This window comes from uncultured Senegalimassilia sp. (assembly GCF_934630535.1).
Taxonomy (GTDB): domain Bacteria; phylum Actinomycetota; class Coriobacteriia; order Coriobacteriales; family Eggerthellaceae; genus Senegalimassilia.
The window spans coordinates 114,970-172,640 of sequence record NZ_CAKTVU010000002.1 but is presented as its reverse complement, the minus strand read 5'-3'; the positions used below and the strand labels follow the sequence as shown (position 1 = coordinate 172,640).

Sequence of the window (57,671 nt, the reverse complement as noted above, 5' to 3'; positions counted from 1 at the left end):
ACGAGCGCAGCTACTACCAGCACGACATCAACTCGCTGTTCGTCGAAGCGCTCGACGCGCTTGACGAGACTTTGGACCTTTCGCAATTCGACGGAAACGGCGATGGGTACATCGACTGCGTGTACCTGCATTTCGCCGGCCCCGATGCCGGATGGGGAAGCACCTGGTGGAGCCAGGAATGGACGGTGCCGCAGCAGGCGCCACACGAGGTGTACGAGCGTTCGTGGGACGGCATGCGCTTGTGGAACGCGTGCCTGCTGGCCGACAACTGCGCCGCGGATATGGCGGCGTCCACGCTCATCCACGAAACGGGCCACGTGCTCGGCCTTCCCGATCTGTATAGCTATCGGAGGTCGACGCTCGACGTGTCGGGGCGTTCGGGATGTCTGACCTTCGACCTGATGGACAATAACGCCGGCGATACCAATGCCTTCTTCAAGTGGATGCTCGGCTGGATCGATGAAAGCAAGGTCCTGCGCCTGGTCGCGAACGCCGATGGGATCGACGTGCAGCGCGATGGCGTTACGCAGCACTACGACGAGCATTCGATCGATCAGGTGCTTTCCGCGTTCACAAGCTCCGACCTTTCCGAGCGCGGTGGCTTTATCGCCGTGTCCGATTCCAGCGATCTGCTTGACCCGACGAAGGGCCTGTTCTCGTCGTTCTATCTGCTGCAATACGATCGCCATGCCGGCAACCAGTCGGTGGTGTACAAGCGCGGCGGTCAGGATTTCGAGCTGCCGTCGGGCTTCAGGCTCTTCCGCGTGCAGGCGGCGCTTTCCGCGGAAGGGGGCGACTACCTATATCAGAACACCTCCGGAGCGCCCGGCAACCAGCTGATCGAGCTGGTCGACCCCGACATGGACGCCACCCACTCCGAAGGGATCGGTTACGCGCCCGCTGCGATCGCGGGCGATGGCTACGGGTGCATGCTGTATGCCGGTCAGGAGGTGTCGCCGACCACGTATCCCTCCACGAATTTCGGCGAGAGCATCGGCGGCGGTTTCACGGGCTTGACGTTCTCGTTTGGCGAATGCGGCGAAGATTCCGGCGCCGTCACCGTTTCTTGGTCGGATGCCGCCAAGCCGGTTCCGGGCAACTTCTCCCTTTCCTTGCGGCCTGGCACGCTGCTGAACTGGGGTCCTGTGACGTTTGCCATGTCGTATCCCGCGCTTTACAAGGCGTTCGAGAACGAGGCGTTCCCGTATTTCGTGATCGACGGGAAGCGTATCTTCTCCGCCGCGGACGTGAGCGGCGAAACCGTTTCCATGCGATATCAGCTCAATCCCGGCGAGGTTTTGCCGACCAGCGCTTGCGAAGCGGTGTTTCCCGCGGGTTGTTTTTTGCTGGGCGTGGTCGATGGGCAAGAGGTGTATTCCGAGGAGATCCGCGTGCCGTTTTCCCCGTCCGGCCTGGCGAGCTTCGGCAAGCATGGCTTCTACGAGCTGGAGACCGACCCGCTCGACGAGCGCGTCGGCGTCTCTTCGGTGTTCGCCCGTGGCGACGGGTCGCACTGCTTCCTGCGTGCGGTCGGCGAGAGCCTGTACCTGGAAACCCTCGACGAGAAGGACCCGTCGAAGGTGAGCGAGGCGAAGATCGACGGTGCGGTGCTGCCGACGTATCCGCAGGCCAGCTCGGTGCTGCAGTGCGCCGTGCTGCCGGATGACCGGTGCCTGGTGACGGTATCGTTCGAGAACTTCGACGCTTCCGACTTGGGTCACGCCTACTTGGTGGACTTCGGCTCGCGCCGGGTGCTCGGCGAGGCATCCCTCAGCCGGTTCCCCGGCTCCGTTCGCGCCATGGCGGTGGGGAACGTGCCGGTTTTGGGGATGTATGCGTACCAGCTTGGCTTCGGCGAGGGTTATGTGATGGCGTCGGCGTTTGCGGACGTTGCGGCAGGTGGGGCGGATGCGAGTGCTGCGGTTTCGGCTGAGGAGCGCGTGCTTTGGACGCGGGCGTCGGGTGTCTACGATGTGGGTGACGGGCTGATTGCTGCCATGTTCACCGACAACGTTCTCGATGGCAACGGCTATCCCGGCGGGGTGGACCTTACGGTGCGCCTGTACGATGCCGAGTCGGTGGCGGCGCTTTTCGCGACTGCGCCTGCTCAGCTTGACCCTGATGCGCTTGCGGATTTCACCGAAAGCCTTGATCCGGTGCGCGTGTGCAAGCTGAGCGGGTATCAGGCCGTCAACGATGTGGTTGCCTGCGATGATGCCGTGTATGTGCTGGCATCGGGTCGTCTGGATGCCAGCGGGTCGCAAGATGATGCGTCGCGTGGAGGCGCGATCGTGAAGTTCGACCGTTCGGGCATGCAAACCGCCTGTCGCGCGCTTGTCCCGGTCGGTTCGGTAGCGGCGACGTATACGGATCTGGTCGTCGGCGAACAGGGTGCGGTAGCGGCAACGCGCATCGCGATAGGGAACAAGGGCGCGTTCGAGCCGCAGGAGACGCACCTGTTCGATTCGTCGCTGAACGCGGCGGGGTCGTATGATTTCGTCGGGAACTCGACCGGCGGCTGGGTCGGCGGGCGTTGGGTGGCGCTGGGTTGGGATAGCTCCCGGTTCGGCAACGCCATAGGCGCCGGGGCCCCGCCCGCGGATGGCGCGGCGGTGGGTGACGGGGCGGTTGATTCCGTCCGTGCCGCCGACGGAGTTGTCGCGCGGGAAGGTGAAGAGCCTGACCTGCATACTCGCGTCGGCTACGCGATATCAGACGTCTTGGATGTTGCGGCTGATCCCGAGGACCCCGGCGATCCTGACGATTCCGAGGACCCTGATGATACGGAAGGCCCCGAGGAGCCTAAGGGGCCTGATGCTTTCAAGGGCCTTGACGGGTCAAAGGGTTCGGGCGAGCCTCGGGGATTGGGCGGCATTTCCGCGGGAACCGGTGATAGCGTGCCCGTCCTTCCGCTGGCAATCGTTGTCGTCGTCGCGCTGGCAGCTGCGATATGGGCTCGCCGTCGTAGCCGTTAACGGCTACGGTGCTCCTTGCAGCAGCCATCGCACTTGAAGAGGGCTGTGTTATTCACCGGGCCTAGCGCTCCGGCATTCACGTCGTGGGCAAGGCTGACCGGCTTGCCCACGATCGGGTGAACACACCTCCGTCCCCTGTTCATTTGCGTTCGCAATCGGGGCTGTCGCGGCGGGGACTAGGGCTCGCCGTGCGTGAACGCACCTCCGTCCCCTGTTCAGGCTTCCTTTACCGCGTTCACCATGTCCTGCACGAAGGTGCGTACGGGTTCGATGCTGTTTCGGCCGTGTTCGGCTATGATGCGCACGATGGCGCTGCCGACGATGGCTCCGTCGGCGAAGGCGGCCATATCGCGGGCCTGCTCGGGCATGGAGATGCCGAAACCGATGGCGCAAGGAACGGCGGGGTTCGCCTCGTGTACCTGTTTTACCAGGTCAGTGGCGTTGTTCCCAAGGCTTGAGCGCATGCCGGTCACGCCCAGGCTGCTGACGCAGTACACGAACCCTTCGGCTTCGCGGGCGATCATCTGCACGCGGCCCGCCGATGTCGGGGCCACCATGCTTACAAGCGAAACGCCGGCGGCGCGGCACGGCTCGGCGAACTCCGCTTTCTCCTCGAAGGGGACGTCGGGCAGGATGAGCGCGCCGACGTTGCTTTGCGCCATCCGTTCGCAAAAGCGCTCGATTCCGTATCCGTATACGACGTTGGCGTAGGTCATGATGGCAAGCGGCACGTCAGTGCGCGTGCGCACGCGTTCGATGAGCGCGAACACGTCGTCGGTGGTCACGCCGTTGGCCAGCGCGCGAAGGTTCGCCTCCTGGATGACGGGGCCCTCGGCGGTGGGGTCGGAGAACGGGACGCCCAGCTCGATAAGGCCCGCGCCCGCCTCGGCCATGGCCACGATGAGCTCCTCGGAGGTGGCAAGATCGGGGTCGCCGCAGGTCAGGAAGGGGATGAAGGCCTTGCCGCCTGCGAAGGCGCGCGCGATGCCGGCAGCTGGCGTGTCTGCTGCCGTTGCGTTTGTGCGGCCCAAAGCGTTTTCGCTTGCGGGGCGCTTGGTGGCGTTGCCGGTTGCGGCGGTGGGTACGTTGGCGCCGCTCGAGTCGTTTTCGTTCGCGTAATGCTCGGCGGCATCGGCGGTTGCAGCGGCATTCGCTTCGTTCGTTACGTTATTCATGGATGTCCTCCCCACGGTAGCGGGCGATGGCGGCGCAGTCCTTGTCGCCGCGGCCCGAGATGTTCACGACGATGATCTGATCGGGGCGCATGGTCGGCGCGAGTTTGCGCGCATAAGCGACGGCGTGCGCGCTTTCGATCGCCGGGATGATGCCCTCCATGCGGCTGAGGTATTCGAATGCGTCGACGGCTTCGTCATCGGTGACGGGCACGTATCGCGCGCGTCCGCTGTCGTGCAGCGCGGCATGCTCGGGTCCGATGCCCGGGTAGTCAAGGCCGGCGGAAATGGAGTACACCGGCGCGATCTGCCCGTATTCGTCCTGGCAGAAGTAGCTTTTCATGCCATGGAAGATGCCGAGCCTCCCCGTGGCGATTGTCGCGGCGGTTTCGGGCGTATCGGCCCCGCGACCTGCGGCTTCGCATCCGATGAGCTGCACCGACGGGTCTTCGATGAAGTGATAGAACGCGCCGATGGCGTTGCTGCCGCCGCCGACGCAGGCGAGCATGGCGTCGGGCAAGCGGCCTTCCTTCTCCTGCAGCTGGTCTTTGATCTCGCGGCTGATCACCGATTGGAAATCGCGTACCATGGTGGGGAAGGGATGCGGGCCCATGACCGACCCCAGGCAATAATGCGTGTCGTCGATGCGGCAGGTCCATTCGCGGAAGGTTTCGTTGACGGCGTCTTTGAGCGTGCCGGTGCCGGAATCGACGGGTCGCACCTCGGCGCCCAACAGGCGCATCTTGTACACGTTGAGCGCCTGGCGTTCGGTATCCTCGCGTCCCATGTAGACGACGCATTCCATGTTGAGCAGCGCCGCCGCCGTGGCGGTCGCCACGCCGTGCTGGCCGGCGCCGGTTTCGGCGATCAGGCGCGTTTTGCCCATCTTCTTCGCCAGCAGCGCCTGCCCGAGCACGTTGTTGATCTTGTGGGCCCCGGTATGGTTGAGGTCCTCGCGCTTGAGGTAGATCTTCGCGCCGCCAAGGTCGGCGGTCATGCGCTCGGCTAGGTACAGCAGGCTGGGGCGGCCGGCGTATTCGTTGAAAAGCCTGGTCAGCTCCGCGTTGAATTCCGGGTCGTCCTTGTAGCGCTCATAAGCCTCGTTGAGCTCGTTCACGGCGTTCATCAGGGTTTCGGGGATGCACTGTCCGCCGTGAACGCCGAAGCGTCCTTGCGATGTAGGGGAGTTGCTCATGGTGATCCTTTCGTGAGGGGTGGAGGGTGAACAGGGGACGGAGGTGTGTTCACTCGGGGTAGAGGGTGGATGGGGCATCGTTTGGTTTGCGAATGGGTGGAGGCGCGTGAACAGGGGACGTGCGTGAACACACCTCCGTCCCCTGTTCACGTTGGCGCTTGCCGTTTCGGAAGGTTACGTAGCTGCAGCTGCTTCGTGTCGGGCGGCGTTGACTGCGGCGATCATCTTCTTGGGGTCTTTTGCGCCGTCGGTTTCCAGGCTCGAGCTCATGTCGACGCCCTTGAAGCAGTCGCCGGCCGCGTTGCGGGCTTTCGCAATGGCTTGCGCCAGGTTGTCCGGGCTAAGGCCGCCTGCTAACAGGAACGCCCGGGGGAATCCGGTGAGCAGGCGCCAGTCGAACGTGCGTCCGCTGCCTTGCCCACTGTCGAGCAGTACCAGGTCGGCGGTGCTTGCTGCTGCTTGTAGCGTGTCGCCGATCGTCCTGACGCGAAACGCCTGGATGATGCGCGCCTGCGCGGGGTCGCTCGTGTTCCCCGCCTGCAGCCCGGCGACCGAGCGAAGCCTCGCGATATAGGCGGCGTCTTCGCTGCCATGCAGTTGAACTGCGGCGTTTGGGGCTTCGGTAAGGAACCGGTTAACGGTTTCAACCGGTTCGTCCACGAAGACGCCGACCGGGCGTATCGCCGGGTCGAGCGAGGATGCCAGCTCGATGGCTTGCGCAAGCGGGATGCTGCGGCGCTTGCCCGCAACGTCGACCACGAACCCGGCGAAGTCGGGCTGCGCGGCGTTTGCCGCGGCTACATCTGCTGCCGTGCGCAGTCCGCAGAGTTTCACCAGCGGTGCTTGCATGGTCGGGTCTCCAATCGTGAGGGGGCTGTCGGGTGTTGATGGGTCGTTTTTGCGTGCTAGCGGGGCGTTTTGCCCCAAGGTCGGTTTTGCGAGCCGACTGGGCTTTTGCCCCAAGGTCGGTTTTGCGAGCCGACAGGGCCTTTTGCCCCAAGGTCGGTTTTGCGAGCCGACAGGGCGTTTTGCCCCCAAGGTCGGCTCCTCAAACCGCGCTGCCGCGCAGTTCGGCGAGTTTTGCCCGCTTGTCTTCGGCGCGCATAAGCGTTTCGCCAACCAACACTGCATCGGCGCGCATTGCGCGGGCGGCTTGAACGTCGGCGGCGGTTTTGATGCCGCTTTCGGAAGCGAACAGCGTGTCGGCGGGCACGAGATCGCGAAGCGCTTGCGCGGCCTTCATGTCCACCGTGAAGGTTCTCAGGTCGCGGTTGTTGACGCCGATAACGCGTGCGCCGCAGGCAACGGCGCGTTCGACCTCGCGCGCGGTATGGGCTTCCACCAGCGCGGAAAGCCCCAGCTCATCGCAGAGTTCCCGATAGGCGATAAGCTGCGCATCGTCGAGGATCGCGCAGATGAGCAGCACCGCTTGCGCTCCGAGCTCCTTCGCCTCGTAAATCATGTACTCGTCCACGACGAAGTCCTTGCGCAGCACGGGAATGCTGACCTCGCGCGCGATCTCGCTCAGGTACTCGTTTCGCCCCTGGAACCAATAGGGCTCGGTCAGGCACGAGATGGCCGCTGCGCCTGCCGCCTCGTAATCGCGCGCGATTTGCAGGTAAGGGAAGTCGGGCGCGATAAGGCCTTTTGAGGGGCTCGCACGCTTCACTTCTGCGATGAACCGCACCCCGGGTTGCCTGAGCGCTTCCTCGAAGGGAAACGCTCCCGCGCCGCTTTCGCGGGCGAGCGCCGCCTCGGCTGCGGCGCGCACGCACGACAGCGGGCGGTCGCGCTTTTGCTTGGCGATGCGCCGGCGCGTTCGATCGGCTATTTCATCAAGGATGTTCACGTTGGTCCTTTGCTGGGTTAGGAGGTTGTTGCGTCTGGGGGTTGGGGGCCGGAATCGGAAGCGGAATCGGCCGTTTGCGCGTTCGGAACCTGGGGTTGCCATGCCTTGCGCGGTGCGCGGAAGAACGCGGGCCGACGCTTGCGGTTCGGGGCCAGGCCTTCCCTAAGCGTTGCTGGCCTTCGCGTACGCTTCGAGCGTTGCGGCGGCGGCTCCGGAGCCGATCAGCTCGTTCGCAAGCTTGACGCCATCGCGCAGCGAAGGTGCGGCGCCGGCCACGTACATGCCGGCAGCAGCGTTGAGCACCACGGTATCGCGTCGGCATCCGTGCTCCTTGCCGCTCAGGATATCGCGCGTGATCTGGGCGTTCTCCTCGGGCGAACCGCCGCGCAGGTCGTCGCGCGTGCAGCGTGCCATATCGAACTGCTCCGGCGTCAGCTCATAGGTGCGGAACGCCGGCGCATGGAAGTCGCCGCCGCCGAATTCGCAAACCTTGGTGGGACCGGCGCAGGACAGCTCGTCGAGCACGCATTCCCCGTACACCACCATGCCGTGCTGCACGCCCAGGCTCACGAGCACGCGTGCCAGTGGCTCTACCAGCGCGCCGTCGTAAACGCCGAGCACCATATAGCGGGGGTTTGCGGGGTTCGTCAGCGGCCCCAGGATGTTGAACACGGTGCGAATGCCCAGCTCCTTGCGGATCGGGCCGACGTGCTTCATCGCCGCGTGGTACTTTTGCGCGAACAGGAAACAGATGCCGACCTCGTCAAGCAGCTTGCAGCACAGCTCGGGGTCCTGCTCGATGTTGACGCCGAGCGCTTCCAGGCAGTCGGCCGCGCCCGAGCTCGACGATGCCGCACGGTTCCCGTGCTTCGCCACTTTCACGCCGCTGGCTGCGATGATGATCGACGCCGTGGTGGAGATGTTGAAGCTGTGCGCCTTGTCGCCGCCCGTTCCCACGATTTCAAGCACGGGGTTGGGGTAATCGACCGGCGTGGCGAACGTGCGCATGGCCGTGGCGCAGCCGGCGATCTCGTCGATGGTCTCGGCTTTCGTGCTCTTCGTGGACAGCGCGGCAAGGAAAGCCGCCGTCTGGACCGCTGTGGTCTGCCCGGACATGATCTCGCAGATGGTGTCGTAGGCTTCCTGGTAGGTGAGGTCTTGTTTGTCGACAAGCTTCTGAATCGCCTCGGTGATCATGGTGTTCCTTTCGAACAAAGGTGTGAACTGGGGAAATAGGAGGTATGAGTGCCGTTGCGCCATCGTTTGACGCCTAGCTCGGAAGGCTTGGCGGGCAGGGTCGGCGTCAGCATGGGGCGCCCACCTTCCCGTTCGGCACCAGGGACAGGAAGTTCTCCACGATGGCAGCCCCGTCGGGCGTCATGATGCTTTCCGGATGGAACTGCACGCCGAAGACGCGCCGCGCGGTATTCTCGACCGCCATGACCTCGCCATCGGCTGTTCGGGCGGTGACGCGCAGGTTTCCCGGCAAGGTGCGCTCATCTGTCGCAAGCGAGTGGTAGCGGGCAACGGGAAATGCGTTGGGCAGGCCACTGAACAGGACGCTTTCCCGCGTGCGCTTGATGGTGGACACCTTTCCGTGCATGAGCTCCTTCGCATATCCGACGGTGCCGCCGAACGCTTCGCAGATGGCTTGATGGCCCAGGCACACGCCCAGCATGGGGATGCGCCCGGCGAAGCGCTTGATGGCGGGGATGCATACGCCGGCATCGGAGGGACGCCCCGGACCCGGCGACAAGATGATGGCATCAGGGGCAAGCGCTTCGATATCGTCGCAGGTGAGCGCGTCGTTTCGCATAACAACGACATCGGGTCGCATGCTGCCGACAAACTGGTAGAGGTTGTATACGAAGCTGTCGTAGTTGTCGATGAGCAGGATCATCGCAGGCCTCCTTGCGCAAGCTCGATGGCGTGCACCACAGCGCGCGCCTTGTTGCGGCATTCCGCATACTCGGTTTCGGGGACGCTGTCGGCCACGATGCCGGCGCCCGACTGCACGCACACGCGGCCGTCTTTCTTGTACGCCAGGCGAATGGAGATGCACGTGTCCATATTGCCGGTGAAATCCAGGTACCCGATCGCGCCGCCGTAGATGCCGCGCTTGGTTCCCTCGAGCTCTTGGATGATCTCGGCCGCGCGAAGCTTCGGGGCGCCGGACAGCGTGCCGGCGGGCAGGATGGCGTCGATGGCGTCAACGGCGTCTTTGCCCTCCGCAAGCTTGCCGGCAACTTCCGAGCCGATGTGCATGACGTGCGAGAAACGATGCACGTGCAGGTACCGCTCGACCTGCACGCTCCCCAGCTCGCACACGCGACCGAGGTCGTTTCTTCCCAGGTCAACAAGCATATTGTGTTCGGCAAGCTCTTTTTCATCGGCAAGAAGGCCCGCTTCAAGCGCTTCGTCTTCCTGGGCGGTTGCGCCGCGCGGCCTCGTTCCGGCCAGGGGAAACGTTTTCACGCAGCCTTTCTCTAGGCGCGTCAGCGTTTCGGGCGACGCGCCGGCAAGCTCGATGTCGTCGCTTGAGAAGAAGAACATGTACGGGGACGGGCTTGTTGCGCGCAGCACGCGGTACACGTCGAGCAGGCTGCCGCGGGCGGGTGCCGACAGGGGGTTCGACAGCACCACTTGGAAGATGTCCCCTTCGCGGATGTAGTGCTTCGCGCGCTCGACCATGCCGGTGAACTGCGCTTGCGAGAAGCGCGGCGTGAGCTCGGTCTGCAGCGACAGGGCGGGGAAGTAGGCGCGGGAACCGCTGGTCAGAAGGTCGATTATCCGGTCGCAGGCGTTCTCCGCCTTTGCGTAGGCGGTTTCGACGCCGTCGGGGTCGGAGAGGTTCGCGCCGGCGATGATCTTGAGCTTCTGCTCAAGGTTGTCGAACACGATGACCTGGCCGAACAGCATCAGATCGACATCGCGGAAGTCGCGGTCGGCCAGCTGGTTCTCGCGCAGGCGCGGCTCGGCGTATTTGATGTAGTCGTAAGCGAAGTATCCGACAAGGCCGCCGGCGAAAGGCGGCATGCCGGGCACGGCGGGGCTGGCGTAGCGGGCAAGCACGTCGCGGATGGCGTCACCGGGATGCTCGACGCGCCGCTCGACGGTGCGCACAGGTTCGCCCTCTGCGCCCTCGCGGATGCTGAGCAAGCCGTTCGTGCAGGTCAGCTCCATGGTGGGGTTGCAGCCAAGGAACGAATAGCGCCCCCAGGTGCGCCCTTGCTCGGCGCTTTCGAGCAAAAAGCAGTGACAGCTTGCCGAGCGCAGCGTGCGCAGCGCCTCCACCGGCGTGAACCGGTCCGCCAGCAACTCCTTGCATACGGGCACGCGACGATATGCCCCGGTTTGCGTATAAGCTTGCACCGTCTCAAGCGTTGGGAACATCCGGCACCTCCTGGAAGGCTTCTCCGGTCTGCCGACCGGGGCCGGATCGGGCAACGAAAAAGCCCGTCCCGGCAAACGAATACGTCTACCAAGGACGGGCTTACAGCTATACCCGCGGTGCCACCTTGATTCTCGGCTTTGCGGCCGAGCCCTTTGCGAAGCGCCAACACGCTTCCGGCAACTAACGTATGCCCTCACGTCACGGATACTGAGCGCGCGATGCGATCGCGCAGCGGTTCCCCATGCCCTCAGCGGCCCATTTAGCAATCTGCGTTCGACCCGATTCTCAGCACCTCGGGTTCTCTGTGCGTGCACAACTGCCTTGACTTCCGCCTCAACGGTTTGTCGAAACTGGTTGTGAGAATGCCGTAACTTTTGCCTAGCGTCAAGATAGAATTTTGCAAACGGCGGAGAAGTTTTTGAACGGTGACCGAATGTGACCGGTTATACCAAAAGCGTTGATTGCTGAAACCGGTAACCATCCTACACCGGACATGAAACGATGTATGGGAAGCGTATCACCAGGTCAGTGCAGGGTTTCGCCAGTAGTTGCCTTGCAGCAAAGCAATACGTTCGCTGCTTGCAGCTCACCAGCAGCGATTCTGCAGGCGCCTCTTCGTCGCCCGGTCCAACCGGGTTGCGGAATTGTAAAGTGAACAGGAGGCGAAAGTGAACAGGGGAAGGAGGGGTGTTCGTCCGGGCTGCAAGGAGAGATCCGGGATTGGGGCTTACGGTTGCATGAACGCGCCTCCGTCCCCTGTTCGTGTATGAAGAAAGCCCGCGAACTCCAAAGGGTTCGCGGGCTTTCGCAATCTAGAGGCTTGTGGCGGAGTTGCCGTTATTCGGCTGCTTTCTCGTCCTGCTTTTCGGCGGCTTCGACGATCTTGTCGATGATGACGTCCAGCTTGCCTTCCACGTCGTATTCCTCGACCTTGCCTTCGTCGCACAGGCGCGCGAACTTCGGGTCGATGGGCAGGGTGGTGTAGGCGGGGATGTTGTAGCGCTCGGCAACCTCGGCGCCCTGCGGCTCGCCGAAGATGTGGTGCTCCTTGCCGCAGTCGTCGCACTTGAAGTACGCCATGTTCTCCACCAGGCCCAGCACCTCGACGTCCATGTCATGCGCAAGGTTGACCGCCTTGCCCACGATCATGGCCACCAGCTCCTGCGGAGCGGATACGGTGACGATGCCGTCGACGGGCAGCGACTGGAACACGGTCAGCAGCACGTCGGAGGTTCCCGGAGGCATGTCGACGAACAGGTAGTCGATGTCGCCCCAGTTCGTCTCGCTCCAGAACTGGCGGATGGCGTTGGACACCACCGGGCCGCGCCATGCCACGGGCAGGTCGCCCTTGGGAAGCATGAGGTTGGTGGACATGACCTTGATGCCCGTTTGCGTCTGGCCGGGCAGGATGCCGTCGGCGTCGGCGGTCAGCGGGTTGGTGATGCCGAAGGTCTTCGGGATGGAAGGACCGGTGATGTCGGCGTCCAGGATGCCCACCTTGTTGCCGCGCTTGTTCATTTCGCTGGCAAGCAGGCTGGTGACCAGGGACTTGCCGACGCCGCCCTTGCCGGAGACGACGCCGATGACGTGCTTGACGTTGCTGCGCTTGTTCGTCTCAAGCTTGGTGGGGCCGGCGGCGGTGCGATCGCCGCATCCCGATACACCGCAGCTGCCGCACTCGTGCGAGCACTCTTCTGCCATGATTCCTTCTTTCTTGTTGTGCTCCCAGATACCCGGGAGCGTCACTCGTCCTGAAGGGATGATAGCACAACGCGTCAACGCAGCAGCCAATTAGCACCTGCTGCGTGACATATGCAACGCTTCGTCAAGCAAACCCTGCTTTATACATTTTGGGCTGCGGCTTTCACAGCGAGTTTGCGCCGGACGCTTCGGGCGGGCGGGTGCGCCTACTGCAGCTGCTGGACCTCGGCGGCGTCGAGGTCGAAGTCCTTGAATGCGGCGGTGGTATAGGCGGGGTTTTCGTAGGTGTTGAAGTAGTAGCGGCCCTCGCGTGCGGAATAGGCGCTGGTGAACACGGTGAACTCGTTTGCGCCGTCGTTCATCTGCGCGCTTCCCTCCACCATGGCCACGCCGCCGAGCGTGCGGAACACGCGCGCCACGTTGCCGGTCTCGGTGTCCTTCGGTGCATGATGCGCGTTCAGGTACGCGGCGCGCACGAAGCGCGATGGCGAGTACACGTCGCCGGGCAGCCCGCGCATGCCCGCACCGGCGCCGTAGGGCGTCAGCGTTGCGTTCGCCCACGTCACGGAGCTAGGCGCGCCGGGGGTGACGTTCATGTAGCTGCGCAGGTTCTCCAGATGCCACGCAAGCCCCGGCTGATTGGCCAGCACGTCGGCGGGGTCGCGCATCACCTGCAGGCCTTCGGCTGTGGACTCCACGACGATGCAGCCGCTGGCGTCGGCGATGATCCAGTGCAGCATGCTGATGGGGAAGTCGCCGAAACCCTTGTTCACCAGCGTGATGCCGGCCAGCGCCGCCTCGACGTCGTCGACGTTGTCGAAGTTCGAGGTGACCCACAAGGGGAACTCGTACGGGGCTACGGCCGTGGTTCCCGGGCGCACATCGTCGGGGAAGTATGCGTATCCGGGGAAGTTCAGGCCGGCGATGACCAGGCCGTTCTCATTGGCGCAGTCGAAGTATAGCGGATACCCCTCCGATGCGATGGCCATGCCCAGCACCGCGCGATGCCCCGTGTTCGCAGGATGGTTGCGCGGCGTGAACGTGATGGTTTCGCCGTAGCCGTACGCCCAGTCCAGGTTGCGGCCGAAATACAGGTTTCCGTCAGGGTCGGTGAATCGAATCGCCGTGCACATACGTGCCTCCGTTCAACGTTGATGCGCGGGCTCGCGCTCGCGCTTGCTCCTTCGGGGCGTTTTGCCTCTGCATGAAAGGAATGGTACGCCTGCGAAGGCGGGTTGCAATGGGGAAAGCCCGAGCGTTGCCTTCGCGTTGCGAAGCCGTTGAGCGGAGGTGCGCCCGCCATCCCGTTCGGCCGGGACATCCCGGGCTTCGCGGTATCAATGCCCGCGAGCGATAACATCGACCTGGCATGAAGGTCGGCAGGGACGAGATATGTGACCACTTTCGTCAGCGTTGATTAAAATCCTGTTAAAAAGATTGACTTTTCGTTGCATGCCGGCGATAGTGCTTTTGCCGAGTACCAAAGGCCCTATGCCGGCGCCACTATGGATGACATGCTGCAAGTTTGGATCGATGGCGTTACCGGCGTTACACCAATGATACGTACACCTATGAAAGCCCGATGGCCGAGGATCGCTTCTGCTGTCCTGCCATAAGGGGCAACGCCGTCCAGCAACGTGCGTGCTGCGTCGGCATCGACGTGCCAGGTGGCTTCGGCCGCCCCGCCGTCGGCGCGTGTTTCCGCGCACAGGCAGCCGAAACGCTGCATGTGCGCGGACATACGTGCCCAACAGACGAAGGCCGCGCAACGCGCAGGAGCTTTCGGTGGGTAATAGCGGAAAGGCGAAAGGGCTGCATGCGGCGCTGTGCGCAGCGGCGTTTCGCCTGACGTGCAGGTGCACTCGGTAGAGCTTGCGGGCGTTGCCGCGTTCGCGATGAAGCGCCAGAGCAAGGCGCAAGCGGCGGCATATGCGAAGGATGAGAGATAACGGGAAGGCAGAGAACGCAATGCAGAGTGCGAATATCAAAGGGAAACGCCGCCCATGTGCGGCGTTTATCGCGTGCGCGGTCACGCTGACGCTTGTAGCGGCGCTCGTGCCGCTGTCGAAGGCATCTGCCTATTGCGGCTCCGGCACGGCGGGCGTGTGCGTCGGCAGTTCGAGCTTAAGCGTGGAAGCGGGTTCGAGCTCGCAAACGAGCATCGCGGTAAACCCCTGGTCGGATAGCAAAACGCTTGGACGCGGCATGGTGAAATGCTCGCAGGCACGCACCTCCGACGGCGTCACTACGGCGGGCTATGCGCGCTTCGATGCCAGCGGTCGGCGCGCAGGCGTCGTCACGAGTCATGCTGCATATGGCTCCGAGGACCCCGAGGTTTCGGTGCAGTCTTCCAACAGCGATGTTGCCACGGCGTATGTAAGCGGCGACACGCTGGTGGTCACGGGCCATTCCGCCGGCAGCGCCACCATCACCGTGACCTCGCCGTCGAGCCAGTGGCAGAGCGATTTCGCAACCGTGCAGGTCAACGTGTCGGAGCCGGCGAATGCGCCCGGCTCCGCCATTGACCTGCAGGGCTCCGTTGGACAGGACGATGTGCCCAGCTGGATGATCCCCACCGTTGCCGGTGCGGCGGTGCTCGTCGTGGCCATTGTGTGCACGGCGGTGATCTCGGGTTGTCAGAAGGTTGCGGCAGCGGGGGAGACGGCGTAGCAAGCCTGGACACGCCGCGGTCTGGTCTGCGGCCTAGTAGCCGTTTTGCCTGATATCTGGCGGAAGATTGCGGCCAGGGCGGTTGCGGGCGGAGCGCTGCGGTTCTGCAGCTTGCGCCCTAGGGATGCGAAAGCCCGTGTATCGCGATAGGGTGATACACGGGCTTTCGGTTTGAGAGGCTTGGAAAAGGCGGGAACTTGCCGCCATCCCTGCGCTACTTCCCGTTGCGGATCTTCTTGATGCCGCCGGCCGCTATGGCGGCGCCGGCGCCGATAGCGAGCACGCCGGGCCCGGGCAATATGAGCATGGGCACGCCCACCGCCATGACGGCGGCGCCTGCCACGGTTTGTGCCGCGCCAGTCAGGCGCGATGCGGCAGCGGCGGCCTCGCTTTGGTTGCGAACGGGGTTTCCGCGGCCGTCGACGAACGTGGTGTGCAGCGGCTGGTTGTCCACCTTCCCGACGCGCTTGCCGAACGAGGGCGGCGTGAAGGGCTCCGCAGCGGTTTGCGCGGCGGAAGCGGCTCCGCGCGTTGCGTCAACGGGGGTTACATCGATGATGGGATGTTTCGGGAACGCCATGAGCTGCTCCTTATGCGTAGCGCCGCACGGGGCGGCGCGGGGTGAGCGTTGTGCGGGACGGGCCTAGCAGCCGCGTTCCGCTGTTCGTAGGGTATCGCGTTGCGGGAGCCGTGCGCCTGCGCACGTCTGCGCTGTCACCAATGCGTAACGAGTTCACCACATGTTGCACTGCTGCTTGCCGGCTATCCATCTCCTTCGCCACGTCTCTGCTTGCCGGTAGCTCTGCCCCCCGCAATGCCTTGGTTTCCGGTTCCTCTCCCCTCAGCGCTCCGGCTTGCCTTCGGTTGATCTTCCCCGTAATGCCCTCGGGGCTTCTGTTTTCCCTGCAGCGTTGCGGCTTGCCGCCTCCTGCCTTTCCTGCACGCCCCGGGGCGTATCCATCATCAGGCGTTTTGCCGGTTCGTTCGCTTTTTTACGCTACACTATCGGTAGTGCTCCAACCGTTTGGTTCGACTGCGTCCCGCGCTTGAATCGAGTTGGCGAAACGGGCGCGACGCCTTTTAAAGGGGAAGGTGATCGTATGGCAGCTCCTGCTACCGAACATGTCCGAAACATCGTGTTGGTGGGCCAAGATGGCGCCGGCAAAACCTCGCTCGCCGAGGCTATGCTGCACGTCTCGGGCCGCACGCCGCGCATGGGCACCACCCACGATGGCAAATCCTATCTTGATTACGATCAGGAGGAGATTCGCCGCAAGTTCACCCTGGGCACGTCCGTCGCGCCCATTCCGTATCATGACTACAAGATCAACCTGCTTGACACTTCGGGCCACCCCGACTTCATCGGCGATACGCTTGCCACCATGCAGGCCGCCGAAATGGCGCTGTTCGTTGTGGATGCCGTTGCGGGCCCCCAGGTCATGACCACGAAGCTGTGGCGCGAGGCCGAGGGCATGCGCCTGTCGCGCGCCGTGTTCATCAACCATATCGACCGCGAGCACGCGAACTTCGACACCATCATGGCGCAGCTGCACGCGCGCTTCGGAAGCCGTTTGGGTCCGGTCACCATCCCCATCGGCGTTGCCGAGGACTTCAAGGGAGTCATCGACGTGCTGCGCATGAAGGCCCGCTACTTCGATCAGGACGGCACCACCGATGACCGCATCGAGGATATCCCGGCCGAGTATGCCGAGGCGGCGCAGATCGCGCGCGACCGCCTGTGCGACTTGGTTGCCGAGGCTGATGACGAGCTGATGATGAAATACCTGGACGGTTCCGAGCAGCTGACGCAGGAGGAGCTTGAAAGCCTGCTCGACAAGGCCATCGCGCAGGAGCTGTTCATCCCCGTGTACGTGGGCTCCACCATCATCGAGCAGGGCATCCGCTGCGTGATGAAGGACATCTGCACCTACTTCCCGCATCCACGTCATCATGGCGCCTTCCGTCTTGCAAATGGCGAGGAGACGTTCGTGGACGAGAGCGGCGAGCCGGCGGCGTTCGTCTTCAAGACCGTTGCCGACCCGTTCGTGGGACGTTTGAGCTACTTGAAGCTGATCAGCGGCGTGCTCACGCCGAGCATGGAGCTGATCAATGCTCGCACGGGCAAGAAGGACCGCTTGGGTCATCTGTACGTGATGATGGGCAAGGAGGCTACGGACGTGAAGTCGGCGAAGGCCGGCGACATCATCGTGGTGCCCAAACTTACCGACACGCGTGCCGGCGACACCCTGTCGCAATCGGGCACGATGTCCATCGACCCGCTGCCGCTGCCCGTGCCGCAATACCCCGTCGCCATCGAGGCGGCGAACAAGAAGGAAGAGGATAAGGTCGGCACCTTCCTTACGCGCGCGGTCGAGAATGATCCCACGCTGCGCGTCGCCCGCAACGAGCAGACGCACCAGACCATCGTCACGGCAATGGGCGAAGCCCAGGTGGAAACGCTGCTTGCGCGTATGAAGGAGCAGGCGAAGGTGGAGGCGCGGTTGGTTCCCGTGCGCATCCCGTATCGCGAGACCATCACGAAGACCGCCGAAGCGCAGGGACGCCATAAGAAGCAGACTGGCGGCGCCGGCCAATTCGGCGATTGCTGGCTGCGCATCAGTCCTAATCCCGGCGAGGGCTATGAGTTTGCTGACGAGGTCAAGGGCGGCGCCATTCCCGGCGGCTTGATCCCCGCGGTTGACAAGGGTGTTCAGGAAGCTATGGCCGAGGGCTTCTTGGCGGGCTATCCCATGGTCGATATCAAGTGCGCCGTGTTCGATGGTTCGTACCATTCGGTTGACTCCAATGAAATGGCGTTCAAGACCGCTGCGCGTATCGGCTTCCGTGCGGCATGCGAGCAGGCAGGTGCCATTCTGCTTGAGCCCATGGCGACCATGGATATCGTGGTCACCGAGGAATATGCCGGCACCGTCATGGGCGACATCGCCACGCGCCGCGGGCGCATCGTGGGCACCGACTCTACCGACGAGGGTGAGACGGTCATTATGGTACGCGTGCCGTATGCCGAGGTCATCAGCTACACCAAGGACCTGCGCGCTATGACGCGCGGCTCCGGCAGCTACTATATCGAGCTGGAGGGCTACGACCCCGCGCCCGCCGATGTGACGAAGAGGCTGGTTGAGGCTTACCAGACATCGAAGGCATAGGCAGGTCCCTAAGATGATTGCAGCGAGCCGTCCTGCGGGGCGGCTCGCTGTTTGTTGCGGTGAAGCGTTTCGGCTTGGTGTGTGCATTCGCGTCTCCTGGTGCGTTCTTGTTGGAACGGTTAGACGATTGGGTGACGCAGATTCGGGGCATCTGCGCGTGTCGGCGTGCCGGGCATTTTGCGCTTCCTGTCGGTCTGCTTGCTTGTGGCGGGCAGGCCCAGAGTTTGCGAGGAGCCCGCCCGTTCCAAAAAGGAGAAGAGGCGATGGGGAGTGAAGCAGCAGGTCAGGAGCGTCTCCCATGACATGGCCCGCATAAATCCGGCCGCCTCATCGCCTAGTTTCAGTATGGCGTCGCCATCTTGCAGAACCCTTGTCCGCTACACCGAAAGCTGTCTGCTGGACCTTGCGGGATTGGGAAGATCTCTTCTGTTGGGAAGCTATAGGAATGACTGGGAAACCTTGTCTCTTTGGCGGGTAGCAGTCTCTTGGGCCTTGCAAATGCGATAATTCCCCAGATGGGCGGCTTCCGTTTTGCATTCCGTGCGAACCGGGTTGCCCGAGGCTCCTCCTTCTGCCCCCAGACTAATTTTCCTCATGTGGGTATTTTCCCTGGACGATTCGCCGAGTTCTTGGTAGGCTCGAACCATTGATTCCGTGCCGTGCCCAGGCATCGGCGCAGGCGAATGAAGGGGATTGCCATGTCTTATGTATTCACGCATGCAACGCTGCTCGACGGCACGCGCGATATGCAGCCGCAGGAGAATATGACCGTAGCCGTGGACGATAACGGTCGCATCAGCGCGGTCGGACCCGCTGCCTCCACGGTGGGTCCTGCGGGTGCGCAGGAAGTTGATCTGAAGGGTGCATATTTGATGCCGGGCCTGGTCAACCTGCACGTGCATCTGTGCGGCAGCGGCAAGCCCACCAGCGCCGGCGCGGCGGGCGATCTTATCGAGAAGGTGGTTGCCAACCCCGTCGGGCGTTGGTATCTGCATCGCACGCTGCGCAAGCATGCTCAGCAGCAGCTTGCCAGCGGCGTCACCACGGTGCGCAGCGTCGGCGATCCGGGGTTTGCCGATGTGTGGGTGCGCGATGCCATCAATGCTGGCAAGTACCAGGGTCCGCGCCTGGTCACGTCGGGCGTGGGCGTGACGGTACCGGGCGGTCACGGCGCGGGACTGTTCGCTCATATCGCCGAAACGCCTGATCAGGCGCGTGAAATCGTGCGTGACTGCTTCGCTCACAAGTGCGACCTGGTAAAGCTGTTCATCACCGGCGGCGTGTTCGATGCCGAGAAGGAGGGCGAGCCGGGCGTGCTGCGCATGTCGCCCGAGATCGCGGCGGCTGCTGTGGACGAGGCTCACAAGCTGGGTATGCATACTGCGGCGCATATCGAGAGCACCGAGGGCGTTCGCGTTGGTCTGGAAGCGGGCGTGGACACCATCGAGCACGGCGGCGTTTTGGACGACGAGCTGCTGGCGCTGTTCCGCGAGAACGGCGTGGGTCGTAAAAGCTCGCTGACCTGCACCGTCTCCCCGGCGCTACCATTTATCAAGCTGCCGCCTGAGATGACCCATTCCACCGAGATCCAGGTGGTCAACGGGCGCATCGTCTTCGACGGCATCGTGTCGGCCGCGAAACAGGCCCTGGATCAGGGGATTCCCGTTGGCCTGGGTACCGATTCGGCATGCCCCTACGTCACGCAATACGATATGTGGCGCGAGCTGGTGTACTTCGAGCGCATCGTGGGCGCAAGCCGTCAACTTGCGTTGCATACGGCAACGCTGGGCAATGCGAGCATCATCGGGCTTGGCGACGAGACGGGTTCGATTGAAGTGGGGAAATCGGCCGACATGATCGTGTTGGACGCGAACCCGCTTGATGACCTGGAGGCGCTGCGCAACGTGCGACGCGTCATGGTCCGCGGCAAATTCGCCGACAGCCTGCATGTGAAGCATCTTCCCGAGCTCGATCGCGAACTGGACAAGTTCTTGCCGCGATAAGTCCTGCGCAACGGGGTGCGCATCGTGCTTTGGCGCGAACGTGCCTCTGAAAGCCGCGTGCTTAAGGCGGTGGGCGGTTTGCTGGGATATGCTGCTTTTTATGGCTTGCGCTTTTCGGTCTAATTGCTTGCCAAATGAGGGCAGCCAACCTGTTGATAATGCGCTAATTTAGCAGGGTTTTGCGGATTGTTCTACTGTTTCCGCAGTTCAAACGGTGTGAAAACACAATAAAACAAACGTTCGATTTTTCTTGAACGCGGGGGTTTCGCATGGTACAGTAGGTGCAGCGAAACCCCTTTTCGCGTATTCGCAACCCACCTGCCCATATCCATGAAGGAGGCACGAGCGCCCGATGATCAGACCGATTATGCGAAACGAACTGTTCTTGGCCATGCCATCGGAGGCCGCAACCATCAAGGACGCGCCTGTTGGGCAGGATTTGCTCGACACGCTTGAAGCACACGCCCATGAGTGCGTGGGAATGGCGGCGAACATGATCGGCGTGCGCAAGCGCATCATCGTGTTCGATGACAACGGTACAGCCAAGCTCATGTTCAATCCCGAAATCGTGCATGCCTCAAGCGAGTATTCCACTGAGGAAGGGTGCTTGTCTCTTGTGGGGCAACGGCCATGCCAGCGGTATCGCAAGATTCGTGTGTCGTATCAGGACGAATCGTTCAAAACCTGCCAGAAAAGCTTCAGTGGCTTTACCGCGCAGATAATTCAGCATGAAATAGATCACTGCAACGGGATTATCATCTAGACGTTTGTCGTAGCGTTTTACCGGATGAAACGCTTCTGGACAGTCTCCGAAGCTGTTGCAAGCCGCAATCAACTTGCAGGATTGTGGTGATGTAATCATGCATGCAATCGCGCATTTGCGTTTGCATTGCATCTGCATTGAGATTTGCGTTTGCGCTTCGCGCATAGTGGAACTTGTTGTTAGGGAAAGGTTTGCCGTGTCGGTACCTATAGAGCAGGCGCGCTTGGCGCTGGAAATGCATTTCGGCTACAAGGATTTCAGGCCGGGCCAGCAGGGCGTGGTGCAGGCTTTGCTCGCAGGTCGCGATGCGCTTGCGGTCATGCCTACCGGCGCCGGCAAGTCGGTGTGCTATCAGATACCGGGCGTTGTCATGAGCGGCCTTGCGTTGGTTATAAGCCCGTTGGTGTCGCTGATGGGCGATCAGGTGCGCAGCTTGCAGGATGCTGGCATTCAGGCGGCATATCTGAACTCCACGCTTACCCCGTCTCAGCAGGGCTCGATCATGGCGCGTGCCCTGGCGGGGGAGTTCGACCTGCTCTATGTTGCGCCCGAGCGTTTGGAGGACCCGCGCTTTGTGGAGTTCGCCTCGCAGGCGCCCATTCCGCTGGTCGCGGTAGACGAAGCGCATTGCGTATCGCAATGGGGCCAGGATTTTCGCCCGTCGTATCTGCGCATCGGCAAGTTCCTCGAGCAGCTTCCCGCGCGTCCCGCTGTTGCCGCACTCACCGCAACGGCAACGGAGCGCGTTCGCGCCGACATCGTGCGCCTTTTGGGATTGCGGGACCCCTATCAAGCGGTCACCGGTTTCGACCGGCCAAACCTCCACTTTTCCGTGGAGCGCCTAGAGCCGAATAAAAAGCTGAACCGCATCACAACGTATGCGAAGGCGCATCCCGAGGACTCGGGCGTGGTGTATTGCAATACGCGTAAGAATGTCGAGAAGGTGCGCGAACACTTGGTGCAGTCCGGCGTGAAGGCAACGCGCTATCACGCCGGATTGGGTAAGGAGGAGCGCAAAGCCAATCAGCAGGCATGGATCAACGATGATGCTGCGGTCATCGTGGCAACGAACGCGTTCGGCATGGGTATCGATAAATCAAACGTGCGTTACGTCATTCACTACAACATGCCTGCAAGCATTGAGGCTTATTATCAGGAAGCGGGCCGCGCGGGACGCGACGGGCTTGCAAGCGAGTGCATGCTCTACTGGAGCGATGGCGATCTGTCCACGTGCAGGTTCTTCCTTGAACAGGACAGCGGCAACGAAAGCATGAGCCCCGAGGAAGCTGAGGTTGCCCGCGCGGCTAGGCGTCGTATGCTGGCGGCCATGGAGGGCTATTGCCTGACGTGCGAATGCCTGCGCGGCTACATGTTGCGTTACTTCGGCGATGAGTCCGTGGCGCAGCAGGACAATGGCTCGTGCAATAACTGCTCGAACTGCGAGGGCGGGTTCAGGGCGGTGGACGTTACCGCCGAGGCGCGTGCTGTCATGCGTTGCGTGCAGGAGTTGCGCGGAAGGTTCGGCAAAGGCGTGGTGGTTGATGTGCTGCGCGGCACGAACATGGAGCGCCTTGAGCAGTTCGGCCTTGCGCAGGCGAGGTGCCTCAACTCCGTCAGCATGTCGCAAGTGCAGCTGAAAGAGGTCATCGAGCTGCTTGTGGCGGGCGAGTACTTGGAGATATCGGATGGCCAGTTCCCCGTAGTGGGGTTTGGGACTCGCTTCCGGGAAGCGGCAGCGCCTGATTTTCGATTGCAGATGAAGCAGATGCTGCGACAACCGCAGCGCAAGCTGGGCGTTGCCGGCGGTCGCTCGTTCGGTGGGTCGGGTACGGCAAGCGGTCCCGATGCAGCATACGACCAGGATCTGTTCGAAAGGCTGCGTGCGTTGCGTAAACGGCTGGCGGTCGAAGGCGGACTGGCTCCCTATATGGTCTTCGGCGATGCCTCGTTGCGCGATATGTGCGCTCGCATGCCCGAAACCGAGGACGAGTTCATGGATGTCAGCGGCGTAGGCATGAAGAAGCTCGAGAAGTACGGTAAAGCCTTCCTCGACGAGATAGCAGCCTATCGCTCCGAAGTGCAGTAGGCGGCGGCGCGATTCGGCTGCATACGGGCGAAAGGTGAGGGTTCTTTGAGGTTTCTTAATGCAAGGGACATGAGCTAGATGTCTCGTTGCCGTGAGAACAGCTTGCTTTGAATTGACTCCGCATCGAAGCAAGGTGCATTTTGCGCATCAGCATCAGCTGAAATAAGTCCCTGTATAGCTTGGCACCATATGGGAAGAGGGGCTCGGGCCCCTCTTCCCATATCTGATAAGTAATGCTTTGAAATCTCTAAACGCCTCAAAAACGTTTGACGGGACAGAGCCCCTGTCATGCGGTAGGCGACCGCGCAGCAGCGGTTGGACGACCCTGATACGTGAGCAGGGGACTGCCTCCTGCTCATGCGCGCCTCCTAAACCCGTTACGCTTGGCGGTAGTGCGAGAGGAAGTCACCGAGCTGGCTCATGGCTTCGGAGAGCACCTCGATACGCGGCAGGTATACCACGCGGAAGTGGTCGGGCGAACCCCAGTTGAAGCCCTTGCCGGGAACCAGCAGGATCTTCTTCTCGTGCAGCAGGTCGAGCGCGAACTGCTCGTCGTTGGTGATGTTGAACTTCTTCACGTCGATCTTCGGGAAGATGTAGAAAGCCGCACGGGGTTTGACGGCGGTGATGCCGGGGATGTCGTTGAGCGCCTTGTACACGTAATCGCGCTGCTCGCAGACGCGGCCTCCGGGCACCACGTAGTTGCGCACGCTCTGATGGCCCCACAGAGCGGTCTGGACGATGGACTGCGCCGGCACGTTGGAGCACAAGCGCATATTCGACAACATGTTCAGGCCCAAGATGAAGTCCTGCGCGCAGTATTTTTCGCCGGACAGCACCATCCAGCCGATGCGATAGCCGGCAATCATGTGCGACTTCGAAAGACCCGAGAAGGTGATGCAGAACAGGTCGGGAGCAAGGCTTGCGATGGAGATGTGCTCAAGATCGTCCATGACCAAGCGGTCGTAAATCTCATCGGACAGGATCATCAGCTGATGTTTGCGAGCCACATCGACGATCTGCTGCAGCACCTCGCGCGGATACAGCGCGCCGGTGGGGTTGTTGGGGTTGATGATGACGATGGCCTTCGTGCGCGGCGTGATCTTGCGCTCGATATCGTCGATATCGGGATACCACTCAGCCTGCTCGTCGCAGATGTAGTGAACGGGCGTGCCGCCGGCAAGGGTGGCGCAAGCCGTCCACAGCGGATAGTCGGGGCTGGGGATAAGGATCTCGTCGCCGGTGTCGAGCAGCGCCTGCATGCACAGGTTAATGAGCTCGCTGACGCCGTTGCCGGTGTAGATGCTGTCCATGTCTACGTTAGGAAGGCCCTTGATCTGAGAGTACTGCATGATGGCCTTGCGCGCGCTGAACAAGCCCTTCGAATCGCTGTAACCCTCGCAATCGGGAAGCTGATGTCGCATGTCCTGAACCACCTCGTCGGGCGTGCGGAACCCGAACGGGGCAGGGTTGCCGATGTTCAATTTCAAAATGCGCATGCCCTGGGACTCCATGCGAGCAGCTTCGTCCACAACCGGACCACGAACATCGTACAGAACGTTATCAAGCTTCGAGGATTTCTTGAACTGACGCATAGGTACGCTCCCTTGATCATCAGACACAGCAGGTTCATTAGTATTGGAAGGTTCAAAATCGTTTTGAACCTCATGAACATGTGGTTCAGGCTCAGAAGGTTCATGTTCAGGAGGAGTCATAGGCGCAGACTCCTCGCCACCCAGCCACTCAGGAGTGACGTTCAATAGTTCAGCAAGCAGTTGCATTACGTCGGGGCGGGGGATGGTCTTGCCGCTAACATACTGGCTGACCTGGCTTTTCCAGAGTTTATGACCTTCTTCTTGCGCTGCATGGATCAAATCTGCCTGCTTCATGCCGGCGGTATCCATGGCAATCTTCAGTTGTTCGGCAAACGCGTTCTGATCCATGCCGTTCCTTTCGTTCAAAGTTCAAACTTGCAGGTTCAAAATTCAGTTCAACATAGAATTGAACTTTAAATTGAACCAAAGTATGAACAATTCGGTCCATGAACCTTTAAACTGAACCATGAGCTGAAGTTATCGCTCAGTTGCAGTTCAGAGTTCATAGGTTCAATTTCTTGCAGTGTAGCACGTTCGCATAGCCGTGTGTTCAATTTCATAAAGCCCCTGAAGTTCAAGAATGAACTTTCTACGATGAGCGGTCTTCTCACTTCTTCTCCCCGATTCCTCAAAAGCATTACCCTCATCTGAAGTCTGCCTTACAGTCGCTTTACATATCGCCCCTAGACTTTCTCTCTGCATGCCGAGGGTGTGCTGCGCCCTTGAAACGTCGCAGTAACGCGTTCGAGACCGACAGGCTCTCATATGGGGTAGAGCCACTCAAACGTTCGATGCTTTAACGACGCAATGAGGTTTTCGAAGGGAGAACGAAAGTAATGGATCCGGCAACGCTGGTAATCGTCGGCTTGGTGATCGTCACCGCATTGACGTTTGACTTCACGAACGGTTTCCACGATACGGCCAATGCAATGGCCACGTCCATCGCGACGGGCGCGCTTAAGCCCAAAACCGCCGTCATGGCCGCGGGTACGCTGAACCTCGTCGGCGCGTTTCTGTCTGTGGAGGTCGCAAAGACCATCTCCGGTGGTTTGATCAACGAGCAAGTTGTCACCATCGCGCCTGAGTTCATCTTGGCGGGCTTGATCGGTGCCATCATTTGGAACCTGCTCACCTGGCTGGTGGGCCTTCCTTCCTCGAGCAGCCATGCGCTGTTCGGCGGTCTGGTCGGCGCCGTCATCATCGGCGCGGGCGTTGAGGGCGTGAACTTCGCTGCTGTGATCACCAAGATCCTCGTCCCTGCTCTGGTGTCTCCCGTTGTCGCCGGTCTTGCTGCATTCTGCGCAGTGAAGCTTATCTTCGCCGTGGTCAAGCACATGAGCGAGAAGCAGGTTGAATCCGGCTTCCGTCACGGCCAGACGGTTACCGCTTGCCTGGTGGCGCTTTCTCACGGCACCAACGATGCTCAGAAGACCATGGGCATCATCACGCTGACGCTTATCGCCGTGGGTCTGCAGCCTTCCGGCTCCGGTCCTGAGCTTTGGGCCGTCGCCATCTGCGGCCTCGCCATCGCCGCCGGCACGTATATGGGCGGTTGGCGCGTCATCCGCACGCTGGGCAAGGGCCTGACCGAGATCAGCACCCCGCAGGGCTTCGCCGCCGAGGCAGCAAGCGCAACCACCATCCTGGTGTCGTCCCACCTTGGCTTCGCGCTTTCCACCACGCAGGTTTGCTCCGGCTCCATCATCGGTACCGGCCTTGGCAAGAAGGGCAATCCGGTCAACTGGGGCGTTGCTGGCCGTATGGCAATCGCCTGGCTGGTCACCTTCCCCGCGGCCGGTATCGTCGGCGCTCTTGCCTGCGCGCTGGCAAAAACCGGCGTCTGGGGAACCGTGGCAACGGTTGTCATCGCCGCGTGCGTCGCGTTGATCATCTTCCGCCTTTCGAAGCGCAATCCGGTCAACAGCGGCAACGTCAACGATAGCCACGAGGTGAACATCAACGCCGAAAAGACTCGCATGGTTCAGCCTCAAGCTCAGGCTGCGTAAGGAAGGTAGAACATGATCACGACTGAAATCATTAGCTTCGCCACCGTTCTATTCACCGCGGTTTGCGTCGCAAGCCTTATCAGCGTTCTGTATGCCTGGGGTTTGCGCATGTGGGCCGACGGCTCGGTGGATGCCCAGGGCAACGCTCATCTGCTGCACCGAGTGGTCTCTGTGATCTGCTTCACTGCCTGCGTCTCGATCGTCTTATTCGCCCTCTGGCTTATGATTCCCATGTTCCACTAGGATTTTGACCTGGGGAAATATAGGAGCATATCCTAAAATATCTCAAGTCCTCTCATTGTTTGCAACATAGTCCTCTTTGAATGCGTCGACCACGAGCCGTTCATCTGCCCAGAAGCAGTGCCTTTCTGTCACCCCCGGTAGCTTGTGGCACATAATGAGTTCGCGTGTTTGAGGATGCATTCTCTAGCGCCTCTCGGCTATAGCGCGTCCGAGGGGCGCATGTTTTGCGGCCTTGCAAATTTATTGTTCGCACCGGCTTTCCATGTCGTTTGCTGCGTGCCTCCCGCGAGGCTGAGGTTGCTCAGCGGGCCGTTGCCTCTGCTCGCCAATCAGATGGGTCTAGTGCGAAACGAGCTTCCTGTAGCGCCTCTAGCTGCGTGCGATTTGCGGATGCGCTAAGATGCGCTGCCTTTTTGCTCTTCATGTTGCGCGGCTCCTGGGGCCTTCTTAGGCATATGGTAGCGCATGGAATCACTCGTTGATCACGAATGATTCCATAATCGGACCCATTTTCATGTCGTTCAATACCTTTGCCATGATTTTGTGATCGATGCCCCTTGCTAACTCCGGCATTATTTTTAGATAGTCCGCCAAGAAGCTCACGTACTCTTCCTTTGACAGCACCAGCTGCAGCTCTTTGACCACGTCGCCGATTGCCGTGTCGGAAGAAGGCGCGACTCTTGCGCAGTACAATCTTTCATCGTGGGCGCATATGTTGCGAAAATCCTTGATGTGATCGTACACCAAGCGCAGTTTTCTTTGGCTGATGCGAATCGGTTTCGCATGGCAGCTAGCGTATAGCTTTGAGAAGGTCTTAGCTACATCGTTTCGAACGGACTCTGGCTGGAAGCAGTAAAACTTGAACGCTTGCCCTAGCGTCATGTACTTCATAATCACCCAGACTGGCACCTCGTCATGATTCGATACATAATGCTGCAGGTAGAGTTTGTGTTTTGGCTGCCTTCGCGGGTTTCTGCCAAGAGCAGTTTCGAAATCCGAGATAAGTCTGGTTACCTGGTGCTTTTCTGCATCGTAGTTAGCAGGGTCCAGGTAAGGCTCGCGTTCTCCCGTGTGGGCTTGAGAAAAACAATGAGACGCGATGGTCTTCAACGTTTCCTCGGCAATGGAAAAACGGCCGAACAGAAGAAGCCTTAACGCTCGGTCAAATCGGAATAAGCTGTAAATATCTGAAAACTTCGAGCCTGGCGAGTATCTGTCGTCACCCGCCGCGGCGGTTGCCGCTTTGTCGATGAAGGGTGCTTTGTAACCGTTGATAACAGAGTAGTATCCCTCGCGCAATAGAATTCCGGGCGTGTTATCGTCCGTCATCATCCCTCGCGATTCGATTAGCTCAATTTGCTCCTCAATGGTCTTGAACGGTTTGTCCATGATCCCCCTATACAAGAAAACCGCCTTTCGGCGGTTTTCTTGGATTGCGGCGGACGTACCGTTTCGCAACCTCATCACGCCGAATACTCTACCTTCATTTATTCCGAATGTCAAAACCACATAGCGCTTCTTTCGGTTGGCAAATTGCTTTTCCGTTTCGAGGCGCAATGCGTTCGCTCGGTTCTCGACAGCGGCATAAGCCCGTCTGTAGCTTGAATTCCCTTGTTGTTCGCCGCCCTTATAAGTCAAAGGGTCGCTAACCCGGTAGGCTAGCGACCCTTCTAGTCCCCGCCTCACTTAGAGTCCACGGGGCCGTATCAGTAGCGTTACTTTATCGTCCTTAGCGTTTTCGGTCAAGCGTACATTTTGCGTGCGGTCAAATCGGCGATTGCAGTTTTCCTTTCGAAAACAATCTTTACCGGAGTGCTAGTTGTGGCTCAGGGTATGTTCGAGGGTGTAGGTGCTCTTTGATGTGCCCTTCGCGGCAGATTTACAGGGTTTTTACTGCTCAAGTGGGTGGTGCTGGTGTTTAATGAGACTTGCCGAAGGCTTGCGAGCGGTTGCGAAACGCTCGTCGGGCAAAGCGCTCAGGTTCCACTAATCAGCGATTGCGGATAGGTGCTTTTGGCGGGTATCATCTTCTGACCGATATCCGAATGCGATTACTTCGTTAGGAGTTGCAATGGGAAGCATTTTGGTAGGCATTGACGGCAGCGATCGCGGGCGTCGCGCCCTTGATTGGGCGGTGCGATTCGCTCGCGTGGTCGGCTACGACGTCCATATGCTGGCGGTCATCGACGAGGCGATTGCCAACAAAGCCGGGGTAAGCGTCGAAACCATCACCGAAACCGCAACGGCGGCACTTGAGAAGAAACGTCAGGCAGCCCTGGAAAGCTATCCCGATATGCATATCCAGGCCAGCGTCTCGGTTGGCGACATCGTCGGCGTGCTCGCCGATTCCGCGGCCATGCATGACCTCATCGTGCTGGGCAGCCACCATGGGCACACCATCGGCGAAACCATCGGCGGCGCGAAGGGCCTGCGCGTGTCCGTGTCCACCAGCGTTCCTACCGTTGTGGTGCCCGCTGACTGGGATGCGAAGCAGCAGGGCTCCGGGATCGTCGTGGGCGTCGGCCCCGACGAGGCGGTCAGCGCTCGCGCCATCGACTTCGCCGCGCGCGCGGCCGTAGCATTCGAGCAGCCGCTTGAGCTGATCAGCGCCTGGGGCGTTCCCGCGTGGCTTGAGCGCACCGCGGAATCCATGGGCGGCGGCTTGACGCCTGTTGGCGAACAGCGCCAGGCCGAGCTCGACCGTCAGCTCGGTCGCCTTGCCTATGAATATCCGGGGTTGCAAGTTACGGGTCGCACCGTTGAGGATTCCTCGCCCTCCCGTGCCCTTATTGAAGCCAGCAAGGAAGCATCCATGCTGGTCATGGGCACCAACTCGCGCAATGCGTTGGGCCGCACGCTGTTCGGCAGCGTCACGCACAGCGTGCTTTTGAACCTGAAGGTGCCGACCATCATCGTCCCTCAGGCATAAGCGCTCCGCAACATATTCGATGTCGCATCTCCCCATAGCGGCATCCCCCTCCATACGGAAACCGGCGCCCTCGAGCGCCGGTTTCCGTTTCTATAGGGTTTTGCTTTCTACGCCGTCCAGTCGCGGCGGATCTGCTCCCATTTCGCGTCGCGGCCGGCTTCGACCTGCGCGATCTCGTCGTCGGTGAGCGCGCGGAACCTGCCCTGGCGGCGAAGGTACGCCTCCACGCTGGCGAACTCGCGCGGGTTCCTGCTGAGTTTGAACTGCCCGCCCGGCACGTCGCTGACCTGGGGTCCCTCGTACTCGGCCAGGTACCACAGGCCGCAATCCACGATATCGCGCGCCACGTCCACCATGTCTGCCTCGGGGCAGCCCCAGCCGGTGGGGCACGGGGCGATCACGTGGATGAAGCGCGTGCCGCGGATGTCGCGGGCGCGTTCCAGCTTGCGCAGAAAGTCGGGCAGGTACCCCACGCTCGCCGTGGCCGCATAGGGAATGCCGTGCGCGGCAACGATTTCGAACACGTTCTTCTTCTGCGTCAGGCACCCGTGCGCGTTGCGCCCGGCCGGCGTGGTGGTGGTCTTCGCGCCGAAGGGCGTCAGCGAGCTCTTCTGGATGCCCGTGTTCATGTACGCCTCGTTGTCGTAGCAGATGTAGAGCACGTCGTCGTTGCGGTCGATGGCGCCCGAGAGCGCCTGCAGGCCGATGTCGGCGGTGCCGCCGTCGCCGGCGAAACCAACCACGGTGCAGTCGTCGGGTTTGATGCCCTGCGCCCGCAAACCTGACTCGATGCCGGTGAGCACGCTCGCCGTCGCCGCAAAAGGCGTGATCATCGCGTTGTTGGCGAACGAAAGTTGCGGGAAATTGAAGCCGACGGCGCTCATGCAGCCCGCCGGCAGCGCCGCCACCGCGTTCGGGCCGAGCACCTTGAGCGCCGCGCGGACGGCAAGCGATCCGCCGCATCCGGCGCAGGCCTTGTGCCCGAAGAAGAACTCGTCATCGGGCAGGGTCTTCGCGTTCAAAGCCATAGCTATCGGCCTCCTTCCGCATCGGTCGCGCACGCACCTTTGCGCACGCCTTCAGAGTCGCCGCCCGCAGCGGCCGCCCCGCAACCTTCGCAGCAGGGGTTGCCGAACTCGTCGGCCACGGAGTCGACGCCCAAAAAGCCCACGCGCGGGCAATCCTCGGGCGCGATACGTCCCTCGGCGATCTGGGAAAGCACCTCGAACATGCCTCTCATCTGGGCCTGCGTGATGTCGTCGCCGCCCAGGCCGCCCACGAAGTTCACCACGGGCACGGAGTTGCCCTCCTGCTGCAGCGCGGAGCATACGTTGGTCATGACCGTGCCTTCCGCGCCGAAGCTGACATCCTTCTCCAGCACTCCGACCGCCGCCGTGCCCGCCAGGGCCGCGACGATCTGCTGCGCGGGGAACGGGCGCATGTAGCGGATGCGCAGCAGGCCCGCCTTCACGCCCTGCGCGCGCAGCTGCGCCACGCGTTCGCGCGCCAGGCCGGCGATGGACCCTAGCGTGACCAGAACGATGTCGGCATCGTCGCAGTCCACGGCTTCGATCAGCCCCGGGTAGCTTCTGCCGAAAACCTCGGCGAAACGCGCCTCCGCGCGCTCGACGGCGTCTGCTGCCGCCAGCATGCCTTCGTGCGCGGAGTGCTTGAAGTAGCGGTTGAACTCCGGTCCCGCCGAGTAGCCGATGTTGACGGGGTTTGCGAAGTCGAAGCGGTTGCCCGCGCCGTCGTAGGGCGGCAGGAACGCGTCGGCCTGCTCCTGGTCGGGAATGTCCACGCTTTCATAGGTGTGCGTGAGCGCAAAACCGTCCAAGTTCACCATGAACGGCGTGCGGACCTCGGGGTCCTCGGCCACTGCATAGGCCATAAGCGCCAGGTCGAGCGCCTCTTGGTTGTCCTGCGCGTACGCCTGCACCCAGCCGTGATCCAGCAGCGCCAGGCTGTCGCGTTGGTCGCCGTAGATGTTCCACGGCAGCGCGGTGGCGCGGTTCGCGTTCATCATGACGATGGGAAAGCGCCCGCCCGCGGCGTAGGTCAGGCACTCGGCCATATACAGCAGGCCCTGGCTTGACGTCGCCGTGAACGTGCGCGCGCCCGTGGCCGACGCGCCGATGGCGCACGACAGGGCCGAATGCTCGCTTTCGACGTGCACGTATTCGGCCGCCAGCTGGCCTTCCTCGACCATCTCGGAAAGGCGCTCGACCACGACGGTCTGCGGCGTGATGGGGTAGGCCGAGATCACCTGCGGCCGCGCCAGGCGCACGCCCTCGGCGAACGCCTCGTCGCCGGATAGAAAACGCTTCATGCTCATCACGCCTCCTTCGCGTTCGCTTCGGGCGCCATGGAAAGCGCGTCGAACTTGCAAGCGGCGGCGCAAACCCCGCAGCCTTTGCAGAAATCAAGGTCGATATCCACTGAAACGCCCGCCTTGTTCTGGCCGGCAACCTTGAAGATGGCGCCGTCCGGGCAGTACAGGTAGCACTGCAGGCAGCTCGTGCACGCATCCGCGTCGAGCACCGGGCGCACGTTGCGCCAACCCGCGTTGACCTGCGTCAGGTAGCCCGCCGTGTAGCAGGTTGTGTCGGCGTAGGCGAAAGGCTCGGGAACGGTGGCGAACAGCTGCGGCATATGGGCTGCCATAGAATGCGCTGACCGGTGCAAACCGGTTACCGGCTCCGCCGTATCGCACGGATGACCTGCGAATTCGCCGCTAGCAGCTTCCTCATGCCCGATAACGTCGGCCTGCTGGACCAGCGAGATGGCGCGCTCGACCACCTTGATGTTGCCCTCGTGCAGCTTCGCGGGCATGTACTGGCGGATCGCTTCCTCCACGCTTTCGCGGTCCACGCAATCGGCAAGCTGCGCCAAAGCGCCCAAAAACACCGTATTGGGGATGGGCCGGCCTAGGATCTCGGTGGCAAGGCCGTCCGCGTCGATGGCCAGCAAGCGCGGATCGTCCAGCGCCTCGGCGGTGTTCACCAGGCATATGCCGCCCGGCTTCAACTCGCGCTCCCAGCTGGGCGCCAGCAGCGTTCCGTCCAGGTAGATCACGAAATCCGCTTTAGAAACGGCGCTTCGGTCACCGACTTGCACCGTATCGATCTTGGTGAACGCGCGCATGGGAGCGCCGCGTCGTTCGGGGCCGAACGAGGGGAACGCAAGCGCGTGCCGTTTGCCGTCAAGCGACGCCGCCGCGCCCAGAAGCCGAGCGGCGGTGAAGGCCCCCTGTCCGCCGCGGCCATGCCAAAGCACTTCTATCATGTGAAACCTTTTCCCGTCTTGGATACGCCGTTCCATCATACGCCAGGCTTTTGCCCGGCACCCGGCGGGCCCGGCGTCTGCCCGCAAAACGCCGAAAAGGGGACGAGTGCGCTCGTCCCCTTCAAGGTCGCAAAACCGCGTTTCCTAGAACTTGGCGTAGCGTTCCAGGTTCTTCTCGAGCGTCGCCACGAAGCGCGCCGCGGTGCCGTCGAGCTGCGCGCCCTTCTTCTTCAGGTAGCCCAGGCGCAGCGTGACGTCCGCGTCAAGCGGCACCGTGCGCAGCTGCGCGCCGTCGGAGATGCCCACCAGGATGCCGGAGGTGACCGTGTAGCCGTTGAGCGCCACGATCAGCTCGGAGAGGCTGGCACGGTCGGTGGTGGCGATGGACTTGGCGCGCGGCTGGTCGCCCAGCGCCTCCTCGAAGAAGGCGGCTGGAGCGTCTTTGCCCTGGTCAAAGTAAATGTAGGGATAATCAGCCAGCTGCTCGAGCGTCAGGCTGGACGCGTTGACCAGCGGGTGGCTGGCCGGCAGCGCCACGCGCGGGGCCGATTCGACCAGCTGCACGAACTCAAGGCCGGCGGCGTCGAAGGCCGCATCAAGGTCCGCAGCGGTCGCGGAGGTCTCGAACACCACGCCCAGCTCGCTTTCGCCCGACGCAACGTCGTCGATGACGCCCTGCGTGGTGCGGTCGCGGAACGCGTAGTTATAGGAGTCGCCGCCCAGCGCCAGCACCGTGTGCGCAAACGTCTGGACATTGAACAGGTAATGCTGCCCGGAAACGGAGAAATCGTATGCCATGGGAGATCCTTTCGCTTAATGCCGCTTCCCGCAAAACCCTTCGCGGGAAGCGGCCGATGTAAACCAGGGAGTTTTGCGCCGCCGCTTACTTGGCGCTGTCGCGCTCGTCGATGAAGCGCTTGGCCTTGTGCTCGCTGGAGGTGCCCAGCTTGTCGGCGTCGAACACGATGACCTTGGCCGGACGCACGCCCGTATGGGCTTTCAGCGCCGCCTCGACGCGCTTGGACACCTGGTCGTAGGGCTCGTCGCTGCCGAGCGCGCGCTCGACGGACACCTCGTAGCGGGTGGTGAAGTTCTCGTCGTACACGCGGATGGAGTACTCGCCGGTCAGGCCCGGCTCCTTGCGCACGACGTACTCGACGTCGGAGGGGAACACGTTCACGGCGCCGACGATGAACATCTCGTCCTTGCGGCCGGTCACGTGGATGCGGGCGTGGGTGCGGCCGCAGCTGCACTTCTCGGTGGAAACGTAACCGATGTCGCCGGTGCGGAAGCGAATCATCGGGCGGGCCTTCTTCATGAGCGTGGTGTAGGTCAGCTCGCCGGTGCTGCCGGGCTCGAGCACCTCGCCGGTGACCGGGTCGACGGTCTCAACGAGGATCTGATCCTCAACGATGTGCAGGCCGTCCTTCGCCTCGCACATGGCCGCGCAGGCGCCGTAGATGTCGGACAGGCCGAAGAAGTCGACCACGTTCGCGCCCCACAGCTCCTCGATGCTCTCGCGGGTGGATTCGATGGAACCGCCCGGCTCACCTGCGACGATGATGGTGCGGATGCTGAAGTCGTTGCGCGGGTCGAGGCCCTTCTCCTTGATTTTCTGGCCCAGGGTCCAGGCGTAGGAGGGGCTGGTCCAGATGATGGTGGGCTGGTACTGCTTCAGCACGAAGATCAGGCGGTCGGAGGGGATGGCGCCGGCCCAGATGGCAAGCGCGCCCAGGCGCTGCGCGCCGATGACGTCGGGGCCGCCGACGTACAGGGCGAAGTTCAGGCCGTGGACGTAGCGGTCGTTGGGGCGCATGCCGGCCTGCCAGAACAGTCGGGCCTCGGTGTCCTGCCACAGGTCGAAGTCCTCCTGCGTGAAGGGGCTGACCGTGGGCACGCCGGTGGAGCCGGAGGAGGTTGCCATGAACACGACGTCCTCCTCGGGCACGCTGCACAGCTCGCCGAAGAAGCTGCCCACGTGCTGGGTGTCGCGCTCGGTCTGCTTGTTGATGAAGGGGAACTTCGCAAGGTCGTCGAGCGTCTTGATGTCGGAGGGCTTCACGCCGGCGGCGTCGAAGCTGCGCTTGTAGTAGACGGTGTTGTCGTAGGCGTACTGCACCATGGTCTGCAGGCGCTCGAGTTGCAGCTGCTCAAGCTCGGGGCGCGGCATGCACTCGATTTCCGGATCGTAGTACTTCTGGTCGTACGGGATGTTCTTCTTTGCCATGATGCGTTGCTCCTTGGATCGCGTAGTGCCGGCGGGCGCTTCGTCCGCCGTGGTTTTGCTGTTCGTATTGAACCACCGAATCGCCCGGTATTCAACGTAGGTTACTAGGATATTTATCGATGGGTTGCTATCGGTCAAAACGATAACAGGGCTGACCTGGGAATATATGGCGAAGGAAGGGGCGGGGAAGGGGAAGCCGGCAGGAAGAAGTGCGATGTTTGCCGGGGCTACCTACAGTTTTACATGGTCAGCGGCAGGCGGATGCACCAGCGACCCTCCTTCGCCGCCTGGTCTTTCCGCCGGCGCGTGCGTTGCCCGGGCGCCGGCGTCCCCTTCGCCTACGGCCTTTTCGCTGCCTACTCCCTTTCCGCCAGCTCACGCAAAAGTTCGATTTCGGCTGCGTAGCCGGGCAGTTCGTTGGGGGTTTCCAGGATGAAAGGCAGGTCGCGAAGCGCGGGGTGCGTGACGATGCGCTGGAACGCGTCGACGCCGATGAAGCCCTGGCCGATGCACTCGTGGCGGTCCTTGTGAGCCCCGCAGGGATTCTTCGAGTCGTTGATGTGCACGGCGCGCAGGCGGTCAAGGCCGATCACGCGGTCGAACTCGTCGAGCACGCCGTCCAGGTCGTTCACGATGTCGTAGCCGCCGTCGTGGATGTGGCACGTGTCCAGGCACACGCCCATGTGGTCGGCAAGCTCCACGCGGTCGATGATGGCGGCCAGCTCCTCGAACGTGCGGCCCACCTCGGTGCCTTTGCCCGCCATGGCCTCCAGCAGCACCGTGGTGGTCTGCTCGGGGCGCAGCACCTCGTTGAGCAGGCCCGATATCAGTTCGATGCCCGCTTCCGCACCTTGCTTCACGTGGCTTCCCGGATGGAAGTTGTAGTAGTTGCCGGGCACGGATTCCATGCGCACCAGGTCGTCGGCCATGCATTCCAACGCGAACTCGCGGGCGTGCGGCTTGTCCGAGCAGGGGTTGAGCGTGTAAGGCGCATGCGCAACCAGCGGGCCGAAGTTGTGCTCGGCCATCAGCGCGCGCAGTGCTGCGGCGTCGGCGGGGTCGATGGCCTTCGCCTTGCCACCGCGAGGGTTGCGCGTGAAGAACGCGAACGTGTTCGCGCCGATGGAAAGCGCGGTTTCGCCCATGGCCAGAAAGCCCTTTGACGTTGACAGATGGCAACCGATGGTCAGCATATCGGCCCTTTCTCTATTTGCGAACTTGCGTGAACTGCGGAAACGGTGGTTTGAGGTCCCGATGTCGGGTCCGGGCTCGGTGGGTCAGGCGTTTGAGGGATTCGGGCTTGGGGCTTGGGAGCCCGCGGCCGAGGTCCCAAGCCCCAAGCCCCAAGCCTGTGGACTGCGGGTTCTTGGGGTTGCAGCCTAGACCCGAGCCGGGTTCAGGCTCAGCGGGGCTGGGCCCGGCATCTGCTTGCCCGGCGTTACCAGAGTCCTAACATGTGCTGCGCCGCCAGGCTTGTGCACGCGATGGCAACCCAGCATGCCGCGCCTAGCACGATGGGCTTCGCGCCCGATTTCACCAGGCCGACCACGTCGGTGTTCAGGCCGATGGCCGCCATAGCTACCACGATGAAGAACTTGCTGAGCGTTTTGAGCGGCGCGAAAACGGCCGGGTCGATGCCCGCGGCGCTGGCACCTGTGGCCACCAGGGAGGCGCACACGAACAGCACGATGAACGTGGGAAGCGCGCGTTTCAGGCTGAAACCGCTGGTGGAAGCCGCATCCGCGCCGTTTTGCGCGGCCTGCTTGCGCTCGCGTGCGGAAACCCACAGCGCCAGCGCGAACGTGATAGGGATGATGGCCAGCGTACGCGTGAGCTTGACGATGGTGGCGTAATCGAGCGCGTTCGCGCCGGGGTGCATGCCGTCCCACACGGCTGCGGCGGCGGTTACCGACGACGTGTCGTTGACCGCGGTGCCCGCGAACAGGCCGAAGCCGTTATCGCTCAAACCTATAACGTCGCCAAGGGTGGGGAAGATGAGCGCCGCCAGCACGTTGAACAAAAACACCACCGATATGGCGTGCGCCACTTCCTGGTCGTCGGCCTTGATGACCGGCGCGGTGGCGGCAATGGCCGAGCCGCCGCAGATCGAGGACCCCACGCCGATGAGCGTGGCGGTGCGCCCGGGCACGTGCATCACGCGGCACAGCACGGCCGCGGTGATCAGCGACGCGGAGATGGTTGACAGGATGACGGGCAGCGACATGGCCCCCACCTGGGCCAATTGCGTCAGCGGCAATCCGAAACCCAGCAGCACCACAGCGGTTTGCAGGATCTTCTTCGACGCGAACTTGATGCCCGGCCCCGCAGCCCCCTTCTCCTTCCAAAACGTGCCGATGACCATGCCAAGCAAAATTGCGAACACGGCGCCGCCCACCAGCGGCACCGCCTGGCCGAGAAACCAGCAAACGACGGCGATAAGGGCGCTTACGGCAATGCCGGGCGCAAGGGTTTTGATGCGGGACATGAGGTGCTTTCTACGCGTAAGTTGTATGACGAGGTCAACTATAGCGCAATGTTCCGGTGAAGCTACGCGCCAGCGCGCGCGTCCGCCTGAAGAACATCGATGGCGATGTCCACGGCGTCTTGGATGCAGTCGGGGCAGGAGCGGATCGGCCCTGCGGGGTTGCCGATGCCCTTGAGCTCGGCACAGATGGTGGTGCCGTTTTGCGCTTTGAACCGCGCGCACATTTGATCGGCCAGCTGGTACGTGCCCATCTTACTGACGGGGTTTTCGCTACCGGTGCTTTTGACCCACCCGGCCGCCACGACGGCGCCCGACACCGCGCCGCAGGTTTCGGTATAGCCGCCCATGCCGCCGCCGAATCCCTCCATCAGGCGAAACGTCTGGTCAACGTCAAGCCCGATCGCCGGCGCCAACGTGCAAGCGACCGCCTGTGCGCAATTGAAGCCTTGCTCGAGATACGTCATCGCCTGCGTTTTGCACGCATCGTGGTCAAGTTCCAAGATCGCCTGTTTCGACATGGCAGTTCCTCTCCCCTCGGTTCGCCCTATTGTACATGCTCAGGTTCTGCAGCTTGTCGGCAGAAATGCGTTTAGGTTTGCGCAACGCGGTAAGCTGAGCGTGAACATAACGAAAGGGGAGCCCGCCATGAGCCACGAATCTTGCAATCTATCGGCAGATGAGGCGCTCGAGCGCCTGCGCCAGGGAAACGCCCGCTATCTGAACGCGAACCAAGCGCAAGGCGACGTGTCGCCGGAGCTGCGCCAACAGACGTTTCGCGAAGGTCAGCACCCGTACGCCATCGTGCTGGCGTGCTCGGATTCGCGCGTGATCCCTGAGGCCATCTTCTCGGCGGGCATCGGCGATCTGTTCGTTATCCGCGTGGCCGGCAACGTGGTGGACAAGCATCAGCTCGGCAGCATCGAGTACGCTGAGGACCACCTGGGCTGCAACCTGGTGGTGGTTTTGGGCCACACGTGCTGCGGCGCCGTCGACGCGGCCATGCACCACGAGCCCTACGGCACGGTGAAGTTCATCACCGACGAGATCGCCGACGCCATCGGCGACGAAACCGACGAAGCCGCAGCCTGCCTGGCCAACGTTGCGCACAGCGTCCGCCGCATCGAGGAAAGCCGCAAAGTTCGAACCGACGAAGCAGAACACGGCTTGCGGGTAATAGGCGCCCTCTACCGCACCGACACCGGCGAGGTCCAGTTTTTGGATTGATGGATGGAGAAGCCGGCCTCGGCGGAAGCTTCCATTACGTTTTGCCCATTTCGAGCTGATAAGCGTCCGGCTGAGGGCTTTGGCGCGGTGGCCTTGCAACGCTTTGCTTTCGTGCTTCCACGCGCCGCGCGGAATCAGTAGGGTTTCGGAGAGCTGCTGCCAAAAAACGCGCGAGTGCGTGTGGATGCGGGGATGCTGCGAGGTATTCGACGCAAAATTCTCGTTCAGCAAGCAGAATTGCATGGATTATGGCATACTATCAGGATACATTCTCGATAATAATTCGCCAGAACGCCCAACCCGGGGCCCTGAACACGCACTCGCGCGATTATTGGCAGCAAGTAGGGTCAACCCCATCGAAACGCAGATGTGCCCGCGAAATCCCGCGGGCACATCTGCGTTTTCGTTAGGTTGTCTGCGGACCGTTGGGCCAGCGGGGTGGTCATGCCTCACGAGCGGCCCGCATGAACGCACCTCCGTCCCCCTGTTCACGGGGGCTGCGAACCCATCATTCCTCGCAGGCGCCTTACGCTGCTTTCTCCTCCTGCTCGAGTTGGGTGCGGGCGTAGGCGATGGCGTCGTCGATGTTCGGGCGGAAGCGCTCCTCGCCGACCAGGTCGACGAAGCCGGCGCGGCGCATGGTCCTCATGGGCTGCTCGTTGGCGTGGCTGAAGATCAGCTGCACGCCGTTTTCCGCGCAGTATTCGTACAGGTTCTCCAGCGCGTTCATGCCCGTGGCGTCCAGCGAGGGCACGCCGCGCATGCGGATGATCAGGTACTTCGTGAAGTCCTTCACCGAGATGTCGGAGATGCGGTCGGTCATGCCGAAGAACATCGGGCCGTTGATTTCGTACACGCGCACGCTCTTGGGCAGCTCGCGCAGGTGCGTGACCTCGGAATCCTTGTCGCAGTAGTACGTCCAGCCCTTCACCTCGGTCTCCTCGGAGACCATCTTCATGAACAGCACCACGGTGATGAGCATGCCCACGGCAATGGCGGTGACCAGGTCGAACACGATGGTGAGCGTGAACGTCAGCAACAGCGTGGCCACAGCGCCGCGCGAGGCGGTGGCGCAAAGGTGGGCGAAGTTGCGCCAACCAGACATGTTGTAGGCCACTTGCAGCAAGATAGCGGCGATGGTGGGCATGGGGATGAGCGCGGCGTAGGGCATCAGGAACACCAGCACCAACAGCAACACCGCGGCGTGCACCATGCCGGCGATGGACGTGCGGCCGCCGCTTTTCACGTTGGCGGCCGTGCGCGCGATGGCGCCCGTGGCGGGGATGCCGCCGAACAGCACCGAGCCCATGTTGCCCACACCCTGCGCCACCAGCTCCATGTTGCAGCGGTGATGGCCCGAGATCATGGAGTCGGCAACCACGCACGACAGCAGCGACTCGATAGCCGCAAGGATGGCGATGGTGATGCCGTTGGCAAGCTCGTCGCGGAACAGGTCTAGGCTGAGCTGGGGAAATTGCAGCGTGGGCAGGCCCGCCTCGATGGTGTACAGGTCGCCGATGGTGTTGACCTGCAGGCCGAACGCGGGCACCATGGCGGCACCCGCGATGACGGCCACCAGCGAGCCGGGGATGCGCTTGGACACCTTCGGCCACAGCATCAGGATGGCAAGGCACACCACGCCCACCAGCGCGGCCTGCCAGTTCACCGTGGAGATGTTGGCCGCCAGGGCGCCGATCTTGTCCGTGGTCTCGACGGTGGTGGTGCCAGCGGGGTACATCAGCCCCAGCAAATCCTTGATTTGGCCGATCACGATGGTCACCGCGATACCTGCGGTGAAGCCGGTGGTGATGGTGTAGGGAACGAAGCGGATGAGCGTGCCGAGCTTCAGCAGGCCCATGAGCACGAGCATCACGCCGGCGATGATAGTGGCCGCCACCAGGCCCTCCATGCCGTCGGTGGCCACGATGCCCGCCACGATGGTGGCGAAGGCGGCCGTGGGGCCGGAGATCTGCACGCGGCTGCCGCCCAAGAACGCGATCAGGAAGCCCGCGACGATAGCGGTGTAAAGGCCCTGCTCAGGGCCTACGCCCGACGCGATGGCCAGCGCGATGGAAAGCGGCAGCGCCACCACGGCCACCACCACGCCCGAGACGATGTCCTTCGGAATCTGGCGGCGCAGCTCCTCTTTGCTGGAGTGCTTGATGATGCTGAATAATATGGGCTTGATCTTGTCTCGCTGCATGGCCTTCGTTTCGCGTCGTGATGGTCGGTTTCAAAACTCCTGCAACGCGACCCGCCGGCGATGGAGACGACAAAGCCCCAACCGGGCCGTTTCCCCGGATGGAGCGTGATGTGTCTTCAGATTGTACGGCATGCCTAGCCGCAAGAGGGTGTTTATGGTAACGCCTTCGAGCCGCACAGCTCTCGACCACACAAAATCGCCAGCATGTGGGGGAACACGAACGAAAACGATGCCGGCGCCGGCGCGGCGATCGGGCATGCTTTAGAGTGACGCAAACGAAACCACGTTAGATGCTGGAAATGGAGGGAATCGACCTGCATTTGCAACCATGCAAGCAAGCCCAATGACTCCCGATGTCTTCCGTCAGGTTCAGATCCTGTTTGGCCGTGCGTTCCGAGTCGCGAGGCTGCTTCTCGTTAAGCTGGGTTGCGCCTTATAATCTGGTCATAATGCTGGTCAGAGTGTAAGGAGGTTCGCGTGGCCGCGCTGACCATTGACCTTGCGGAGGTCGAAGCCGACTTTTCCCGTGTAGCGACGGAGGTGAACAGGACCAACAAGCCGGTCATCGTTCTGAAGAATAACGAGCCTTGGGTGATAATCCAGCCGGCCAAGGCAGAAGCATTAGCCGTTGACGTAGCCGCCGACTTCATGGACGAGTACGCCGACGTGTTCGAGGAGCTTGCAAAATGAGCTTCCGACCCATCACCAAAGAAGAGGCTCTCGCGATACATTCTGCCGTGGTTGCCAGGTTCGGCGGAATCGATGGCGTACGCGACGAGGGGCTTTTGGAGTCCGCGCTCGCGCAGCCGTTTCAGTCTTTCGCCGGCATCGAGCTGTACCCGACTGACGTGGCCAAAGCCTGCAGATACGCTTACGGCATCATCAAAGACCACCCGTTCGCCGACGGCAACAAGCGAACCGCCACCGCCCTCATGGGCACATACCTCAGGTTGTCCGGGTGCGAATTCAAGCCATCCCATGCCGAGCTTCTTAAAGCCATGCTCGGTACTGCCGATGGCACATGGGACTTCGAACCGCTGGTGGAGTGGGCGCAAACCGTTGAGGGTTAGCCGCAACGGATGAATACGCACCGCTCGCTTCACCCCTCTCCCCGATCACCCCTCCCGCGCATCGCGCCATTCGGTGGGGGAGACGCCGGTTGCCTGCTTGAACGCCTGCGAGAACGCCGAAGGTCGTGGCCAACCCAGGCGCGCCGCCACGTACGCAACCGAATCGCCGCTTGCAAGCAGGACCTTTGCGCGTTCGATTCGGCGCGTCTTCGCGTATCGCCCGATGCTTTGCCCCGTCTCGCGCGAGAACGCCGCGCATAGGTGCGAGCGGCTCACGAACAGCATGCTCGCAAGCTCGTCGAGGCCGGGCGCGCGTCCCTCGTCGAGCATGCGCTCGATGGCGGCCTGCGCCTCAAGGGCAAGTCCGCCGCACTCGCGCGACGAAGCGCCGCACCGCGTGCTTCCGTCACCGGCACATGACGCGGCAAGCTCAGCCACCATCTGCTCGACGCGCGCCTGGATAAGCAGCGCCGAACCCGGCCGATATTGCGGCCCGGTGCCCAGCAGCGCCGACATGATGATGCGCGATTGCGCCTCGCCCCACGCGCGCCCGAACCGCTCGAACATGCCCGAGAACGCGCCCGGCCAGCGCAAATTGAGCTCCTCGAAAAACTGTGGAAGAAAGCAGATGCAGCGCGACGAATACAGGCCTCCCCGGCGCAGCGTGCCGGAAAACGAGCCTGCAGGCTGCACGAACGAGTACAGCGATCCGTCGAGCAGCGCGCGCGGCCGGTCGATCATCCGCGGCATGGTGGCCTTCGAATCCTCCGACACCATGCACACGCACGCATACGCGCTCTCGGGCGACTCGACCAGCGCCATATCGCGCTCCATATACACCTCGTGGCTGAACGCGATGCAGAAATCCCCGACGGGCATGCCCCACGCCGACCCTCGGCCCCACGTGCTCCGACTCGTGCCCGACCAGCCCTCGCCGTTGCGGCGGACGACGATCCCGAACTGCTCGAGCTGCGGCTCGTACAGCGAGCGAACCGCGCGCGGGATGGCGTTGTAGGCGGAAACGTCGGTCATTCGGATTCGTCTTTCATTGTTTCGGTTTCGTGCACGCGCTCAGCGGGAATGTTTGCCAAGGCTTCCTTGCATGATAAGTTACGCGAAGATAACTAGCAAGGGGCATTCCGCGCTGGCAAAACGCTCAAAACGCGTCGCGCAAAAGCCCCAAGAAGGGAAGCAACGATCATGGACGAAGAAGCAGCCCACCCAACACCTCGTCAAAACGTCGGTGAAGCCGCCGACCCGCCGGCAACCCCCGCACCCACTCCCAGCCGCAAACGCAACGACATCGCCCAGCTCCTCGACTTCGCGGGCGGCAGAAAGCCGCTCACGTACCTCGGCCTGGCGCTCAGCGCTTTATCGCAGCTGCTCGGCTTCGTGCCCTACATCTGCATCTGGCTTGTCGCGCGCGACCTCATCGAAGTCGCGCCGAACTGGCAGGCTGCGCAAGGCATCGCCGCTTACGGCTGGTGGGCCATCGGCGGCGCGGTCGCCTCGATCGCCGCCTACTTCCTCGCGCTCATGTGCACGCATCTGGCCGCGTTCCGCACGGCGTCGAACATGCGCAAGCAAACCACCGAGCACCTCATGCGCCTGCCGCTCGGCTACTTCGACACGCACGCCACCGGCGAGCTGCGCCGCGTGATCGACGGCTGCGCCGCCAGCACCGAATCGCTGCTCGCGCACGTGCTGCCCGATGCGGCGGGTTCGATCGCCATGGTGGTCGGCATGCTCGCGCTGCTGTTCGCCTTCGATTGGCGCCTTGGCCTTGCGTGCCTGGTCCCGGTCGCGATCTCGATCTGCTGCCTCATGACCATGATGACCGGCAAGGGCATGGAGTTCATGAAAAGCTACATGGGCGCGCTTGTGCGCATGAACGAAACCGGCACCGAATACGTGCGCGGCATCCCCGTGGTGAAGGTGTTCCAGCAGACGGTGCACTCCTTCAAGGCGTTCCACGACGCCATCGCCGATTACGCGCGCATGGCGCAGGATTACGCGGGCACGTTCTGCCGAAAACCGCAGGTCCTTCAGCTGTCGGTGCTCAACGGCCTGGTGGTGTTCCTGCTTCCCGTGGCGCTCATCCTGGCGCCGGGCGAAGCGGATTTCCCCGGCTTCGTGGCCGACTTCGCCTTCTACGCCATCTTCTCGGCGGTCATCCCCACGGCCATGGCGAAGCTCATGTTCATGAGCGAGGCGTCGCAGATGGCGGGCGACTCCCTCGGCCGCGTGCGCGCGATCTTGGAGGCGAAGCCGCTCGAGGCCCCCGCGAACCCGCGCCCCATCGAAGGCGGCGACGTGTGCTTCGAGCACGTGTCGTTCGCTTACGAAGGCGCCGAAGCCAACGCGCTCGACGACGTCAGCTTCGAAGTCCCCGCCGGCACGACCCTTGCGCTTGTCGGCCCGTCGGGCGGCGGCAAGTCGACGTGCGCAAGCCTGGTCCCGCGCTTCTGGGACGCCACTGCCGGGCGCGTGCTCGTCGGCGGCGTGGACGTGCGCGACGCCGACCCGCACGAGCTTATGGACAAGATCGCGTTCGTCTTCCAAACCAATCAGCTGTTCAGCCAAACGCTCGAGGAAAACGTGCGCGCAGCCAGGCCCGATGCCACGCGCGGGCAGGTGCTGGCCGCGCTGCGCGCCGCGCAATGCGACCAGATCGTGGCGAAGCTGCCGCAGGGCATCGACACGCGGCTGGGCGCCGGCGGGGCGTACCTGTCGGGCGGCGAAGTGCAGCGCGTCGCCCTCGCCCGCGCGATCCTCAAGGACGCGCCCATCGTGGTGCTCGACGAGGCCACGGCGTTCGCCGACCCCGAGAACGAGGCCCTCATCCAGCGCGCGTTCGCGAAGCTGGCCGAGAACCGCACGGTGATCATGATCGCCCACCGGCTCTCGACGGTGGTGGGCGCCGACCAGATCGTGGTGCTCGACCAGGGCCGCGTGGCCGAGCGCGGCACGCACGCTGAGCTGGTCGAAGCCGGCGGGCTGTACGCCTCCATGTGGGCCGACTACGAGCAGGCCGCAAGCTGGAAGATCGCGGGCGCACAGGCGGAAGCGGTCACTATGAAGGGAGGTGAGGCATGATGTTCGCCTCGTTCAAGAAGAAGTACTTCCTTTCCGACAAGGGCATGTCAGGCGTGAAGCGCGGCGTGTTCTGGACGTGCGTCACGAACCTGGTCACCATGGCCGGCATGGCGTTTCTGTTCCTGGTGATGGACGGGTTCGTGAAGCGCCTGACCGAAGGCGCCGACCTGCCGGGCGCGGTGCCGTTCGCCATAGGCCTTGCGGTGTTCTTCGCGGCGCTGCTGCTGTCCAATTGGCAGCAGTACTACTACTCCTACTGCATCTACTACGAGGAATGCGGCAATCAGCGCATCGAGATCGCCGAGCGCCTGCGCAAACTGCCGCTTTCGTTCTTCGGACGCCGCGATCTGGCCGATTTGACCGAAACCATCATGGGCGACGTTCAGGTCATGGAGCACGCCTACAGCCATGTGCTCGGCGAGCTGTGGGGCGCCGTGATCTCGACGTCCATCGTGTTCGTGGGCTCGCTGTTCTTCTGCTGGCAGCTTTCGATCGCGGCGTTTTGGAGCGTTCCGGTGGCTTTTGCCCTGCTGTTCGCCACGCGCAAGCCGATGAAGCCGGTGTTTGAGCGCAATAGGATGGCGAAGCTGAAGGTGACGCAGGGCATCCAGGAGACGCTCGACTGCGTGCGCGAGATCCGCGCCACCAACCAGGAGCGGCACTACCTGGCGGGCCTGAACGCCACGATCGATGCCACCGAGCGCGAGTGCGCGAAGGGCGAGCTGACCAACGGCCTGCTGGTGAACACGGCGTACGCGATCTTGCGCCTGGGCATCGCCACCACGCTCATTGCGGGCGCGGCCCTTATCGCCGCAGGTCAGATCGACTTCATGGTCATGTTCGCGTACCTGTTGATGATCTCGCGCATCTACGCCCCGTTCGACCAGGCGCTCGCGCTGGTCAGCGAACTGTTCGCCTCCGAGACGTCGGCGGCGCGCATGCGCTCGATCATGGAGGAGCCCATGGCCTCGGGCGCGGCCGAGTTCGCGCCGGCGGGCCACGACATCGAGTTCGACCACGTGGCGTTCTCCTACGGCGCCGGCGACGACGGGCGAGCAGGGGAGCGCGTGCTGGCCGACGTGAGCTTCACGGCACGGGAAGGCCAGGTGACGGCGCTGGTGGGGCCCTCGGGCTCGGGCAAGTCCACGTGTGCGCGCCTGGCCGCGCGGTTCTGGGACGCCACGGGCGGCACGGTGCGCGTGGGCGGCGTCGACGTGTCCACGGTTGATCCCGAAACGCTGCTGCGCGATTACGCCATCGTGTTCCAGGACGTGCTGCTGTTCGACGACACGGTGATGGGCAACATCCGCCTTGGCCGCCGCGACGCCACCGACGCCGAGGTGCTTGCCGCTGCGCGCGCCGCGAACTGCGACGATTTCGTCAGCCGCATGCCGCAGGGCTACGACACGAAGATCGGCGAGAACGGCTCCAAGCTCTCCGGCGGCGAACGTCAGCGGATCTCGATCGCCCGCGCGCTGTTGAAGAACGCGCCCATCGTGCTGCTCGACGAGGCGACGGCCTCGCTTGACGTAGAGAACGAAACCAAGGTGCAATCTGCCCTTTCAAGGCTGCTAGCAGGCAAAACGGTCATCGTGATCGCGCACCGCATGCGCACGGTCGAAGCCGCCGACAAGGTGGTCGTCCTCAAAGACGGCCAAGTAGCCGAGCAGGGATCGCCCGAGCAACTAAAAGCAGCCGGCGGCCAATTCGCCCGAATGATAGCCCTGCAAAGGGAAGCCGAAACCTGGCAGCTGTGATCCGAGAAGCGGCGGGGCAAGCCCCGCCGCCGACGTGAACAGGGGACGGAGGTGCGTTCGCGCAGGGAAAACGGTGCAGCTGCTCTTCCATTATGCGATCCCCTGCCTTTACAAGGAATCCGCCATTTAGCCGATTCCTTGCGATCAAATCGGTAGTTTCGGCGGAAACAGCCTGTTTTCAATACAAGGAAGTCGCGAAATCGCAACTTCCTTGTATTAGCTGTGCTATGAACAGAGGGATGGAAGTGCGTTCACGCGAGGACGGTTATGCGCTTATGGGGTCGCCGTATTCTCGCGACATCGCGCTGCGGTTGACCACCCATTGCTTCCCGAACTTGCGAGCGTCAACTCCTGGGACGATCTTCCCGTATGCGATGGCCTTGCGCAGCGTCGACTCGCTCAGGCCCCACAGCTCGCTTGCGTCGGAGAAAGACATGAGACCATCGAAGGGGGTCACGACTTCCGTGCCCTCCTCCCAAAGCTCGTCGCAGGAGAGGTCGAGATCGTCATTCCAGATGATGCCGTAACCGCCCTGGTCGACAGCCACGCTGCCGAAGAGAGCCTCGTCCTCTAATGTCTTAAAAGCGGCAAAACGCTGCTCGAGGGGCCTGACGTCGTAAATCTTGGTGGTGCCGTTTGCGAACTGCACGCTCAGCTTCATATCGGGAAGAGCCGACACATCCTTTACCTTGTGGAACTTCATCGCATACCTCCTTAATCGAGAGGGTCAAGCTTCTTGAATTCCTGCGTCTCCCACATCTTTAGCAGTTCAATGCTGTGGATGCTGATCCATTCGCGCACCATATCGGCGGCGCGGGAGGGCAGGTAGCCGTCGATTGCTTCGCCTGTCCTAATATCAAAAGCGGCAGTGTCTTCTCCGTAAATCGCGTGAATGTGTGGAGGATTGTGCTCCGATCCCAAAAAGTACATTCGAATTACGATTCCGTAAAACCTTGCAAGTGTAGGCATTGAATCTCCTCTCAGCGTATCAATGGTATCACGGTATCGTGATATTGTCGAGCATCATTAAGGTGAATCGCGAAGGTCGGCTCTGTTTGCTGCCAAAAAACGCGCGAGTGCGTGTTCGGGGGGCTAGAGGTAAGTGCTCAGATAATTTGCTATTGAGAGCATATCCCGATAGTGAGGCGTAAATCTACGTATTTTAGCCCGTTGGGCGCAGATAATGCCCAGGATTGCCTAATAGCGTCCTCGCGCCTACACGCACTCGTGCACTTTTTGCCAGCAACCCTCCGTAACCCCTCCCAATCTTCAATCTACGTAGCTAATCTTCAGAAAATATTGAACATTACATTGAAACATTGAAGATTGCCGTCATTTAGAATGAACAGGCGAAGCAGCTCGCCCCGCTCGCCCCGCCTTCGCGTCCCATGCCCGCCTGCGCGCTCATACGCTATCATCAGCAGCGTCGTATACCTCGCGATGCTCCGGGCCTTGCTCGGGCGGTAAGGGATATCGGTGGACTTGCTATCCGTGTTCATCCAGGGACTGACGTTGGGCTTGGCGTATCTGGCGCCCATCGGGATGCAGAACCTGTTCGTCATCAACAGCGCCCTGAGCCATAGGCTTGGCCGCGCCATGGCTACCGCGCTCGTGGTGGTGTTCTGGGATGTCTCGCTGGCCCTGGCGTGCTTCTTCGGCGCCGGCGCGCTGATGAGCGCCGTCCCGTGGCTTAAGAACATCGTGCTGGGCCTCGGCGGCGTGCTGGTTATATGCATAGGTATCGGGCTCATCAGGTCGGAAGCGGACCTATCCTGCGACAAGGACGTGAACCAGCCCTTCGCGAAGATCATCCTGGCATCGTTTGTGGTGACATGGCTGAACCCGCAGGCCATCGTCGACGGAACCATCATGCTGGGCGCTTTCAGAGCCACGCTTCCTCCAGGCAGCGACCCGCTTTTCATCGCAGGTTTCGCAACTGCCAGCTTCGTATGGTTCAACGCCCTGGCCCTCATATCGAACCGCCTGGGCAGCAAAATCAACGTGCGCGTTCTCACGTGGGTGAACCGCATCTGCGGCATCGTGATCATCCTATACGGTCTCAAGCTGCTCAGCACTTTGGTGCAGCTGTAAGCGAAAGAGCTGGCGAAACAAGCGGCTATCGCGGAATCTGGCACGACGGCGCCTCCCGCTACTATATCGACGGAAATGCCGTCGAAAACGGCCGCGTCCTCGTTTTGCGCTACGACGAGACAACCGGCAAATACAGCGGCGAAGGGCTGAGATAACGCAGCGCGCCGCCAGCCAGCTACCTGGTTGCCGCTATCCGGACGCAAAGGGCGCACGAAGTCCTACATCGCGGAAACGCTGTACCTCACGGAGAACACGGTGCGCAGCCACGCGAAGCGCCTCTACACCAAGCTGGACGTGCATAGCAAGCAGGAGCTCATGGACCTGGTGGAGGCGTAAGCGGTAGCGTGCCGCAGGCGGGTTTCGGTACGATTTTGAGCTTTCTGAATCGGTTGGAGCGTTAAACGCTGCGGAAAATTCGGAATCGTGCCAGGGTGGCACGAAATGCAAGATTCCGGATACGGAAAGTCGGGAATCGTGCCACCCTGGGCGCTCAAGGCGTGTAAGGGTTGTGCCTTCTACCCGGCCAGCAAGGCGTTGTCGGCAAGCAAAGCGTCGACGATTAGCAAAGCGCTCGGCGGTCGGCAAATCGCCACGGCCAACAAGGCATCGACGGTCAACAAAGTGCTACGGCCGACAAGGCGCTCGGCAGCCAGCAAATCGTCATGGCCGACAAGGCGCCTGGCGGCATCGCGCTTTCACGACCTTGCACTCGATCGCGCGCAGCGGGCCACCCGCAAGGTGCAGAGGATAGCGCAAACGCCCGGCCCGTGTTCGCGGGCTGGGCGTTTGTGTTTAGGGTATATTCGATTCGCGCGTTACTTGCGTCTATCGAGCGGCTTCCGTTACGAAGCCACGTCCTCGCGGCGTGCCATGGCCTTCTCGTAGTCCTTCGTTCCCACGAACACCTCGTGCTTGTAGGGGTTGACGCCCAGCTTCTTAGCGCGGTAGGCCACGTAGCCCACGGCGGCCACGTTCGCGGCCAGCGCCAGCACGCTGATGACCAGGTTCACGTCGGGGTTGTTCACCGATTGCACGGCGAAGATAGAGTCGTTGGCGAACATGGGCACCACCTGGCAGAACATGCACCACAGGCTCAGCGTGTAGGTGCGGTTCTAAATCAGCGCAACATAAGGAGCTGGGAAGGTCAACCTTCCCAGCTCCTTATGCAAACGGGCCGTTCGCTATCAGCTCATTTTCCGACCGTTAGTCGTTGATGCCGGCTGCTTCCTCGAGCAGCTTGCTGTCGGTGTAGCTCAGCCAGCCGTCGGGCACGACTGCGTCGGTGTGGCACTGCGTGCAGTAGTTCACGCTGGCGCGGTGGGCCTTGTGGCACGTGGTGCACTTCTGCTCGCCGTGTTGCGGGGTGTGCGGGTTGATCTTGCCCATCCACGCCGTCTTCTTCTCCAGCTCGTCGCGGCCGTAGGGGTGGCAGCTCGAGTTCATGCAGAACTCGTCGGAGTTCTCAAGGCCGCGCGCCTCCACCAGCTGCGTGGCGGTGCGCTCGCCAAGCGGGCTGTCGTAGTTGCCCGACACCCATTCCATGCCCTCGGTCATCTGCTCGTCGAGCTGCGGCACGTGGCAGTCCATGCAGGTCTTGCCAACCTGGTTGTGCACGGCTGCCAGCATGCTGCCGGCGTCCTCCACCTCGTTGCCCCACTTGTCGGTTGCCGGCTCGCCCGGCGTTGCCTCGAACGTGGGCAGGTACGGGTCCATGGGATCGTGGCAGATGGCGTTGCAGAAGCTCGGCTGCTCATGCCACACCATGAACCCGGCGCCCGCCACCACCAGCACGGCCACGACGCAACCCAGCGTGATGCCCAGGCGCTTGCGCTTGTCGGTGCACTTTGCGGCAGGCTTGGCGCCCGCTTCCTGCGCCCCGACCATCTTCTCGTCGTTATCGCTCATTGCGTTTCCTCCTTCGTGCGCTGCTTTACGCGATGCCCAGGACGTTGCGCACGGCGATGCGGCCGAACGCGCAGCATTCGCCCAGGTTGCCGCCGCCGTTGTACATGTCGCACCACACGCTGCCGAACTCGCCGGCGCTGTACAGGTTGGGGATGACATCGCCGTTGAGGTCGACGATCTGCGCATGCTCGTTGCGGCGCGGGCCGCCGTCGGTGTTGAGCATGGTGGTGGAGCAGTGGCAGGCATGGAACGGAGCGCCCTTGATGGGGGTCAGCGTCTTCGCCGGACGGTAAAACGCCGGGTCGCTGCCGGCCTCGCAGTACTCGTTCCACTGTGCGACGGTCTTCACCAGTTCGGCCTTGTTGATGCCGGCCTTGTCCGCCAGCTCCTCGATGCTGTCGGCGGTGTAGCCGTAACCCTCGCTGGACGGCTCGAAGTTCGGGGCGGTGGAGTAGGCCATCATCTTCTTGTAGCCCTCGTCGTCCAGGATGTACCACGTGGTCTTGGGCATGGGCAGGTGCGGCCATTCGCCGCCGAACTGCATGTGGCCGTGGCGGCTGCCCACGTTGATGTTGAGCGGGTTTTGGTCGATGACTTCCCAGTCGTGCTCATGGTCGGAATCCCAGTCCATGAAGAAGCGGCGGCCGTTCTCGGCCACGGTGATGCCGAACTGCTTGGGCGTGCGCATGGTCACGTCCTCGCCCTCGATGGGGGAGACGCTGGTCCACATGCCGGCGCAGCTGTTCATATGCCACATGTCGGCGCCGATGCGGGCGCAGATGTAGTGGCCGTCGCCGGTGTTCATGCGGCCTGCGATGCAGCGGGCGGTGGCGGCGGACAGGTAGTCGGCGCGCATCTGCTTGTTGTTCTCGAAGCCGCCGCAGCACATAATGACGCCCTTGTTAGCCTTGACGTACACGGTCTGGCCCTCATAGGTGTACACGCCGCCGAGCACGGTCTTGGTCTCGGGGTCCTGGATCAGCGCGGTCAGCGGGGCGTTCAGCTTATGCGTGATGTTGTCATTGTTTGCGAACACGGAGTTCACGAACTTGATGACGTGGTCGTACTTCTCGTCCTTGAAGAACAGCACGCCCAGGTTGTAGCCGTGCGGCAGCTCGGCGTACTCGGGGTAGCAGGTGTCGCCGGTGCCGGGGTGGAAGTGCGTGGTGGCCTTGATGTAGCTGTCCTTGAAGCCCGGCAGACTCTCCAGCCACGTGCGGTTCTCATGGATGCCCTCGGCGAACGCGTCGAGCACGGCGTCGGGAGTGTTGTCCATCTCGCCGCGCAGCTCGTAGAGGTACTGGCGGAAGCCGTCGGCGTGTTCGTCGTCGGTCCACAGCACGCGGCCGGCGGAAAACGGGCTATCGCCGTCGCCGAGCACGAGCGCGCCCTTCTCGAGCAGCAACGCCTTGGCGCCGTTGCCCTCGGTGGCAACGGTGGCAGCGGCCGCTTGACCGGCCAGGCCTCCGCCGACGATGAGGACGTCGGTCTCCTCGTCCCAGTCGATCTCGCCGATAGACTGCGCGAAGTTGTTCTTGTTCTCGGCTTTGCCCTTGGCGGAGCATCCACCCAGAGCGCCAGCTGCAACGCCGGCCAGCACAGTGGCGCCGGCAGCCTTGATGAAGTTGCGGCGCGATTGCGTCAGGTTCAGACCATCGGTCAGTTCCATTTTCGTCCCTTTCCTTGTTCCTGCTTCCAATGCGGTGCCGCGCACCGCAGAAGGATGGTTTCCCGCGCTCGTTGACGGGACGAGCGCGTTGCTTTGCCGCCAGGCGCGGAGGGTTCGGGGGCGCTGCCGCATGCGGCGGCTCTGCTTGCGCTTCCCGTGCGCCTGACTTCCATCGCGGAAGAAGATACGCTGCGAAGGGCGGCGTTTCTTCACCCGCAGCTGGTGTAGCGGGTGCGCAGAAACGGGTGAAATCGTGCTACCCGAAGCGGGTGATAGGCACGTTTCCCCAGGTGAGAAGCGTAAGCGGGGATTGGTTTGCGAACGGGGGCGACGAAGCCTTGCGCGTCTTGCCTGCGCGCGCGTGCTATCATGCTCCGCAAGAAAAAAGGGACGGGGAGGACCACCATGGCAAGCGGGAAAACGAACACTGCTCAGGGGGCGAAGCGCGGCGCAGCGGGCAACGCGCGCGTGTCCGCGCCTGCTGAGCGGGTCGCCAGGGAGGCAGCTCGCGCAAGCGCGCAGGGCGAGGGAAGGCTGCGCTGGGCTTCCATCGGCATATGCTGCACGCTTGCCTGGGCCTTCCTGATCAACGCCGCCAGTAGCGCAACGCCCGGCGGCGAGCTGTCGTGGCAGGCCTCCTATTTGGTGCTGGCCGCGGCCATGGTGGCGTTCGGCGGCATCGCACACAAGGCGCCGGCGTTTCTGGAGTCCGCCGCGGCCGGCTACATTGCCGCGGGCCTGGGAGCTGCGGGGTCGGCGGTGCTCGTGCTGTCGTTCTCCACGCCGGTGCTGGCGTTCGCGCAGACCCCGGCGACCATCTTGTGCTCGTGCGTGCTGGGCTGGCTGTACCTGCAGTGGGGGCAGTTCTACGTGCGGCTCAACATCCGTACGGCGGTCAGCTGCCTGTTCATCGCCAACATCGCCGGCTCGCTGCTGAAGTGTCTGGCGCATTTCAGCCCGCTGCCCCTGGAGTGCGCCATCACCATGGTGCTTCCCGTTGCGTCCATGCTGCTGTGCCGCATGGCGCTCATCGACGCTCCGCGCACCGGCCGCCCGGCCGTGCGCTTCGAGTCGCACAACCTGTACGGGCTGTGGAAGGTGGCCGCCGCCGTTGCGGCCCTCAGCTTCGTGACCGCGTTTCTGGTGGGGAAGTCCTACGGCAACCAAAGCTCCGCCCCCGCCGACGTGTTCCTGCTCGGGCGCGCGTGCGAGGTGGTTATCTCCGCCGTGGTATTAGGCCTGGTCATCGGGGCAAAAAAGTCGTTTAACTTTGCGCAGCTGTGGCGCATCGTGCTGGTGCTGCTGGCCGTTGACGTGCTGTGCCAGGCGCTCCTACCGCAAATCAGGGCGATTCGCTGCGTTGAGAGCAGCGCTTGGGACCTGTTGGTGCTGTTCACCTGGCTTACCGTGGCCGATATCGCGAGACATGCGCAAGCCGACCCGCCGATGGTGTTCGGTGTGGGCTGGGCGTTCTACACCGCGTCGTTTGCGGTGGGGTCGATCGTGGCCGGGGCGCTTGCGGCGGCCGATATCGACGTGGCCACCACCACGGTGCTCATGTTCGCGCTGGCGTTGGTGGGCACGTTTTGCCTGGAGCTGCGCGACCAGGACACGAAGTGGATCTTCGCCGAGCTTTCCGGCGAACGCGCCAGCGCGCCGGAGGACCATCGCAGCATCGACGAGCGCTGCGACGCCGTCGGCCGTGCGCACGGCCTGACGCCGCGCGAGCTTGAGGTGATGAAGCTGTTGTGCAAGGGCCGCACGAAGTCCTACATCGCCGAGACGCTGTATCTCACGGAGAACACGGTGCGCAGCCACGCGAAGCACCTGTACACCAAGCTGGACGTGCACAGCAAGCAGGAGCTCATGGACCTGGTGGACGCGTAAACGGTAGTGCGCCGAAGGCGAGCTTCGGCACGATTTCGAGCTTTCTGAATCGGTTGGAACGTTGGACGCTTCGGAAAGCGCGGAATCGTGCCGAGGTGGCACGAAACGCAAGATTCTGGATACGGAATGTCGGAAATCGTGCCAACCCTGAACGCGACGGGACGCCCGGAGGGAGTGAAAGGTAGCGAAAAGCCCAACCTGCGTTCGCGGGCTGGGCTTTTACGTTTAGGGTATATTCGATTCGCGTCCTACTAGCAGCAGCGCACTTACGCAGCCACGTCCTCGCGGCGAGCCATGGCGCGCTCGTAGTCCTTCGTTCCCACGAACACCTCGTGCTTGTAGGGGTTCACGCCCAGCTTCTTGGCGCGGTAGGCCACGTAGCCCACGGCGGCCACGTTCGCGGCCAGTGCCAGCACGCTAACGACCAGGTTCACGTCGGGGTTGTTCACCGACTGCACGGCGAAGATGGAGTCGTTGGCGAACATGGGCACCACCTGGCAGAACATGCACCACAGGCTCAGCGTGTAGGCGCGGTTCTGGATCCAGCCGCCCTTGTTCCACAGCATGCCGGCCACGGTGGGGGCCAGAAGCAGCGCCAGGCCGCAGTACCAGGAGTGCGTGGGCAGGCAGTTGTAGGTGTAGCAGAAGTTCCAGATGTCGTAGGAGATGATGAACACCCACGTCATGTCGGGCCACAGCATGTCCTGCTTCTTCTTGGACGTGTAGATGCCCCACCAGCCGGTCATGACGAAGATGTTCAGGAGGCCGGCGATGCCGTTGAACACGTTGTGCCAGCCGCCGTACAGGGTGACGCCCTCGGAGGACACCCACGTGGTGCCGAACGCGCGCACGGCGCTTTCGAAGTCGCTGACCACGGCGATCAGGATGTTGATGGCCACAATCACGAACGGGAAGCACTTGAACCAGTCGGCGTTGCCCAGCTTGCCCCAGTGGTACTTCAGAATCATGAAGCCGATGCATCCGGCGGTTGCCGCGTAGAGCTTCGCGTAGTGGAACCAGCTGTTCATGTGCAGGTACGTCGGGTTGTTCAGCGCCCAGTCGGCACCGGCGGCCGCGCCGGCGTAGATGGCGATGAAGTAGCCGGTCAGGATGGCGGGAATCACCAGGAAGCAGGTGATGCCGCCGGCCTTCGTGCGTCGTGCGACCTCATTGAACCCGATGAGCGCGAGAAACACCACCACCCATCCGATCCACTGGTAGACGGCGGTGTCGCCGTAGACTTGGAACAACATGATGACCTCCCTTGAGTCGATACGCTCTCGCATCCGGCGTTTCGGGCGCACGATGCCCGGGGCCGCTTGCGATGCCCTTTTCACCAGGCGTTTTGCCTGGTTGTTCCCTGTGTTGGCTGGTAACCGTTAACCGTTTTGCACCGGTTTTCGCTTGGCTTCACGCTCCATGTGGAGCGTTTGTGCGATGATGTCGCGCAGCACCTCGTCGGGCGCGTCGCGGTGCGTTCGCACGTAGCCGCAGATGCCCATGATCAGTATGTAGAACGTCTCGTAGACGTGGTCGATGTCGATGGGGTGGTTTTGCGCGTAGTCCTGCACGGTGGTTTCCACGAAGTAGGCGGCCATGCGGTCGGCCACGCGGTTGATGAACTCCAGGTACAGCGACGCGTTCTCGTGCGTGTCGAGCGCGCGGCGGAAGCTGGAGTGCTCGAAGACGCCCACGCGCATGACGGTGACCACGCCCGCCAGGCTGCCCTCGATGTCGCCCGGGGTGCGCTGCTCGTTCCATAACTGCAGCGACTCGATGTAGTCGTTCACGAAGTCGTCGATGACCGCGGAGGTGACCTCCTGCTTGTCGCGGAAGTAGTGGTAGAACAGCGACCGCGCCACGCCGCAGCGTTCGCTGATGTCCTTCACCGTCGTGGCGGACAGGCCCTGCTCCTCGTAGAGCTGCCGCGCCGCGTCGACGATCTGCTGCCGTCTTTCGTCGCTCATCCGTGCCACCTCCCCTTGGTGCGCGTTTGCTGCGTTGCGCGCTGCATCCCCCGTGTCTTTAAGGGCGTGTGTTGCTGCGCGCGTTTGCCGCGTGGTGCGCGCCGTACGCGTTGCGTTTCCGGACGCGCGTCCGCGGTGTGCAGGCGTTTCCCCAGGTGTGCGCTTTGTTTTCCCCTTGGCGCGCATCGCGTTCCCCTTTCCCCTTGGGTACTTGCGATGGCCATAGCATACGGGGTGCGTTGACGCAGCGTCAATGAACACATTTGCAGAAACGTCAAACATTTTATGGAAAAATCTTGCTACTATGCAGCCATCACGTTCACAGGTGCAACGAAAAGCATGCAAGTGTGAAAGGAGGGCGTGATGGAGACGAACGAACAGGCGAAGGCGAAGGGTGGCAAGCGCCGCCGGGCTCCCATCGTATGCGCGGTGGTGGCCGTGGTGCTCGCGTGTGCCGGCGGCGGGTTCTACGTGTGGCATAACCAGCCCAGTTTCTGCAACGCGATCTGCCACGAGCCCATGGACTACTACGTGAACGGCTACTACGGCGAGGGCGATGCGGCCCACGCGCAGCTTGCCGTGGCACATCAGCAGGAGGGCGTCACGTGCCTGCAGTGCCATGAGGCCACGCTTGAGGCCCAGGTCAACGAGGGAATGGCGTGGGTTTCCGGGTCGTTTGAGACGAACGACGACGGCAGCTTGGCGCCGCAGCTGATCACCGCGGACAAGCAGCAGTGCGCGACCGCCGGGTGCCACGACTGGAACGACGTAGTCGCCGCCACCGAGAACTGGGGCGGTCAGGCGGGCGTGAACCCGCATAGGTCGCACCAAGGCGAGGCCATCGATTGCAGCAACTGCCACAGCGTGCACGGCCAGTCGGTCATGTACTGCAACACGTGCCATAGCTGGGAGGTGCCGGAAGGCTGGAGCAGCCCGGCCAAGTAGCGCAGATCCGCTTGCCGCATTCGGGCAAGCCGGTTTCGGAAAGGAAGGACCGACATGAGGAAGACGACAGCAGCGGCCTGCGGCGCGACGGCGCTTGTGCTGGGGCTTTCGG

General features: G+C 62.4%; 47 protein-coding genes and 1 pseudogene (2 of these 48 only partly in view). 19 read left to right on the top strand and 29 right to left on the bottom strand.

Features of this window, described 5'->3' with window-relative positions; all coding sequences use genetic code 11:
• Window positions 1-2,975: the 3' portion of a hypothetical protein gene (locus Q0D52_RS02290; RefSeq protein ID WP_294379909.1), read on the top strand. Its footprint begins 577 nt before the window's first position; 2,975 of the gene's 3,552 nt are visible here — the last part of the coding sequence; the start codon falls outside the window, past its left edge; it ends in the stop codon at window positions 2,973-2,975.
• A gap of 215 nt (window positions 2,976-3,190) precedes the next feature.
• On the opposite strand, the gene trpA is transcribed toward Q0D52_RS02290, so the two are convergent.
• The 9 genes from trpA to bsh form a co-directional block, all read right to left on the bottom strand.
• Window positions 3,191-4,150, bottom strand: coding sequence for a tryptophan synthase subunit alpha (gene trpA / locus Q0D52_RS02285; RefSeq protein ID WP_294379908.1), 960 nt, complete (start codon window positions 4,148-4,150; stop codon window positions 3,191-3,193).
• Window positions 4,143-5,342: a tryptophan synthase subunit beta gene (gene trpB / locus Q0D52_RS02280; protein WP_294379907.1), complete on the bottom strand. Its 1,200-nt coding sequence runs from the start codon at window positions 5,340-5,342 to the stop codon at window positions 4,143-4,145. The genes trpA and trpB overlap by 8 nt, the downstream gene beginning before the upstream one ends.
• A 174-nt stretch (window positions 5,343-5,516) precedes the next feature.
• Window positions 5,517-6,191 carry a phosphoribosylanthranilate isomerase gene (locus Q0D52_RS02275; protein WP_294379906.1) on the bottom strand — a complete coding sequence of 225 codons (675 nt, stop codon included), beginning with the start codon at window positions 6,189-6,191 and terminating at the stop codon, window positions 5,517-5,519.
• A 199-nt stretch (window positions 6,192-6,390) separates the two neighbouring features.
• The gene (trpC, locus tag Q0D52_RS02270) at window positions 6,391-7,191 is read right to left on the bottom strand and encodes an indole-3-glycerol phosphate synthase TrpC (protein ID WP_294379905.1); all 801 of its coding nucleotides are present in this window, start codon (window positions 7,189-7,191) and stop codon (window positions 6,391-6,393) included.
• Between the two features lie 162 nt (window positions 7,192-7,353).
• The gene (gene trpD / locus Q0D52_RS02265) at window positions 7,354-8,388 is read right to left on the bottom strand and encodes an anthranilate phosphoribosyltransferase (RefSeq protein ID WP_294379904.1); all 1,035 of its coding nucleotides are present in this window, start codon (window positions 8,386-8,388) and stop codon (window positions 7,354-7,356) included.
• Window positions 8,389-8,494: 106 nt separating this feature from the next.
• Window positions 8,495-9,091, bottom strand: a complete 597-nt coding sequence (locus Q0D52_RS02260; RefSeq protein WP_294379903.1) for an aminodeoxychorismate/anthranilate synthase component II — start codon at window positions 9,089-9,091, stop codon at window positions 8,495-8,497.
• Window positions 9,088-10,584 (bottom strand): anthranilate synthase component I family protein, encoded by a 1,497-nt coding sequence (locus tag Q0D52_RS02255; RefSeq protein WP_294379902.1) that lies wholly within the window; start codon window positions 10,582-10,584, stop codon window positions 9,088-9,090. Before Q0D52_RS02255 ends, Q0D52_RS02260 begins: the two co-directional genes overlap by 4 nt.
• An 838-nt stretch (window positions 10,585-11,422) precedes the next feature.
• Complete coding sequence (locus tag Q0D52_RS02250) at window positions 11,423-12,286, bottom strand: Mrp/NBP35 family ATP-binding protein (protein WP_294379901.1); 864 nt, start codon at window positions 12,284-12,286, stop codon at window positions 11,423-11,425.
• Between the two features lie 206 nt (window positions 12,287-12,492).
• The gene (bsh, locus tag Q0D52_RS02245; protein ID WP_294379900.1) at window positions 12,493-13,419 is read right to left on the bottom strand and encodes a choloylglycine hydrolase; all 927 of its coding nucleotides are present in this window, start codon (window positions 13,417-13,419) and stop codon (window positions 12,493-12,495) included.
• Window positions 13,420-14,254: 835 nt separating this feature from the next.
• On the opposite strand from bsh, the gene Q0D52_RS02240 reads away from it, so the two are divergent.
• The gene (locus tag Q0D52_RS02240) at window positions 14,255-14,956 is read left to right on the top strand and encodes an Ig-like domain-containing protein (protein ID WP_294379899.1); all 702 of its coding nucleotides are present in this window, start codon (window positions 14,255-14,257) and stop codon (window positions 14,954-14,956) included.
• A 214-nt stretch (window positions 14,957-15,170) separates the two neighbouring features.
• Here Q0D52_RS02240 and Q0D52_RS02235 read toward each other — a convergent pair whose 3' ends face one another.
• Window positions 15,171-15,536, bottom strand: a complete 366-nt coding sequence (locus tag Q0D52_RS02235; RefSeq protein WP_294379898.1) for a hypothetical protein — start codon at window positions 15,534-15,536, stop codon at window positions 15,171-15,173.
• 520 nt (window positions 15,537-16,056) lie between these two features.
• Here Q0D52_RS02235 and Q0D52_RS02230 point away from each other — a divergent pair.
• The 4 genes from Q0D52_RS02230 to recQ all read left to right on the top strand — a co-directional run bounded on the left by Q0D52_RS02230 (window position 16,057) and on the right by recQ (window position 22,975).
• Window positions 16,057-18,123 carry a translation factor GTPase family protein gene (locus Q0D52_RS02230; RefSeq protein ID WP_294379897.1) on the top strand — a complete coding sequence of 689 codons (2,067 nt, stop codon included), beginning with the start codon at window positions 16,057-16,059 and terminating at the stop codon, window positions 18,121-18,123.
• Window positions 18,124-18,821: 698 nt separating this feature from the next.
• On the top strand, window positions 18,822-20,126 hold the full coding sequence (locus Q0D52_RS02225; protein WP_294379896.1) for an amidohydrolase family protein: 1,305 nt from the start codon (window positions 18,822-18,824) through the stop codon (window positions 20,124-20,126).
• A 352-nt stretch (window positions 20,127-20,478) separates the two neighbouring features.
• Window positions 20,479-20,889, top strand: a complete 411-nt coding sequence (locus Q0D52_RS02220) for a peptide deformylase (RefSeq protein WP_294379895.1) — start codon at window positions 20,479-20,481, stop codon at window positions 20,887-20,889.
• A 196-nt stretch (window positions 20,890-21,085) separates the two neighbouring features.
• Complete coding sequence (gene recQ, locus Q0D52_RS02215) at window positions 21,086-22,975, top strand: DNA helicase RecQ (RefSeq protein ID WP_294379894.1); 1,890 nt, start codon at window positions 21,086-21,088, stop codon at window positions 22,973-22,975.
• Between the two features lie 377 nt (window positions 22,976-23,352).
• Here recQ and Q0D52_RS02210 read toward each other — a convergent pair whose 3' ends face one another.
• Window positions 23,353-24,918, bottom strand: coding sequence for an aminotransferase class I/II-fold pyridoxal phosphate-dependent enzyme (locus Q0D52_RS02210; RefSeq protein ID WP_294379893.1), 1,566 nt, complete (start codon window positions 24,916-24,918; stop codon window positions 23,353-23,355).
• A gap of 488 nt (window positions 24,919-25,406) precedes the next feature.
• Here Q0D52_RS02210 and Q0D52_RS02205 point away from each other — a divergent pair, with 488 nt between their 5' ends.
• Complete coding sequence (locus Q0D52_RS02205) at window positions 25,407-26,576, top strand: inorganic phosphate transporter (RefSeq protein ID WP_294379892.1); 1,170 nt, start codon at window positions 25,407-25,409, stop codon at window positions 26,574-26,576.
• A 12-nt stretch (window positions 26,577-26,588) separates the two neighbouring features.
• Window positions 26,589-26,819, top strand: coding sequence for a hypothetical protein (locus Q0D52_RS02200; RefSeq protein ID WP_294379891.1), 231 nt, complete (start codon window positions 26,589-26,591; stop codon window positions 26,817-26,819).
• A gap of 471 nt (window positions 26,820-27,290) precedes the next feature.
• Here the strand turns inward: Q0D52_RS02200 and Q0D52_RS02195 are convergent, their stop codons facing one another.
• Entirely contained in the window at window positions 27,291-28,457 is a 1,167-nt protein-coding gene (locus Q0D52_RS02195) for an Abi family protein (protein ID WP_294379890.1), read from the bottom strand.
• Between the two features lie 433 nt (window positions 28,458-28,890).
• Here Q0D52_RS02195 and Q0D52_RS02190 point away from each other — a divergent pair, with 433 nt between their 5' ends.
• Complete coding sequence (locus tag Q0D52_RS02190) at window positions 28,891-29,748, top strand: universal stress protein (RefSeq protein ID WP_294379889.1); 858 nt, start codon at window positions 28,891-28,893, stop codon at window positions 29,746-29,748.
• A 107-nt stretch (window positions 29,749-29,855) separates the two neighbouring features.
• Here Q0D52_RS02190 and Q0D52_RS02185 read toward each other — a convergent pair whose 3' ends face one another.
• From Q0D52_RS02185 to Q0D52_RS02150, 8 genes are all read right to left on the bottom strand, one after another.
• Window positions 29,856-30,776, bottom strand: coding sequence for a thiamine pyrophosphate-dependent enzyme (locus tag Q0D52_RS02185; protein WP_294379888.1), 921 nt, complete (start codon window positions 30,774-30,776; stop codon window positions 29,856-29,858).
• Window positions 30,777-30,778: 2 nt separating this feature from the next.
• Entirely contained in the window at window positions 30,779-32,083 is a 1,305-nt protein-coding gene (locus Q0D52_RS02180; protein ID WP_294379887.1) for a transketolase C-terminal domain-containing protein, read from the bottom strand.
• Window positions 32,083-33,033: a 2-oxoacid:acceptor oxidoreductase family protein gene (locus tag Q0D52_RS02175; RefSeq protein ID WP_294379886.1), complete on the bottom strand. Its 951-nt coding sequence runs from the start codon at window positions 33,031-33,033 to the stop codon at window positions 32,083-32,085. The genes Q0D52_RS02180 and Q0D52_RS02175 overlap by 1 nt, the downstream gene beginning before the upstream one ends.
• A gap of 144 nt (window positions 33,034-33,177) precedes the next feature.
• Window positions 33,178-33,831: a LysR substrate-binding domain-containing protein gene (locus tag Q0D52_RS02170; RefSeq protein ID WP_294379885.1), complete on the bottom strand. Its 654-nt coding sequence runs from the start codon at window positions 33,829-33,831 to the stop codon at window positions 33,178-33,180.
• An 85-nt stretch (window positions 33,832-33,916) separates the two neighbouring features.
• Complete coding sequence (locus Q0D52_RS02165; protein ID WP_294379884.1) at window positions 33,917-35,260, bottom strand: phenylacetate--CoA ligase family protein; 1,344 nt, start codon at window positions 35,258-35,260, stop codon at window positions 33,917-33,919.
• A 356-nt stretch (window positions 35,261-35,616) separates the two neighbouring features.
• A complete protein-coding gene (locus Q0D52_RS02160) occupies window positions 35,617-36,453 on the bottom strand; it encodes a deoxyribonuclease IV (protein WP_294379883.1) in 837 nt (278 codons plus the stop codon).
• Between the two features lie 245 nt (window positions 36,454-36,698).
• A complete protein-coding gene (locus Q0D52_RS02155) occupies window positions 36,699-37,745 on the bottom strand; it encodes a YeiH family protein (protein ID WP_294379882.1) in 1,047 nt (348 codons plus the stop codon).
• Window positions 37,746-37,807: 62 nt separating this feature from the next.
• Window positions 37,808-38,263: a C-GCAxxG-C-C family protein gene (locus Q0D52_RS02150; protein ID WP_294379881.1), complete on the bottom strand. Its 456-nt coding sequence runs from the start codon at window positions 38,261-38,263 to the stop codon at window positions 37,808-37,810.
• 127 nt (window positions 38,264-38,390) lie between these two features.
• Between Q0D52_RS02150 and Q0D52_RS02145 the strand changes: the two genes are divergently transcribed.
• A complete protein-coding gene (locus Q0D52_RS02145; protein WP_294379880.1) occupies window positions 38,391-38,969 on the top strand; it encodes a carbonic anhydrase in 579 nt (192 codons plus the stop codon).
• Window positions 38,970-39,495: 526 nt separating this feature from the next.
• On the opposite strand, the gene Q0D52_RS02140 is transcribed toward Q0D52_RS02145, so the two are convergent.
• Window positions 39,496-41,172 carry a SulP family inorganic anion transporter gene (locus Q0D52_RS02140; protein WP_294379879.1) on the bottom strand — a complete coding sequence of 559 codons (1,677 nt, stop codon included), beginning with the start codon at window positions 41,170-41,172 and terminating at the stop codon, window positions 39,496-39,498.
• Window positions 41,173-41,649: 477 nt separating this feature from the next.
• On the opposite strand from Q0D52_RS02140, the gene Q0D52_RS02135 reads away from it, so the two are divergent.
• A complete protein-coding gene (locus tag Q0D52_RS02135; RefSeq protein ID WP_294379878.1) occupies window positions 41,650-41,862 on the top strand; it encodes a type II toxin-antitoxin system Phd/YefM family antitoxin in 213 nt (70 codons plus the stop codon).
• Window positions 41,859-42,242: a type II toxin-antitoxin system death-on-curing family toxin gene (locus Q0D52_RS02130; RefSeq protein WP_294379877.1), complete on the top strand. Its 384-nt coding sequence runs from the start codon at window positions 41,859-41,861 to the stop codon at window positions 42,240-42,242. Before Q0D52_RS02135 ends, Q0D52_RS02130 begins: the two co-directional genes overlap by 4 nt.
• A 45-nt stretch (window positions 42,243-42,287) precedes the next feature.
• Here Q0D52_RS02130 and Q0D52_RS02125 read toward each other — a convergent pair whose 3' ends face one another.
• Entirely contained in the window at window positions 42,288-43,274 is a 987-nt protein-coding gene (locus Q0D52_RS02125; RefSeq protein WP_294379876.1) for an AraC family transcriptional regulator, read from the bottom strand.
• 168 nt (window positions 43,275-43,442) lie between these two features.
• Between Q0D52_RS02125 and Q0D52_RS02120 the strand changes: the two genes are divergently transcribed.
• Window positions 43,443-45,338: an ABC transporter ATP-binding protein gene (locus tag Q0D52_RS02120; RefSeq protein ID WP_294379875.1), complete on the top strand. Its 1,896-nt coding sequence runs from the start codon at window positions 43,443-43,445 to the stop codon at window positions 45,336-45,338.
• The gene (locus Q0D52_RS02115) at window positions 45,335-47,095 is read left to right on the top strand and encodes an ABC transporter ATP-binding protein (protein WP_366930321.1); all 1,761 of its coding nucleotides are present in this window, start codon (window positions 45,335-45,337) and stop codon (window positions 47,093-47,095) included. The genes Q0D52_RS02120 and Q0D52_RS02115 overlap by 4 nt, the downstream gene beginning before the upstream one ends.
• A 265-nt stretch (window positions 47,096-47,360) precedes the next feature.
• Here the strand turns inward: Q0D52_RS02115 and Q0D52_RS02110 are convergent, their stop codons facing one another.
• Together Q0D52_RS02110 and Q0D52_RS02105 are read right to left on the bottom strand one after the other, a co-directional pair.
• Window positions 47,361-47,798 carry a DUF2442 domain-containing protein gene (locus Q0D52_RS02110; protein WP_294379874.1) on the bottom strand — a complete coding sequence of 146 codons (438 nt, stop codon included), beginning with the start codon at window positions 47,796-47,798 and terminating at the stop codon, window positions 47,361-47,363.
• An 11-nt stretch (window positions 47,799-47,809) separates the two neighbouring features.
• Window positions 47,810-48,064 carry a DUF4160 domain-containing protein gene (locus Q0D52_RS02105; RefSeq protein WP_294379873.1) on the bottom strand — a complete coding sequence of 85 codons (255 nt, stop codon included), beginning with the start codon at window positions 48,062-48,064 and terminating at the stop codon, window positions 47,810-47,812.
• A gap of 507 nt (window positions 48,065-48,571) precedes the next feature.
• Here Q0D52_RS02105 and Q0D52_RS02100 point away from each other — a divergent pair.
• The gene (locus Q0D52_RS02100) at window positions 48,572-49,186 is read left to right on the top strand and encodes a LysE family transporter (protein ID WP_294379872.1); all 615 of its coding nucleotides are present in this window, start codon (window positions 48,572-48,574) and stop codon (window positions 49,184-49,186) included.
• Between the two features lie 183 nt (window positions 49,187-49,369).
• Window positions 49,370-49,522 carry a LuxR C-terminal-related transcriptional regulator gene (locus Q0D52_RS02095; RefSeq protein ID WP_294379871.1) on the top strand — a complete coding sequence of 51 codons (153 nt, stop codon included), beginning with the start codon at window positions 49,370-49,372 and terminating at the stop codon, window positions 49,520-49,522.
• A 506-nt stretch (window positions 49,523-50,028) separates the two neighbouring features.
• On the opposite strand, the pseudogene Q0D52_RS02090 reads toward Q0D52_RS02095, so the two are convergent.
• From Q0D52_RS02090 to Q0D52_RS02080, 3 genes and pseudogenes are all read right to left on the bottom strand, one after another.
• Window positions 50,029-50,286, bottom strand: a pseudogene (locus tag Q0D52_RS02090) (DUF5692 family protein); the annotation flags it as partial.
• A gap of 103 nt (window positions 50,287-50,389) precedes the next feature.
• Window positions 50,390-51,091, bottom strand: a complete 702-nt coding sequence (locus tag Q0D52_RS02085) for a cytochrome c3 family protein (protein ID WP_294379870.1) — start codon at window positions 51,089-51,091, stop codon at window positions 50,390-50,392.
• Window positions 51,092-51,116: 25 nt separating this feature from the next.
• Window positions 51,117-52,760 (bottom strand): FAD-binding protein, encoded by a 1,644-nt coding sequence (locus Q0D52_RS02080; protein ID WP_294379869.1) that lies wholly within the window; start codon window positions 52,758-52,760, stop codon window positions 51,117-51,119.
• A 405-nt stretch (window positions 52,761-53,165) separates the two neighbouring features.
• On the opposite strand from Q0D52_RS02080, the gene Q0D52_RS02075 reads away from it, so the two are divergent.
• Window positions 53,166-54,647, top strand: a complete 1,482-nt coding sequence (locus tag Q0D52_RS02075) for a helix-turn-helix transcriptional regulator (protein ID WP_294379868.1) — start codon at window positions 53,166-53,168, stop codon at window positions 54,645-54,647.
• Between the two features lie 266 nt (window positions 54,648-54,913).
• On the opposite strand, the gene Q0D52_RS02070 is transcribed toward Q0D52_RS02075, so the two are convergent.
• Both Q0D52_RS02070 and Q0D52_RS02065 read right to left on the bottom strand, forming a co-directional pair.
• Entirely contained in the window at window positions 54,914-55,900 is a 987-nt protein-coding gene (locus Q0D52_RS02070) for a DUF5692 family protein (protein ID WP_294379867.1), read from the bottom strand.
• Between the two features lie 126 nt (window positions 55,901-56,026).
• Entirely contained in the window at window positions 56,027-56,614 is a 588-nt protein-coding gene (locus Q0D52_RS02065; protein ID WP_294379866.1) for a TetR/AcrR family transcriptional regulator, read from the bottom strand.
• Between the two features lie 363 nt (window positions 56,615-56,977).
• Between Q0D52_RS02065 and Q0D52_RS02060 the strand changes: the two genes are divergently transcribed.
• Both Q0D52_RS02060 and Q0D52_RS02055 read left to right on the top strand, forming a co-directional pair.
• Entirely contained in the window at window positions 56,978-57,559 is a 582-nt protein-coding gene (locus Q0D52_RS02060; RefSeq protein WP_294379865.1) for a cytochrome c3 family protein, read from the top strand.
• A 54-nt stretch (window positions 57,560-57,613) separates the two neighbouring features.
• On the top strand, window positions 57,614-57,671 hold the 5' portion of the coding sequence (locus tag Q0D52_RS02055) for an FMN-binding protein (protein WP_294379864.1). Its footprint extends 434 nt past the window's final position; 58 of the gene's 492 nt are visible here — the first part of the coding sequence; it begins with the start codon at window positions 57,614-57,616; its stop codon lies off the right edge, out of view.

Coding starts and splice junctions, on each gene's coding strand:
- Q0D52_RS02210 (WP_294379893.1), bottom strand. CDS start 24,918: ATGGATCAGAACGCGTTTGCCGAACAACTGAAGATTGCCATGGATACC.
- Q0D52_RS02150 (WP_294379881.1), bottom strand. CDS start 38,263: ATGTCGAAACAGGCGATCTTGGAACTTGACCACGATGCGTGCAAAACG.
- trpD (WP_294379904.1), bottom strand. CDS start 8,388: ATGATCACCGAGGCGATTCAGAAGCTTGTCGACAAACAAGACCTCACC.
- Q0D52_RS02180 (WP_294379887.1), bottom strand. CDS start 32,083: ATGAGCATGAAGCGTTTTCTATCCGGCGACGAGGCGTTCGCCGAGGGC.
- Q0D52_RS02130 (WP_294379877.1), top strand. CDS start 41,859: ATGAGCTTCCGACCCATCACCAAAGAAGAGGCTCTCGCGATACATTCT.
- Q0D52_RS02255 (WP_294379902.1), bottom strand. CDS start 10,584: ATGTTCCCAACGCTTGAGACGGTGCAAGCTTATACGCAAACCGGGGCA.
- Q0D52_RS02205 (WP_294379892.1), top strand. CDS start 25,407: ATGGATCCGGCAACGCTGGTAATCGTCGGCTTGGTGATCGTCACCGCA.
- trpA (WP_294379908.1), bottom strand. CDS start 4,150: ATGAATAACGTAACGAACGAAGCGAATGCCGCTGCAACCGCCGATGCC.
- Q0D52_RS02170 (WP_294379885.1), bottom strand. CDS start 33,831: ATGGCATACGATTTCTCCGTTTCCGGGCAGCATTACCTGTTCAATGTC.
- Q0D52_RS02225 (WP_294379896.1), top strand. CDS start 18,822: ATGTCTTATGTATTCACGCATGCAACGCTGCTCGACGGCACGCGCGAT.
- bsh (WP_294379900.1), bottom strand. CDS start 13,419: ATGTGCACGGCGATTCGATTCACCGACCCTGACGGAAACCTGTATTTC.
- Q0D52_RS02085 (WP_294379870.1), bottom strand. CDS start 51,091: ATGAGCGATAACGACGAGAAGATGGTCGGGGCGCAGGAAGCGGGCGCC.
- Q0D52_RS02160 (WP_294379883.1), bottom strand. CDS start 36,453: ATGCTGACCATCGGTTGCCATCTGTCAACGTCAAAGGGCTTTCTGGCC.
- Q0D52_RS02165 (WP_294379884.1), bottom strand. CDS start 35,260: ATGGCAAAGAAGAACATCCCGTACGACCAGAAGTACTACGATCCGGAA.
- Q0D52_RS02220 (WP_294379895.1), top strand. CDS start 20,479: ATGATCAGACCGATTATGCGAAACGAACTGTTCTTGGCCATGCCATCG.
- trpB (WP_294379907.1), bottom strand. CDS start 5,342: ATGAGCAACTCCCCTACATCGCAAGGACGCTTCGGCGTTCACGGCGGA.
- Q0D52_RS02070 (WP_294379867.1), bottom strand. CDS start 55,900: ATGTTGTTCCAAGTCTACGGCGACACCGCCGTCTACCAGTGGATCGGA.
- Q0D52_RS02080 (WP_294379869.1), bottom strand. CDS start 52,760: ATGGAACTGACCGATGGTCTGAACCTGACGCAATCGCGCCGCAACTTC.
- Q0D52_RS02250 (WP_294379901.1), bottom strand. CDS start 12,286: ATGGCAGAAGAGTGCTCGCACGAGTGCGGCAGCTGCGGTGTATCGGGA.
- Q0D52_RS02185 (WP_294379888.1), bottom strand. CDS start 30,776: ATGGCTTTGAACGCGAAGACCCTGCCCGATGACGAGTTCTTCTTCGGG.
- Q0D52_RS02140 (WP_294379879.1), bottom strand. CDS start 41,172: ATGCAGCGAGACAAGATCAAGCCCATATTATTCAGCATCATCAAGCAC.
- Q0D52_RS02190 (WP_294379889.1), top strand. CDS start 28,891: ATGGGAAGCATTTTGGTAGGCATTGACGGCAGCGATCGCGGGCGTCGC.
- Q0D52_RS02235 (WP_294379898.1), bottom strand. CDS start 15,536: ATGGCGTTCCCGAAACATCCCATCATCGATGTAACCCCCGTTGACGCA.
- Q0D52_RS02105 (WP_294379873.1), bottom strand. CDS start 48,064: ATGCCTACACTTGCAAGGTTTTACGGAATCGTAATTCGAATGTACTTT.
- Q0D52_RS02200 (WP_294379891.1), top strand. CDS start 26,589: ATGATCACGACTGAAATCATTAGCTTCGCCACCGTTCTATTCACCGCG.
- Q0D52_RS02260 (WP_294379903.1), bottom strand. CDS start 9,091: ATGATCCTGCTCATCGACAACTACGACAGCTTCGTATACAACCTCTAC.
- Q0D52_RS02145 (WP_294379880.1), top strand. CDS start 38,391: ATGAGCCACGAATCTTGCAATCTATCGGCAGATGAGGCGCTCGAGCGC.
- Q0D52_RS02075 (WP_294379868.1), top strand. CDS start 53,166: ATGGCAAGCGGGAAAACGAACACTGCTCAGGGGGCGAAGCGCGGCGCA.
- Q0D52_RS02110 (WP_294379874.1), bottom strand. CDS start 47,798: ATGAAGTTCCACAAGGTAAAGGATGTGTCGGCTCTTCCCGATATGAAG.
- Q0D52_RS02155 (WP_294379882.1), bottom strand. CDS start 37,745: ATGTCCCGCATCAAAACCCTTGCGCCCGGCATTGCCGTAAGCGCCCTT.
- Q0D52_RS02115 (WP_366930321.1), top strand. CDS start 45,335: ATGATGTTCGCCTCGTTCAAGAAGAAGTACTTCCTTTCCGACAAGGGC.
- Q0D52_RS02175 (WP_294379886.1), bottom strand. CDS start 33,033: ATGATAGAAGTGCTTTGGCATGGCCGCGGCGGACAGGGGGCCTTCACC.
- Q0D52_RS02060 (WP_294379865.1), top strand. CDS start 56,978: ATGGAGACGAACGAACAGGCGAAGGCGAAGGGTGGCAAGCGCCGCCGG.
- Q0D52_RS02120 (WP_294379875.1), top strand. CDS start 43,443: ATGGACGAAGAAGCAGCCCACCCAACACCTCGTCAAAACGTCGGTGAA.
- Q0D52_RS02065 (WP_294379866.1), bottom strand. CDS start 56,614: ATGAGCGACGAAAGACGGCAGCAGATCGTCGACGCGGCGCGGCAGCTC.
- Q0D52_RS02275 (WP_294379906.1), bottom strand. CDS start 6,191: ATGCAAGCACCGCTGGTGAAACTCTGCGGACTGCGCACGGCAGCAGAT.
- Q0D52_RS02125 (WP_294379876.1), bottom strand. CDS start 43,274: ATGACCGACGTTTCCGCCTACAACGCCATCCCGCGCGCGGTTCGCTCG.
- Q0D52_RS02230 (WP_294379897.1), top strand. CDS start 16,057: ATGGCAGCTCCTGCTACCGAACATGTCCGAAACATCGTGTTGGTGGGC.
- Q0D52_RS02240 (WP_294379899.1), top strand. CDS start 14,255: ATGCAGAGTGCGAATATCAAAGGGAAACGCCGCCCATGTGCGGCGTTT.